Source organism: Sphingobium sp. CFD-1 (assembly GCF_024611115.1).
Classification (GTDB): Bacteria; Pseudomonadota; Alphaproteobacteria; order Sphingomonadales; family Sphingomonadaceae; genus Sphingobium; species Sphingobium baderi_A.
In genome coordinates this window covers 3,528,758-3,577,500 of sequence record NZ_CP084398.1, presented here as the reverse complement: position 1 = coordinate 3,577,500, position 48,743 = coordinate 3,528,758, and the positions used below count along the sequence as shown (strand labels likewise).

44 protein-coding genes (2 of these 44 running past the window's edge) are annotated in these 48,743 nt (G+C 64.0%); 26 read left to right on the top strand and 18 right to left on the bottom strand.

All coding sequences use genetic code 11. The features are described 5' to 3' along the window. Positions 1-114, top strand: partial view of a lipopolysaccharide biosynthesis protein gene (locus tag LDB26_RS17920; RefSeq protein ID WP_257539434.1) — the final stretch only. It extends 1,374 nt beyond the left edge of the window; only the last 114 of its 1,488 coding nucleotides appear in the window; the start codon falls outside the window, past its left edge; it ends in the stop codon at positions 112-114. A gap of 9 nt (positions 115-123) precedes the next feature. On the opposite strand, the gene LDB26_RS17915 is transcribed toward LDB26_RS17920, so the two are convergent. Continuing rightward, positions 124-552 (bottom strand): CBS domain-containing protein, encoded by a 429-nt coding sequence (locus LDB26_RS17915; protein ID WP_062062420.1) that lies wholly within the window; start codon positions 550-552, stop codon positions 124-126. A gap of 72 nt (positions 553-624) precedes the next feature. Here LDB26_RS17915 and LDB26_RS17910 point away from each other — a divergent pair, with 72 nt between their 5' ends. Together LDB26_RS17910 and LDB26_RS17905 are read left to right on the top strand one after the other, a co-directional pair. Beyond that, positions 625-924 (top strand): hypothetical protein, encoded by a 300-nt coding sequence (locus LDB26_RS17910; protein ID WP_062062417.1) that lies wholly within the window; start codon positions 625-627, stop codon positions 922-924. After that, on the top strand, positions 917-1,294 hold the full coding sequence (locus tag LDB26_RS17905; RefSeq protein ID WP_062062414.1) for an acyl-CoA thioesterase: 378 nt from the start codon (positions 917-919) through the stop codon (positions 1,292-1,294). The genes LDB26_RS17910 and LDB26_RS17905 overlap by 8 nt, the downstream gene beginning before the upstream one ends. A gap of 15 nt (positions 1,295-1,309) precedes the next feature. Here the strand turns inward: LDB26_RS17905 and LDB26_RS17900 are convergent, their stop codons facing one another. From LDB26_RS17900 to hisS, 6 genes are all read right to left on the bottom strand, one after another. Beyond that, positions 1,310-2,836, bottom strand: a complete 1,527-nt coding sequence (locus LDB26_RS17900) for a DUF4139 domain-containing protein (RefSeq protein ID WP_062062412.1) — start codon at positions 2,834-2,836, stop codon at positions 1,310-1,312. Then, a complete protein-coding gene (locus tag LDB26_RS17895; RefSeq protein WP_257539433.1) occupies positions 2,833-4,242 on the bottom strand; it encodes a DUF4139 domain-containing protein in 1,410 nt (469 codons plus the stop codon). The genes LDB26_RS17900 and LDB26_RS17895 overlap by 4 nt, the downstream gene beginning before the upstream one ends. 145 nt (positions 4,243-4,387) lie before the next feature. Beyond that, positions 4,388-5,140, bottom strand: a complete 753-nt coding sequence (locus LDB26_RS17890) for a DUF4167 domain-containing protein (RefSeq protein WP_062062406.1) — start codon at positions 5,138-5,140, stop codon at positions 4,388-4,390. 305 nt (positions 5,141-5,445) lie between these two features. Further along, positions 5,446-6,267 (bottom strand): peptide chain release factor N(5)-glutamine methyltransferase, encoded by an 822-nt coding sequence (gene prmC / locus LDB26_RS17885; protein ID WP_257542194.1) that lies wholly within the window; start codon positions 6,265-6,267, stop codon positions 5,446-5,448. Positions 6,268-6,278: 11 nt separating this feature from the next. Further along, on the bottom strand, positions 6,279-7,370 hold the full coding sequence (prfA, locus tag LDB26_RS17880; protein WP_373886133.1) for a peptide chain release factor 1: 1,092 nt from the start codon (positions 7,368-7,370) through the stop codon (positions 6,279-6,281). Continuing rightward, positions 7,370-8,632, bottom strand: coding sequence for a histidine--tRNA ligase (gene hisS, locus LDB26_RS17875; RefSeq protein WP_257539432.1), 1,263 nt, complete (start codon positions 8,630-8,632; stop codon positions 7,370-7,372). The genes prfA and hisS overlap by 1 nt, the downstream gene beginning before the upstream one ends. A 149-nt stretch (positions 8,633-8,781) precedes the next feature. Between hisS and LDB26_RS17870 the strand changes: the two genes are divergently transcribed. Beyond that, positions 8,782-10,713, top strand: a complete 1,932-nt coding sequence (locus LDB26_RS17870; protein WP_062068379.1) for a M61 family metallopeptidase — start codon at positions 8,782-8,784, stop codon at positions 10,711-10,713. Positions 10,714-10,748: 35 nt separating this feature from the next. After that, the gene (gene ppa, locus LDB26_RS17865; RefSeq protein WP_062062397.1) at positions 10,749-11,288 is read left to right on the top strand and encodes an inorganic diphosphatase; all 540 of its coding nucleotides are present in this window, start codon (positions 10,749-10,751) and stop codon (positions 11,286-11,288) included. A 66-nt stretch (positions 11,289-11,354) separates the two neighbouring features. On the opposite strand, the gene LDB26_RS17860 is transcribed toward ppa, so the two are convergent. Continuing rightward, on the bottom strand, positions 11,355-12,818 hold the full coding sequence (locus tag LDB26_RS17860) for a PLP-dependent aminotransferase family protein (protein ID WP_257539431.1): 1,464 nt from the start codon (positions 12,816-12,818) through the stop codon (positions 11,355-11,357). Between the two features lie 171 nt (positions 12,819-12,989). Beyond that, positions 12,990-13,481 (bottom strand): hypothetical protein, encoded by a 492-nt coding sequence (locus LDB26_RS17855; RefSeq protein WP_257542190.1) that lies wholly within the window; start codon positions 13,479-13,481, stop codon positions 12,990-12,992. An 86-nt stretch (positions 13,482-13,567) separates the two neighbouring features. Between LDB26_RS17855 and gyrB the strand changes: the two genes are divergently transcribed. Genes gyrB through LDB26_RS17840 form a run of 3 tightly spaced genes read left to right on the top strand, consistent with a single transcriptional unit; the run spans position 13,568 to position 17,173 of the window. Continuing rightward, positions 13,568-16,075, top strand: coding sequence for a DNA topoisomerase (ATP-hydrolyzing) subunit B (gyrB, locus tag LDB26_RS17850; RefSeq protein WP_257539430.1), 2,508 nt, complete (start codon positions 13,568-13,570; stop codon positions 16,073-16,075). A 4-nt stretch (positions 16,076-16,079) separates the two neighbouring features. After that, a complete protein-coding gene (locus LDB26_RS17845) occupies positions 16,080-16,643 on the top strand; it encodes a DNA-3-methyladenine glycosylase I (RefSeq protein ID WP_257539429.1) in 564 nt (187 codons plus the stop codon). Then, positions 16,640-17,173: a COG3650 family protein gene (locus tag LDB26_RS17840; protein WP_373886132.1), complete on the top strand. Its 534-nt coding sequence runs from the start codon at positions 16,640-16,642 to the stop codon at positions 17,171-17,173. Before LDB26_RS17845 ends, LDB26_RS17840 begins: the two co-directional genes overlap by 4 nt. A 262-nt stretch (positions 17,174-17,435) precedes the next feature. Here LDB26_RS17840 and LDB26_RS17835 read toward each other — a convergent pair whose 3' ends face one another. Then, positions 17,436-18,257: a rhodanese-related sulfurtransferase gene (locus LDB26_RS17835; protein WP_257539428.1), complete on the bottom strand. Its 822-nt coding sequence runs from the start codon at positions 18,255-18,257 to the stop codon at positions 17,436-17,438. Positions 18,258-18,321: 64 nt separating this feature from the next. Between LDB26_RS17835 and pdeM the strand changes: the two genes are divergently transcribed. Then, complete coding sequence (gene pdeM / locus LDB26_RS17830; RefSeq protein ID WP_257539427.1) at positions 18,322-18,981, top strand: ligase-associated DNA damage response endonuclease PdeM; 660 nt, start codon at positions 18,322-18,324, stop codon at positions 18,979-18,981. 187 nt (positions 18,982-19,168) lie between these two features. After that, positions 19,169-21,973, top strand: a complete 2,805-nt coding sequence (locus LDB26_RS17825) for a TonB-dependent receptor (protein WP_257542186.1) — start codon at positions 19,169-19,171, stop codon at positions 21,971-21,973. 149 nt (positions 21,974-22,122) lie between these two features. On the opposite strand, the gene LDB26_RS17820 is transcribed toward LDB26_RS17825, so the two are convergent. Further along, on the bottom strand, positions 22,123-22,797 hold the full coding sequence (locus LDB26_RS17820; protein WP_257539426.1) for a YggS family pyridoxal phosphate-dependent enzyme: 675 nt from the start codon (positions 22,795-22,797) through the stop codon (positions 22,123-22,125). A gap of 23 nt (positions 22,798-22,820) precedes the next feature. Here LDB26_RS17820 and LDB26_RS17815 point away from each other — a divergent pair, with 23 nt between their 5' ends. Further along, a complete protein-coding gene (locus LDB26_RS17815) occupies positions 22,821-23,375 on the top strand; it encodes a thiamine phosphate synthase (RefSeq protein WP_257539425.1) in 555 nt (184 codons plus the stop codon). An 842-nt stretch (positions 23,376-24,217) separates the two neighbouring features. Here the strand turns inward: LDB26_RS17815 and LDB26_RS17810 are convergent. After that, positions 24,218-24,943 carry a hypothetical protein gene (locus tag LDB26_RS17810; RefSeq protein WP_062062368.1) on the bottom strand — a complete coding sequence of 242 codons (726 nt, stop codon included), beginning with the start codon at positions 24,941-24,943 and terminating at the stop codon, positions 24,218-24,220. 220 nt (positions 24,944-25,163) lie between these two features. On the opposite strand from LDB26_RS17810, the gene LDB26_RS17805 reads away from it, so the two are divergent. The 6 genes from LDB26_RS17805 (at position 25,164) to LDB26_RS17780 (ending at position 32,594) form a co-directional block, all read left to right on the top strand. Then, positions 25,164-25,613, top strand: coding sequence for a DUF3576 domain-containing protein (locus LDB26_RS17805; protein WP_062062365.1), 450 nt, complete (start codon positions 25,164-25,166; stop codon positions 25,611-25,613). An 84-nt stretch (positions 25,614-25,697) separates the two neighbouring features. Then, a complete protein-coding gene (gene leuS, locus LDB26_RS17800) occupies positions 25,698-28,211 on the top strand; it encodes a leucine--tRNA ligase (protein WP_257539424.1) in 2,514 nt (837 codons plus the stop codon). 64 nt (positions 28,212-28,275) lie between these two features. After that, the gene (lptE, locus tag LDB26_RS17795) at positions 28,276-28,782 is read left to right on the top strand and encodes an LPS assembly lipoprotein LptE (protein WP_062062359.1); all 507 of its coding nucleotides are present in this window, start codon (positions 28,276-28,278) and stop codon (positions 28,780-28,782) included. Next, positions 28,769-29,794 carry a DNA polymerase III subunit delta gene (gene holA / locus LDB26_RS17790; protein WP_257539423.1) on the top strand — a complete coding sequence of 342 codons (1,026 nt, stop codon included), beginning with the start codon at positions 28,769-28,771 and terminating at the stop codon, positions 29,792-29,794. Before lptE ends, holA begins: the two co-directional genes overlap by 14 nt. A 193-nt stretch (positions 29,795-29,987) precedes the next feature. Next, positions 29,988-30,392 carry a peptide-methionine (R)-S-oxide reductase MsrB gene (gene msrB, locus LDB26_RS17785; RefSeq protein ID WP_257539422.1) on the top strand — a complete coding sequence of 135 codons (405 nt, stop codon included), beginning with the start codon at positions 29,988-29,990 and terminating at the stop codon, positions 30,390-30,392. Between the two features lie 120 nt (positions 30,393-30,512). After that, the gene (locus LDB26_RS17780) at positions 30,513-32,594 is read left to right on the top strand and encodes a transglycosylase domain-containing protein (RefSeq protein ID WP_062062350.1); all 2,082 of its coding nucleotides are present in this window, start codon (positions 30,513-30,515) and stop codon (positions 32,592-32,594) included. 151 nt (positions 32,595-32,745) lie between these two features. Here the strand turns inward: LDB26_RS17780 and LDB26_RS17775 are convergent, their stop codons facing one another. Then, on the bottom strand, positions 32,746-33,711 hold the full coding sequence (locus LDB26_RS17775; protein ID WP_373886131.1) for an aspartyl protease family protein: 966 nt from the start codon (positions 33,709-33,711) through the stop codon (positions 32,746-32,748). Positions 33,712-33,975: 264 nt separating this feature from the next. On the opposite strand from LDB26_RS17775, the gene rho reads away from it, so the two are divergent. Then, complete coding sequence (rho, locus tag LDB26_RS17770; protein ID WP_021245531.1) at positions 33,976-35,232, top strand: transcription termination factor Rho; 1,257 nt, start codon at positions 33,976-33,978, stop codon at positions 35,230-35,232. Between the two features lie 125 nt (positions 35,233-35,357). Next, the gene (locus LDB26_RS17765) at positions 35,358-36,077 is read left to right on the top strand and encodes a YjbE family putative metal transport protein (protein ID WP_257539420.1); all 720 of its coding nucleotides are present in this window, start codon (positions 35,358-35,360) and stop codon (positions 36,075-36,077) included. 211 nt (positions 36,078-36,288) lie between these two features. On the opposite strand, the gene LDB26_RS17760 is transcribed toward LDB26_RS17765, so the two are convergent. Both LDB26_RS17760 and LDB26_RS17755 read right to left on the bottom strand, forming a co-directional pair. Next, entirely contained in the window at positions 36,289-37,257 is a 969-nt protein-coding gene (locus LDB26_RS17760; RefSeq protein ID WP_257539419.1) for a quinone oxidoreductase, read from the bottom strand. A 12-nt stretch (positions 37,258-37,269) separates the two neighbouring features. After that, positions 37,270-37,968, bottom strand: a complete 699-nt coding sequence (locus tag LDB26_RS17755) for a dienelactone hydrolase family protein (RefSeq protein ID WP_062062345.1) — start codon at positions 37,966-37,968, stop codon at positions 37,270-37,272. A 149-nt stretch (positions 37,969-38,117) separates the two neighbouring features. Between LDB26_RS17755 and LDB26_RS17750 the strand changes: the two genes are divergently transcribed. From LDB26_RS17750 to pepN, 7 genes are all read left to right on the top strand, one after another. Next, a complete protein-coding gene (locus tag LDB26_RS17750) occupies positions 38,118-38,381 on the top strand; it encodes a DUF6489 family protein (RefSeq protein WP_062062342.1) in 264 nt (87 codons plus the stop codon). Continuing rightward, positions 38,382-39,665, top strand: a complete 1,284-nt coding sequence (mnmE, locus tag LDB26_RS17745; protein WP_062062339.1) for a tRNA uridine-5-carboxymethylaminomethyl(34) synthesis GTPase MnmE — start codon at positions 38,382-38,384, stop codon at positions 39,663-39,665. It abuts the gene before it with no gap. A gap of 60 nt (positions 39,666-39,725) precedes the next feature. Next, positions 39,726-41,576, top strand: coding sequence for a tRNA uridine-5-carboxymethylaminomethyl(34) synthesis enzyme MnmG (gene mnmG, locus LDB26_RS17740; protein WP_257539418.1), 1,851 nt, complete (start codon positions 39,726-39,728; stop codon positions 41,574-41,576). Then, complete coding sequence (gene rsmG, locus LDB26_RS17735; RefSeq protein WP_062062333.1) at positions 41,573-42,214, top strand: 16S rRNA (guanine(527)-N(7))-methyltransferase RsmG; 642 nt, start codon at positions 41,573-41,575, stop codon at positions 42,212-42,214. The genes mnmG and rsmG overlap by 4 nt, the downstream gene beginning before the upstream one ends. Beyond that, the gene (locus LDB26_RS17730) at positions 42,211-42,993 is read left to right on the top strand and encodes a ParA family protein (protein WP_062062330.1); all 783 of its coding nucleotides are present in this window, start codon (positions 42,211-42,213) and stop codon (positions 42,991-42,993) included. Before rsmG ends, LDB26_RS17730 begins: the two co-directional genes overlap by 4 nt. Beyond that, complete coding sequence (locus LDB26_RS17725; RefSeq protein ID WP_257539417.1) at positions 42,990-43,925, top strand: ParB/RepB/Spo0J family partition protein; 936 nt, start codon at positions 42,990-42,992, stop codon at positions 43,923-43,925. The genes LDB26_RS17730 and LDB26_RS17725 overlap by 4 nt, the downstream gene beginning before the upstream one ends. A gap of 81 nt (positions 43,926-44,006) precedes the next feature. Then, positions 44,007-46,607: an aminopeptidase N gene (gene pepN, locus LDB26_RS17720; protein ID WP_257539416.1), complete on the top strand. Its 2,601-nt coding sequence runs from the start codon at positions 44,007-44,009 to the stop codon at positions 46,605-46,607. A 240-nt stretch (positions 46,608-46,847) separates the two neighbouring features. Here the strand turns inward: pepN and LDB26_RS17715 are convergent, their stop codons facing one another. The 3 genes in view from LDB26_RS17715 to LDB26_RS17705 are tightly spaced (at most 17 nt apart) and all read right to left on the bottom strand, a layout consistent with a single transcriptional unit that may run on beyond the window. Further along, the gene (locus tag LDB26_RS17715; protein ID WP_257539415.1) at positions 46,848-47,459 is read right to left on the bottom strand and encodes an ABC-type transport auxiliary lipoprotein family protein; all 612 of its coding nucleotides are present in this window, start codon (positions 47,457-47,459) and stop codon (positions 46,848-46,850) included. A gap of 17 nt (positions 47,460-47,476) precedes the next feature. Further along, on the bottom strand, positions 47,477-48,439 hold the full coding sequence (locus LDB26_RS17710; RefSeq protein ID WP_257539414.1) for an MlaD family protein: 963 nt from the start codon (positions 48,437-48,439) through the stop codon (positions 47,477-47,479). Positions 48,440-48,442: 3 nt separating this feature from the next. Then, positions 48,443-48,743, bottom strand: the end of a protein-coding gene (locus LDB26_RS17705) for an ABC transporter ATP-binding protein (RefSeq protein WP_257539413.1). The gene runs 572 nt beyond the window's last position; 301 of the gene's 873 nt are visible here — the last part of the coding sequence; its start codon lies off the right edge, out of view — the gene reads right to left on this strand; its stop codon occupies positions 48,443-48,445.

Here is a 48,743-nt window from a genome sequence, read left to right as displayed (position 1 = left end):
CCATCGGGCGCATTGGCTTTTCTGGCGGCCTTGATGCTCTGCGCGCGCGGAACGCTGATGGAATTGGTCGGCCTGATCGTCAGGCGAACGCCCCCGGTGCAGGCGCCCGCCTGAAATCGCGAATCAGGCCGTCTGGATATAGTCCCGCAGCGCGGCCGCTTCCGATTCGATCCGGTCGATCCGATATTTGACGAGATCGCCGATCGACACGATTCCCACCAGCGATCCGTCGACCAGCACCGGCAAATGGCGAATGCGCCGCTTGGTCATCAACGACAGGCCGTGGATGATCGGCGTATCCATATCGATCGTGATGGCCGGCGCCGTCATTATCTCCCCCACCGTGCGCTCCAGCGCGGATGGGCCATGCTGCGCCACATGATAAAGGAGATCGCGTTCGGAAAAGATGCCGACCACCTTTCCTTCGTCAACCACCGGAACGCAGCCGATCCGGCGCTCGGCGATCAGCTTCACCGCGGCAAGAACGCTCTCTCCCGACTGCACCTGAACGACATCGCGTCCCTTATATTGCAGAATCGCAGCGACCGTCATGACCCCTCCTCCTTTTCAATAGATTGTGCGTCACATCTTGATGATCCCACTTTCACTCCCCAAAGAAAAGGGATGAGACGCAAGGAAGCTCTGGATGATCCGCATATAGCGGCCACGGCATGGTCCCGGTTTCGCCGGGTCATGGCGTGGATGGCCCTGGGCGGCGCGCTTTGCGTGGTCCTGGCGCTCGCCTTTCTCACCATATGGACCGGTCCCATGCCGGTCCATATGGTGATAGCCACGATTATCGGCGTATGGTTGACCTTCATGCTGGGCACGGGCCTTATGGCGCTGGTCTTCCTGTCCAGCGGGACGGGGCATGACGAACAGGTGATGGACCGGATGAAGGACGAATTTCCCCTTGATGACTGATCCCGAACGCGAAGTAGTGCTGCGGGTCGTTCCGCACATCATCGACATCAACAGCAACGGCCATATCTTCGGCGGATGGGTGCTCAGTCAGATGGATATTGCGGGCGGCATCGTCGCGGGGCGAATCGCGCAGGGGCCAGTGGCGACCGTGGCGATCGAAAGCATGAAGTTCATCTCCCCCATCCTGCTGGGCGATATAGTGTCGCTCTATGCTTATGAGGAACGGCGGGGCCGCACGTCCATCGGCATCCGCATCGATGTGGCGGCGACACGCGGCAAGGACCAGCGCAAGGTCGATCTTACCAGCGGACTCTTCACTTTCGTGGCGCTGGATGAGCATCATCGCCCGCGCCCCTTGCCGACAGGTTAGACGCCAGCACTTCTTCTATTCGCGAACCCGATATTCCAGTGAAGCGGCCCCGTTGGCGGGAATAACGGCTTTCCATAACCATCGCCCGTCGCGCCGGGCAAGTCGACGCGATGGAGAAACCAGTCTGGCCCCTTCAGCATCGGCGATCTCGATTTCCGCCGTCGCGGGGGAAGAAGCCGCATTGGCCAGGGTCAGGCGCATCCCCTTGCCCCACCTCTCCTGCACAATGGTCTGTTGCGTGGTTTCTCCCGCTTCGACACGGATCGTTTCGCCTTTGGCATAGTCGCGCATCTGCGAATCCGCCAGCAGCAGCGATTCATCGCCGCGCGGCGCGAAAATGGCGATGCCGCCCGACGGCAAAGGCACGCCCGCCCCCCGATCTTCCCTGTTGTCGAACCGTATCATGCGGTGGAGGGGGCGTGGCTGCGGGCTTTCGTCCGAGGCCAGCAGCTGCGCGGCATAATAGGATTCAAAAGCGATGCTATCCCTGTGCAGCAGCGCGACCTGCTTTTGCGCGTTGGGATTGATGTCGACAGCCATCGGCACGCGATAAAGTTTGAGGTCGCCCAGCTCTTCCTGCCGGGCGACACGCTGCGACGTTACGACGATATCCTCCGCCATCCGCGCAGCCATCATGGCCGGGGCGGCCATCGGAGGCGGGGCAGGTTGCGGCGCGCCGCCCATCCAGCCGGGGGCAGCAGCATAGCCTTCAAAGCGCCAGCATCGCAGCATCAGCCGGGGAGACGGCGCGTCTTCCACTAGCGCATCATAATCCGACGTCCGGTTCAGGCGCCCGGCCACGGCAAGCAGGCTGGCCTGCGGAAAAGCCGTCTGGTTGCCATTGGCCACGGTCAGCCATGCGAACAGGTCCATCGACCGTCCATCGGGCCTGATCCGCGCCACATAGTTCGCCGCCCAGTCGAAGCCGGTGGCAAGGTATGTCAGCGTCACCTCCGTCTCGGCCGCAGCCGGACTGTTGGTCGTTACCGACAATGTAGGACGAATCGACAAATCGGGCGGCAGCGAATCATAGGTGACGGTTTCCGGCAGGCCGGAGCAGCGCAGCCCCTCCACGCCCTGCTGCGTTTCCAGCACCAGCGCTTCACTGGAGGCGGACCGGATGATGGCGTCCTGCTCCGTCACCTTGCCCGTCGCCGGATCGGTGCGGCGCAGGTGGACGGTGCGCCCCAGCGTGCCGTCGACCAACGCCGCGGGCGAAAGCAGTTTCGCGTCACGGTTTTTCTGGACGACACCGCCCGGTAGCCCCGTGACGACGGCACTGACCGCGATCATCCCATCAGCCACGCCTTCGAACCGGATCGTCGATTCGCCTGCCGGAAGCGTGATTCGCCTTTTCTCGCTTATAAGAGCGAAGCCTTCCGGAAATCGGGGATCGATTGCGCCTTCGCCGCGATCGGGATTGCGATAGACGGTCACCGATGCCGATTCGGCCAGGGTCGATGTCACAACGGTATGCGCTCCGACCGATGCCGGAAACAGGGCAAGCAACGGAAAGAGCCAGCGCCGCACGAAGCTGGTCAATAGCGGGTTTCGAAGACAGCCGTAACGGTCGCCGTCCCATTGGCGGGAACCGTCACCGTCCAGCGCGCCGCATTGCTGTTGACCCGGCGAGACGGCTGGCTTTCATTGACGATCCGGGTGTCATCATAAATGAAATCGAGGCCGGACTGGGTGAGTTCGACCGTGACCGGATCGGCCTTGGCATTGGTCAGGTCATAGCGCATGTGCGACCGCCATTTGGCCGGCGACAAACGCTCGCGCTGTTCCACCACCGGCTTCACCTTCACATCAAAGGCACCGCCGGTGGACAGCGCGAGTTCGCTCCCCATCGGCGTATGGTCCACGCTGTTTTCACCAATGAATTGCGGCGCGCCCGATGCATCCTTCATGTAAAAGCGGACCGTCCCCGCAGGCAGCGCATCGCCCAGCCCGCCGGTGCGCGAGGTGGAAAAGGTGACGACGCTGCGCGCGCTCTGCGGTTCGTCGGAACTGCTCAGCCATGCATTGTCATAGGCATAGCCCGCCTCGGCTGGAACGGCCTGCACATCCAGAAAGCTGACCTGCTTGGTCTGCCGCTCCGCAATCGTCGTGCGGGCGGCCAGCGGATAGAGATAGAAATCACCCAGCTGCTCGCGCGCGGCCGTTTCGGTTCCGGCGGCGCGGATATTGGTCCGGCGCACGGGCGTATAGCGCGCCGACCCACCCTGATTGACGCTGCCCGCCACCAGCAGCGTCCGGGCATTGTCATAGGCCGTACCCGAATTATTAGTAAGCGTGATCCAGCCCTGCACGTCGATCCGGCCTGCCTTGGCATCGAACAGCGCGACATAATCCGCACTCCAGCCCAGACCAGGGGTCAGATAGCGGATCGCGGCCGGACGCGTTCCGGCCCGCGCGCTGTCCACCGTCACGGAAAGGGTCGGACGCGCCCGCAGATTGGCGGGAACACGGTCGAAAATGACGCGCACCGGCAAACCATCGTCGCGCAGCACCTCTATCCGGCTCCCGATCTGGAGCACCGTGCCGCCATTGACACCCAGCACCTTGGCCTGTTCCCGCACCTCTGCGCCGGTCGCGGGATTGGTGCGGACAATGGTGACGGTCTTGCCCACCGCCTTTTCCATCAGCTTGGCCGGGGACAGCAGATCGAAATCGAAATTCTGCTCGACGATCGAGGCGCCGTCCGCCGCAAAGGAGAGGGTTTCTGGGCGAATCTGCGCGGACACGTCGGGAAACTCGATCTTGCTGACGCCCGATGGAATGGCGATCTGCCGCACGTCCTGAATAAGCGCGAGATTATCGTTATAGATGGTGACGGATACATCGCCCTGCGCCGAAGCACCCGTCGGATCGGAAGAGGAAGGCTGCGCGAAGGCGGCGACAGGCAAAGCGAACAACAAGGTGGAAAACAGACGAACGGTGTGCATCAGGATCGGCTCCCTCCCCGGCGGCTGATCCGTTCTGCCTCATTACGGCCGATATGCAAAGCGCACAAAAAAAGGGGATGACCGGAAATCCGCCATCCCCTTTTCTTTTGGTTTCGATGGTCGCGATCGAAGCGCGAGGCGGCGATTACTCCGCCGCCTGGGTCGCCGCACGAGGGCGACGGGTGCGCTTGCGGGGCGCTTCGTCTTCCGGTGCCTCGCTATCATTGTCGGCCCGCGCGATCGACGGGGGCAGCACAGCAATATCCAGCCCCTCGGCCTTTTCCTCCGCCGCCTTGGCTGCATCCGCCTTGCGTGGACGACCCCGGCGGGGGCGTGGCGCTTCGGTTTCAGGCTGAGGTTCCGGCGCGGTCACGCCGGCCGGCGAAACATCCTGCGCGGGCAGCGGCTGCTCGGGCGTTTCGGCAGCGGCCGGACGTTCCCGGACGTTCCGGTCACGCCGCTCACGTCCTTCACGGTCGTCGCGCCGTTCATCCCGGCCATCCCGGCGGCGGTGATGGGGCTGGTCAGCGCGCTCATTCGGCTGCTCGACATGCGCGCCTTCGCCCTCGTCGCCCGCATCGACATCTTCGCCATCATCGTCGAAATTCTCATCATAGCGGCGGAAGCGCTGTTGCTGCTCTTCCTGCCGGGCGCGATTGTCGGCGAGGACGCGGAAATAATGATCGGCGAACTGAAGATAATATTCAGCGTTCACCCGATCGCCCGCCATCTGGGCATCACGCGCCATATTCTTATATTTTTCAAGAAGTTGTGCCGCGTTTCCCCGCGCGCGACTGTCGATCCGGTTCCCGTTGTCGCCGCCGCCCCGGTTGCCATTGTTGGGACGCCCGTTGTTCCGGCCGCGATTGCGGCGACCGGCCTGCCTGTTGTTGATCAAGACCTGGTCCTTGCGTTCACTATGATAAAATTTACTGAAGACACTGTTCAGTCGCCATTCCCCAGCTCGGCCCGCTTATCAGGCCGTATAGCTCCGCCGGACAGAGATCCGCATGGACCCTTGCCCTTAGCTGCCAGAGGCATCGGCATGCCGCGCCATCGTGACTTTAAGAAGCGGGAAGACGGCCATTTCCATCAGCGGCCTAGCGGCCAAACCCTTAAGACAGAGCCGTCCCTCAGGTCCATGTAGTGTCTTTGATCCCATAAACCAAGTGATTTTCGCTTGCGTCCCCGCAATTCCTGCCATCAACGGAGAACCGGCTTGCGAACCACAAGGCACCGATCATGTCCGGCAAGATCGCGCCGAACCTCGACAAGCAATCCCGCGGCGGAAAAGAGCGCTGAAACGCTCTCCCGCTGGTCATATCCGATCTCAATCGCCGCCATGCCGTGGGGCCTCAGCAAATGAGGCAGTTGAGGGGCGATGCGGCGATAGTCGTCCAATCCCTCAGCCCCGGCGAACAATGCGCCTTCCGGCTCGTGCAACACATCGTCCGACAAGGCTACGCTCCTGGCTATATAGGGCGGATTGACGAGGATGAGGTCGAATGTTTCCCGAACGCCTTCCGCCCAATCGCCGATGCGGAAGGCCGCTCGCCCGGACAGACCGAGGCGAGCGGCATTCTCTTTCGCCACGGCCAGCGCGCCGGACGATATGTCGATGCCCAGACCGCGCGCCATCGGCCATTGATCCAGCGCGGCGAGCAACAAGGCGCCCGACCCCGTGCCTAGGTCGAGCACATCGGCAGGCGCATAGTTCCCAAAATGCTCAATCGCCGCCTCGATCAGCGTTTCGCTGTCGGGCCGCGGGATCAGAACGTCCGGCGTCACCCGCAGGCTGATGGTCCAGAAGTCGCGAACGCCCGTGATATAAGCAACCGGCTCCCCGGCGAGGCGGCGTTCGATCAGCCGGTCAAACGCAGCGGGAACGGCAAGGTCGCGCTGACGCAGGAGCAGATCGCCCCGCGTCAGGCCCAACGCATGTGCGAGCAGCAGCTCCACGTCGAGACGGGGCGTGTCGCTCCGCGCGCCGAGCAAAGCCGCCGCAGCGCGGAGCTTTTCGGCGATCGGCGCCACGATCAGCCCACACCATCCAGCTGGGCAAGGCGCGCGGCTTCATCCTCCGCCACCAGCGCGTCGATGACTTCGGACAGGCCCGGCCCTTCCAATATCTCCGGCAGGCGGTGGAGGGTCAGGTTGATGCGGTGGTCGGTGACGCGGCCCTGCGGGAAATTATAGGTGCGGATGCGTTCGGAACGATCGCCCGATCCGACCATCGCCTTGCGCGCGCCGGCCTGTTCGCTCTGGGCGCGGTCGCGCTCCAGTTCGTAAAGACGGGCGCGCAACACCTGCATCGCCTTCGCCTTGTTCTTGTGCTGGGATCGCTCATCCTGCTGCGTCACGACAAGGCCGCTCGGCAAATGGGTGATGCGGACGGCGGAATCGGTCGTATTGACATGCTGACCGCCAGCGCCCGAAGCACGGTAGATGTCGATCTTGAGGTCGCCGTCGGCGATCTGGACGTCCACCTCCTCCGGCTCGGGGAGGACCGCGACGGTCGCGGCGGAGGTATGGATGCGGCCCCCGCTTTCGGTAACAGGCACGCGCTGGACGCGATGGACGCCGCTTTCGAACTTCAGCTTGGCAAAGACGCCGATGCCGGTGATGCTGGCGACGACTTCCTTGAAGCCGCCAACTTCCGCGGCATTGGCGGACATCATCTCCATCTTCCAGCCCTGCGAATCGGCATAGCGCTGATACATGCGGAACAGGTCGCCCGCGAACAGCGCTGCCTCATCGCCGCCGGTGCCGGCGCGGATTTCCAGCATGGCCGGGCGCGCGTCGGCCGAATCGCGGGGCAGAAGTTGCAGCGCGAGGGCACGCTCGGCGGCGGGCAACTGCGCCTTGATATGCTGCATCTCTTCCTGCGCCATTTCACGCATGGCGGGGTCGACCTCCGCCCCCTCGCCGCCCGCCATCTGCTCCAGCGCGAGGAGTTCCTGCCGCAACCGCCGCACTTCATGCGCGGCCCTCGCTACCGGCTCGATCTCGGCATATTCCTTGGAGAGCCGCACAAACTCGTCAGGAGGCAGGTCGGCGCGCGTCATCGACGCTTGCACTTCGTCCCTGCGCGCTTCGATCTGCGCGATGCGTTCGGCGGAGATGTGCATCAGAGCGCCGTCAGCTTGCCCACGAGCGTATCCAGCGCCACCGCCTGCTGTTCACCTGTGCCCAGATTGCGGACGGATGCTTCGCCGCGCGCCAGTTCATCGTCGCCCAGGATCACCGCCCAGGCCGCCCCACTCGCATTGGCGCGCTGCATCCGCTTCTTCATATTGCCACGATAACCCATATCGCAGGCGACGCCGGCGCGGCGCAAGTCGGCGATGATGCCTGTCGCCTTGGCTTCCGCCGCCTCACCCATCGGGATGACGGCCACGTCGATGCGGGCGATCTCCGGCAGCTCGACCAGCATCGCGAGCCGCTCGATCCCTGCCGCCCAGCCGACCGCCGGCGTGGCGGGACCGCCCAGATTTTCGATCAACCCGTCATAGCGCCCGCCACCCAGCACCGTGCCCTGCGCGCCCAGCCTATCGGTGATGAACTCGAACGCGGTGTGCCGGTAATAATCCAGCCCGCGCACCAGCCGGGGATTGCGTTCCCACGCCACGCCCGCCGCGTCGAGGCCGCTCGTCACTTTCTCGAAGAAGCCGCGCGCTTCGTCGGTGAGATAAGCATCAATGTCCGGCGCGCTGTCCGCCACGGGGCGATCGCGCGGGTCCTTGCTGTCGAGGATACGCAGCGGATTGCGATGGAGGCGGTCGAGGCTGTCCTCCGAAAGCTGTTCGCGGTGCGCCTCGAAATGCGCGATCAGCGCGGCGCGCCAAGCCTCGCGGCTGTCCGCATCGCCCAGCGTATTGAGAGTGAGCGTCACGCCTTCGGATACGCCCAGTTCCCGCAGCAACTGATCGGCGAAGACCAGCAGCTCCACGTCCGCGCCCGGCTCCCCCGCGCCGATGATTTCGGCATCGAGTTGGTGAAATTGGCGGAACCGGCCCTTTTGCGGGCGTTCGTAACGGAACAATGGGCCGTGCGTCGCGACCTTCAGCGGCGCATATTGCTGCCAGCCTTCGGTAATATAGGCGCGCGAGATACCCGCCGTGAATTCCGGGCGCAGAGTGATGCTGTCGCCGCCCCGGTCCTCGAACGTATACATTTCCTTTGACACCACGTCCGTGCTCTCGCCCAGCGAGCGGGCGAACACCACCGTTGCTTCGAACACAGGGACTTCCACGCGCTCAAAGCCATAGAGCCGGCGCACCCGATCAAAGGTCGCGACCACATGCGCGAAACGCTCCTGGAACGCTTCGGGGGTGCCGCCCAGCATGTCCTGCGTGCCGCGCACCGGGCGCGGCGTTTCTATTTTCGCCATGGCACGGGCCCTTAACCGCAAACAAGCTGCAAGGAAACGCGCTTTTTTATCGCATAATGTCGTCAGGCCGTTGCAGGGTGGACGAGGCCGCTTCGCGCCGCCATGCTGACGCCATCAGGCCGACCGGCCAGTCCTTTTCGGAGACGTCCATGATCCGCAGCCTTGCTGCCGCCCTTTGCCTTTCCACCGCCGCCGCCAGTCCGCTCCAGGCGCAGGAAGCGATCCGTTCCAAACCAATGGCCCTGCCCGTCAACGACGCCACGCCCGCGCCGAAGGATGTGCCCTATCCCGGTGGCACGATCCGGCTGGAGGTGGACGCGACCGATACGGTGCAGCGCATTTTCCGCGTCAAGGAAACGATTCCCGTCGCGGCCAGCGGTCCGATGACCCTGCTGATGCCGCAATGGTTGCCGGGCAATCACGCGCCGCGCGGGCAGATCGAAAAACTCACTGGCCTTACCTTCACCGCCAATGGCAGGCCGCTGGCGTGGAAGCGCGATCCGCTGGATGTCTACGCCTTTCAGATCGACGTGCCGCCGGGCGCGAAAGAGGTCGCCGCCCAGTTCCAGTTCCTGTCCGCCACCGCCCCCAATCAGGGCCGCGTCGTGGTGACGCCCAAGATGCTCAACATCCAGTGGGAAGCGGTGTCGCTTTATCCCGCCGGTTATTTCACCCGCCAGATCCCGGTGCAGGCAACCGTCGCCTATCCCGCCGGATGGCAGGCCGCGACCGCTCTGCGCGGACGGCGGAGCGGCAACAGCGTCGCCTATGACGTGATCGACTATGAAGCCTTGCAGGATTCGCCGGTTTTTGCGGGAAGCCATTTTAAGGCCGTGGACCTTGGTAGCGATGTGACGCTGAACATCGTCGCCGACGATGCGGACGAACTGGACTATAAGCCGGAGCAGATCGCCAAGCACAAGAAGCTGGTGGCAGAAGCCAAGGCGCTGTTCGGCAGCATGCATTTCGATCATTATGATTTCCTGCTCGCCATCACCGACGAGATGGGCGGCATTGGCCTCGAACATCACCGCTCATCGGAGAATCAGGTCGAGCCGGGCTATTTCAAGAATTGGGATTCGGGCGAGGCGCTGCTGGACCGCAACCTGTTACCGCACGAATTCACCCATAGCTGGGACGGCAAGTTCCGCCGCCCGGACCTGCTGTGGACGCCCGATTTCCGTACCCCGATGCAGGACAATCTGCTGTGGGTCTATGAAGGGCAGACGCAGTTCTGGGGCTATGTGCTGGGCGCGCGGTCGGGCCTGTTCTCCAAGCAGGAGACGCTGGATGCTTATGCCCAGATCGCGGCGAAACTCGACACGGCAAAGGGCCGAGAATGGCGGCCGATGGAGGACACGACGCTCGACCCCGTCATTTCCGCGCGCCGTCCGAAAGGCTGGGCGAGCTGGCAGCGGTCCGAGGACTATTATAATGAAGGCCTGATGATCTGGCTGGAAGCCGATGCGATCCTCCGCCAGCAGACGAAGGGCAAGAAAGGTCTGGATGATTTCGCCCGAGCCTTCTTCGGCATCAATCCGGGCGATTGGGGACAGGTCGTCTATAATCGGGGCGATGTCATCAAAACGCTGAACGATGTCGCGCCCTATGACTGGGCGGGCTTCTTCCAGAAACATGTGGATGGCACGACGCGGGAAACGCCCAAGGGCGGCTTTACGCTGGGTGGCTATCGCCTTGCCTATGGCGACACGCCGGGCAGCATCACCAAGGCCGTCGAGAGCGCACAGAAGGTCGTGGACCAGAGCTTCGGCCTCGGCCTCACAGTCAAGAACAGCGGGGAAATCGCGTCCGTGGTCTGGGACAGCACCGCTTTCAAGGCTGGCCTTGCGGTCGGTTCCACCATTGTTGCGGTGAACGGCAATGAATATTCAGCCGATGTCTTCAAGATGGCGATCAAGAACGCTACCGACGCCAGAACGCCGATCCAGATCATCGTCAAGCAGGACAAATATTACCGCACTTTGTCTCTCGCATATTCAGGAGGCCTGCGCTATCCGCGCCTCGAAAAGACAGGAGAGGGTGAAGGCAGCCTCGACCGGCTGCTCAAACCGAAAACATAATCACCCGCAAACCCACGCGAAACAAAGGCCACATCATGAATATCGAACTGATCCCGGTCGGCGACGATCCGCCCAACAGCCTGAACGTCATCATCGAGGTTCCGGTCGGCGGCGAGCCCGTCAAATATGAGTTCGACAAGGCATCGGGCGCATTGTTCGTGGATCGTATCCTGCATACGCCGATGCGCTATCCCGCCAATTACGGCTTCGTGCCGCACACGCTGTCGCCCGACGGCGATCCGCTCGACGCGCTGGTCATCGCGCGCTCGCCCTTCATTCCGGGCAGCGTCGTGCGCGCGCGGCCCATCGCGGTGCTCAATCTGGAAGACGAAGCCGGCGGCGATGAAAAGCTGGTTTGCGTGCCGGACGACAAGACCTTTCCCTATTATACCGATGTAGGTGAGAAAGACGACCTGCCCGGCATCGTGATGCAGCAGATCGAACATTTCTTCACCCACTATAAGGATCTGGAAAAGGAAAAGTGGGTGCGGATCGGCACATGGGGCGGGGCAGAAGATGCCCGCCGCATCATCCTTGAAGCGATCGAACGCTATCGGGACAGCAAGAAGGCCTGAACCTTCTGCCACTATGTCTCGCAATAAGGGCCGCGGCGGCATGTCTCCGCGGCCCTTATTCATGCCTTAAATCAACCGGTCCGCTTCCAGGGCCAGGGCCGGCGTATCGCCGCCCGCCGGCGTCCGCGCATGGAGCCGCGCGTCGGCCTGCGCCAGCCGTTCAACGCCAATGGCCAGCTGCTCTTCCGGCAAGGCGAAGGGCAGGCGCAGGAATCGTTCGAATGCGCCGCTGACGCCGAAACGCGGGCCGGGCGCGATCCGCACGCCATGGCTTTCAGCCAGCGCCGCGAGCGCCGTGGCTTCGGCGCGGGGCATTTCCGCCCACAAGGACAGGCCGCCCGCAGGCGATTCGATCCGCCAGTGCGGCAGATGCCGTTCCAGCAGCGCCAGCAGATGATCGCGCCGGTCCCGCAGCAGCGCCGCGCGCGATCCCAGTCCTTCTCCCGCATCCAGCAGATGCGCGACTGCAAGCTGCTCTACGACCGGGCTGGCCATATCCATCGTCGTACGCAGCCGCCCCAGCGCCGCGATGGTCTGCGGATCGGCGCGAATCCAGCCGACGCGCAGCCCGCCCCAATAAAGCTTGCTTGCCGAACCTAAAGTAATGACCTGCCGCCCCGAAGGATCGTGCACCGCGACCGGCGCGGGCGGGGTAAAGTCCAGACCCATCGCCACCATCGTCTCGTCGATGATGAGCGGGGTATGCGTGGCGGTCGCGACTTCCACCAGCGACCGGCGCGTCACCGGGTCCATGCTGCGGCCGGTAGGATTGTGGAAATCCGCGATCACATAGGCAAAGCGCGGCGCCGTCTGGCGGAAGGCCGCTTCCATCGCGTCAATGTCCCATCCCTGCATGGGGAGGCCCACCGGCACAGGCACGACATGCGCGCGTTGCAACGCCTGGATCACATTATGATAGGTCGGGTGATCGATCACCACCCGGTCGCCCGGTCCGGCCAGCCACTGTATGAGCAGGGAGAAGCCTTGCTGCGCGCCATTGGTGACGATGATCTGGTCCGGGCTGGTGGGACAGCCACGCCGCTCAAAATCTGCCGCTATGGCGCGCCGCAACGGCGGCAAGCCCAAGGGATCATAACCCAGGTCGCCCAGAAAGGCGGGCAACATCTCAACCGCCGCCTGAATGGCGCGGCCCACACCGGGCGCGGCAGGAAGGGCCGCATGCGTCCAGTTGAGCAGATTGCTTCCGTTCGCTGCATCAATATCCGGCAGAACGGGCGCGATTCGACCGGCGGGCAGGCGGGTCACGCTGCCCGATCCCTGACGGCTTTCCAGATAGCCTTCATCCCGTAACCGGTCGAACGCGGCAGCGATCGTCGTGCGGCTCAACCCCAGCGCAGCCGCAAGTTCGCGTTCTCCCGGCAAGCGGACGTCCAGACCGACGCGGCCATCCAGCACCAGCATCCGCAAAGCCTGCGCCAATTGGCGGTAGGCTGGTTCCGGACTGTTTTCAGCGCGCCATGCGCCCAAAAGGCGGAGCAGGGAAGGTGGCCTGAGAAAAGATGTGGACATGGCAAACGGATCCAATTTTGCATGATGACCGCGCCATTATCGAACAATGGCCATTTTGTAAAAGGCCATTGGCAGGGATTTAAGACTGTAATTGGAAAATCACGGGCGAAACGGGCCCACTGGGATGTTTCCTTCCGGCAGTCGAGGGGAGATCGACCATCCGGGCATGGCCTAACCAGCGATCAGGCGTATGAACGCGCTCGATACCCAACCGCTTTCGCAGGGGCCGTCATAGGGTTGCTTGCGGTCCACGGGAGAGGAAACGCCGCAATCCTCCGGACCGGCGGCATTCTCCGCCGTCTGCGCTGGAACGGCCGGGGGAATGACCACGCCCAGCCATTTCTGGTCGAGGCTGCGGGTGCAGATGAACGCCCGGCTGCCTTCCGCCATTCGCCCGGTTTCCTGCGCTTCGTCAAAGGGCGCGGCGCGCACCGCCAGTCCCCTTGCGCCTGCCCGGACCACCTGCCCCAACCCGCCGCAGGCGTCGAGGCGTGAGCCGTCCTCCCCAATGGTGACAGGCCTTGTCAGGTGGGATTCCAGACGGGTTTCCGGCACGCTGTCCCGCGGCGCGCCCGCTATCGAGCTGTTGGGCAATTCCTCCAGCACGTCGCTGCTGTCGGAACAGGCGGAAAGAAGAAGAAACAGGGAAATCAGGCTTCGCATCATCCCGTGATAGACCGTGCCATCGCCAAGCGGAAGAAGGCATGTTTCGCTTTAGTTTCGCGGCCCGACTCCCTATATGCTCGTGTATGAGCGAGGAAACCCAGAACAGCCCCAACAGCAACAGTTACGGCGCCGACAGTATCAAGGTCCTCAAAGGGCTGGATGCGGTGCGGAAACGCCCCGGCATGTACATCGGCGACACCGATGACGGGTCCGGCCTGCATCACATGGTGTTCGAGGTCAGCGACAATGCGATCGACGAAGCGCTCGCCGGGCATTGCGACCGAATCCTCATCACGTTGAACCCCGAAGGGTCGATCAGCGTCGAGGATAATGGGCGCGGCATTCCGACCGGCATCCACAAGGAAGAGGGCGTGTCGGCCGCCGAGGTCATCATGACCCAGCTTCATGCCGGCGGAAAGTTCGAGAATACATCCGACGATAACGCCTATAAGGTATCGGGCGGCTTACACGGCGTCGGCGTGTCGGTGGTGAATGCGCTCAGCGAATATCTGGACCTCAATATCTGGCGGGACGGCCAAGAGCATTATATGCGCTTCGCCTATGGCGACGCAGTCGCTCCGCTCAAGGTGATCGGCGCTGCGCCCGAAGGCAAGAAGGGAACGCGCGTCACCTTCCTCCCTTCGATCGAGAAGGTTCCCGGAGACGGCGGCACGTTCAAGAACCACACGGAATTCGATTTCGAGAAGCTGGAGCATCGCTATCGCGAACTGGCGTTCCTCAATTCGGGCGTGCGCCTGTTCCTGATCGACGCGCGGCATGAGGAGAAGAAGGAAGTCGAGCTGTTCTATGAAGGCGGCATCGCGGCCTTCGTCAAATATCTGGACCGCAACAAGACCGCGCTGATGCCCGATCCCATCGCCATTGCAGGCACCCGCGACGATGTGACCATCGACGTCGCGCTGGAGTGGAACGATAGCTATTATGAAAATGTCCTGTGTTTCACGAACAACATCCCGCAGCGTGACGGCGGCACCCATCTGGCGGCGTTCCGCGCGGCGCTGACCCGGACGCTCAATAATTATGCGGACAAGTCGGGGATGCTGAAGAAGGAGAAGGTCTCCCTCACCGGCGAGGATATGCGCGAAGGCTTGACCGCGATCGTTTCGGTGAAACTGCCCGACCCCAAATTCTCGTCCCAGACCAAGGACAAGCTAGTCTCATCCGAAGTGCGCCAGCCGCTCGAAAGCCTGATGGCCGACAAGATGGCGGAATGGCTGGAGGAAAATCCCGCGCATGGGCGCATGATCGTGCAGAAGGTGATTGACGCCGCCGCCGCCCGCGAGGCCGCGAAGAAGGCGCGCGAGCTGACGCGACGCAAGGGCGTGATGGACATCGCCTCCCTGCCCGGCAAGCTCGCCGATTGTCAGGAGCGCGATCCGGCCAAGTCCGAACTGTTCCTGGTCGAAGGCGATTCGGCGGGGGGGTCGGCCAAGCAAGGCCGCAACCGGCACAATCAGGCGATCCTGCCGCTCAAGGGCAAGATCCTGAACGTGGAACGCGCCCGTTTCGACCGGATGCTGTCGTCCAAGGAGATCGGCACGCTGATCCAGGCGATGGGCACGGGCATCCGCGACGACTTTAACCTGGAAAAGCTGCGTTATCACAAGATCGTCATCATGACGGACGCCGACGTCGACGGCGCGCATATCCGCACGCTGCTGCTGACCTTCTTCTATCGCCAGATGCCGCAGATCATCGAGGCGGGCCATCTCTTTATCGCTCAGCCGCCGCTCTACAAGGCGACGCGGGGGCGGTCCGAAGTCTATCTCAAGGACGAAGCCGCGTTGGAGCAGTATCTGGTCGACAATGGCGTCGAGCATATGGCGCTCGACACCAGCGGCGGCACCCGCACGGGCGAGGATCTGCGTTCGCTGATCGAACATGCGCGGCGAATGCGGGCAGTGATGCGCTATGTGCCGCGCCGCTACAATCCCGCGATCATCGAGGCGCTGAGCCTCAATGGCGCGCTCGATCCCGAACTGTCCAACGCCGAACAGGCCGCGCGGCTGGCCAGCAGCGTCGCGTGGATGGGCGCGCAGGACGAGGAAGGCAAATGGAGCGGTCGAATCGCGGAGGAGGGCGGCTTCCACTTCGAACGGCTGTGGCGCGGCGTCACCGATCATCATGTCATCGAACATGGCTTCATCGGATCGGCCGAGGCGCGCAGGCTGCACGCCATCGCGGCGGAGGAAGCGGGCAGCTATCTGACGCCCAGCCGTCTGGTAACGGCCAAGGCCGCGCTGGCCGCGGAAGAGGCGGGCGAGGATGACCTGCCCGCCGCGACCAAGGGTTCGAGCATCGTCACGCGGCCGAGCGAGCTGCTTGACGCAATTCTGGCCGCCGGGCGCAAGGGGCTGGCGATCCAGCGCTACAAGGGGCTGGGCGAGATGAATGCCGAGCAGCTTTGGGAAACAACGCTGGACCCAGACAACCGCTCCATGCTGCGGGTGGAAGTCGAACAGGCGGACGTGGCCGATGAGATTTTCACCCGGCTGATGGGCGATGTAGTCGAACCACGGCGTGAGTTCATTCAGGACAATGCGCTGAACGTCGCCAATCTGGACGTCTGATCCCGTGCGCGATGCGGATCGGCCTCGCTGCGTCTGGGTGGGGACGAACCCGCTATACCGCGCCTATCATGACGCCGAATGGGGTGTGCCGGAGCGGGATTCGCGGATGCTCTGGGAAACGCTGATGCTGGAGGGATTCCAGGCGGGCCTCTCCTGGATCACCATCCTGCGGAAGCGGGAGGGGTTCCGCGCTGCCTTCGCCCAGTTCGACCCGGACAAGGTGGCGGCCTTCGATGCGGCGGATATAGAGCGGCTGATGGCGGACCCCGGCATCGTGCGGGCGCGGGCGAAGATCGAGGCGACGATTCGGGGCGCGCAAATCTTCTGCGAGATGCGAGACCGGGGCGAAGCTTTTTCCGACTATATCTGGTCCTTCGTCGGCGGCGCGTCGATCAGAGGCGATGGCGTCACCGTCCACGCCCAGACGCCTTTGTCGGCGGAGATTTCCAAAGACCTCAAGAAGCGCGGCTTCAAGTTTGTCGGGCCGACCATCGTCTATGCGTGGATGCAGGCGGTGGGGCTGGTGAACGACCATGCCGCGCATTGCTTCCGGCGGGACGCGGCGTGAGGGGCGCGCTGCCCTTGATGCTGGCGCTGGCGCTCGCGGGATGCGGGGGGAAGGGCGAGAGTCCGGCCGCGAATAACAGCGCGGGTGCGGTGGTGGCGCCGATTGTCGATGGCGGTGAAACCCAGAATGAAATGGCGAAGGGAAAGGGTTTGGAAAATCCTGTTCCAACTGTTCCAACTGTTCCACGTGAAACGCCGCCGGTCCCTGTGTTGGAAACAAAAGCCCCGGAAAGGGCGGAATATCGTGCCATCGGGACGGAGCCTTTCTGGGCGGTGACGGTGCGCGGGTCGGTGGCCACGCTGCAACGGCCGGACAAGGTGCCGATACGCTTTGCCGTGGAGCGGGAGGATGACCGGCGCACCCTTCGCTATCTGGGCGAAAGCTTCACCATGACGGTCAGCCAGGGGCCGTGCAGCGACGGGATGAGCGACGCCATCTGGTCCGACCGGGTGCAGATCGCGTTCGGGGAGGGCACTCTAAAAGGGTGCGGCGGGGAACGGGATGACGATCCGGAGGCTGAAGGCCTGTAGACCGTCCCAAGGCGGCATTTGCCTTACCTTCGCGCGGTGGAAGGCTTTGCCATCCAAAGATGGTCAGGCGCGGTGGAAGGGCTATGTTCCGCGCTATCCTGCGGGCGGCACATACCCCCTCATCCAGCTATGGCCAGGCAGCAAGCTGCCAAGCCTGAGCAACCTCGGCCCGCGTCACGCGCCTTTAAACCGCCCTCAAGGGACGGGGGATTAACGTTACGCCCCGATCTACCCAAAACCCTGGCCACGCCGCTTTCCACCGTCACATTGCAGGGCTTGCGCCTTCGCATATATGGTCCGTGCCGCGGGGATAGGGGTGGCCGCAGGCGCGGCAGGCTATGTGGGCGCCGGGCTTCAACCCATGGCCCACCGCCACACGGTCGTCGAAGACATAGCAGTCGCCCCGCCAGCGGCTTTCGGGTTCCGGCACATCTTCCAGATAGCGCAATATGCCGCCGCGCAGGTGATACACCTCTTCAAAGCCGCGCGATTTGACGAGCGCGGTCGATTTTTCGCAGCGTATGCCGCCCGTGCAGAACATCGCGATCTTTGGCTGACGCCCTTCATCCCGCAGCTTTTGCGCGAAATCGTCGAACCAGGCGGGGAAGTCGCGGAAGGAGCGGGTGCCGGGGTCGACGGCGCGCTCGAACGTGCCGCAGGCGACTTCATAAGCATTGCGGGTGTCGATGACGACCGTGTCGGGATCGGCGATCAGCGCATTCCATGCGGCAGGGTCCAGATAATCGCCAGCCTTGTTCGCCGGGTCGAGATCGCCCGCGCCCAGCGTCACGATCTCCGCCTTCACCTTGACTTTCATGCGGGCGAAAGGAGCCTCCGCCGCCGCCGCATATTTGACGTCGAGGCCGGCGCAGCCGGGCAGGGCGCGGATATGGGCGACCAGGGCTTCGATGGCCCGCGCGCTGCCCGCCACGGTGCCGTTGATCCCCTCCCGTGCGAGGATCAGCGTGCCGCAGGTACCCAATTCCGCGGCGCGGGCGCGCAGGTCCGCCGCCAATCCCTGCGGATCGGGGAAGGTCGCGAAGCGGTAAAGCGCGGCGATGATATAAGGCGCGGTTTCGTCCATGGCGCGCCTATAGGGGTTTCATCGCGCTCTTGAAAGCCGGGGCGGCAAGGGGCATAGCCGGTGCATGGTTCCCCTTTCGTTCGCAGGTCATGACTTTCTGGCATTGCCGGAGGCGGCGCTGTTCTGGCCCGCCCGCGGCGCGCTGCTGGTGGCCGACCTGCATTTCGAGAAGGCGAGCTGGTATGCGCGCTTCGGGCAGTTCCTGCCACCGCATGACAGCGCCGCGACGCTGGACCTGATCGAAGAGCTGGTGGCGCGGACCGGCGCGAAGGCGGTCTGGTCATTGGGGGACAGTTTCCACGATGCCGACGGCGCGACGCGGCTGGACAAACGGACGCGGGAACGTCTGACGGCGCTGACGACGCGGCTGGACTGGCTGTGGATCACCGGCAATCATGATGCGGACGTGACGCACATGCCCGGCGGACGCAGGCTGACCGAGGCGGAGGTGGACGGCGTCTGCCTGCGCCACGAAGCGGTCGCGGACGATAGCCGACCAGAGATTTCGGGCCATTTCCATCCCAAGCTGCGCGTGTCGCTGCGGGGCCGCCATGTGTCACGCCGCTGCTTCGTGGGCACCCAAAACAAGCTGATTCTTCCCGCGTTGGGCAGCCTGACCGGAGGGCTGGACGCCCATCATGGCGAAATAAGGCGCGCGTTGGGGCCGGGCGCGATCGCCATGGTGCCCCTTTCCGACCGATTGCTCCGCTTTCCGATAGGATAGGCGGACGTTACGGAAACAGGAATTTAACCACGTTGCGGTTAAGCAACATGTCATGCGAATCAACAGAGCGAACTGCCAGAAAGACCCGGAAAAGCAGGGCTCTATTGCTTTCGATAGACTGTGGCAGCATAATCGCGATCATCCCGACATGAACGAAATCATGCGGGACAGGAGAGGACCGACCATCATGAAACAATATGGCCTTTGGCTGTCATCCGCCGGCGTGGTCGCGCTGGTGGCCGCGATCCCCTTTGCCCACGCTCAGGACCAGACAGCGCCGCAGGCGGCGGTGGATCAGGATAGCGTCAACATCATCGTCACGGCGACGCGGCGCGCCAGCCCATTGTCGGACGTCCCCATCGCCGTATCGGCGGTGTCCGCGCAGGCGATGCAGAATAGCGGCGCGACCGATATCCGCGCGCTCAACCAGCTTGCGCCCTCCATGCTGATCTCCTCCACCGGATCGGAAGCCAATGCGTCCGCCCGTATTCGCGGCATCGGCACGGTGGGCGACAATCCGGGGCTGGAAAGCTCCGTCGCGGTGTTCATCGACGGCGTCTATCGCTCACGCACGGGCGCGGGCCTCACCGATCTGGGCGAGATCGAGCGCGTCGAAGTGCTGCGCGGGCCGCAGGGCACGCTGTTCGGCCGCAACGCATCGGCGGGCCTTATCAACATCATCAGCAAGGCGCCGGAGTTCACGCTGGGCGGCAAGGCCGAGGTGACTTACGGCAATTATGATTACTGGCGTCTGGCAGGCCGCATCACCGGGCCGGTGAGCGACAGCATCGCGCTGGCGCTGGATGGCGTCTGGTCGAAGCGGGACGGCTTCTACAAGCTGGTCGACGCGGCGGGGGACAAGGTGGGCGACACCAATGACCGCGACCGTTATTTCCTGCGCGGGCAGGCGCTGATCGAGCCGAACGACGCGCTTTCGATCCGGCTGATCGGCGATTACACCAACCGCGACGAAAGCTGCTGCGGCGCGGCATATGTCGAAACGCGCGAGCGGGTGCCGCTGGCTGGCGGTGGATATGGGACCAACGACTTCAACCGCATCGCCGCCATCATGCAGGGGCAGGGCGCGGTGTTCCACGACGATCCCTATGACCGCAGGCTGACGATCAACGAGGATCGCAACTATGTCAGCAAGCTCAAGGATTGGGGCGTTTCGGGCGAGATCAATTATGATTTCGGCGGCGCGAAGCTGACCAGCATCACCGCCTATCGCGATTACAAGTCCAAGGATTATGGCGATTACGATTATAGCGGCGCGGACCTGCTCTATCGCGATCCGGGCACGTTCCGCCAGTTCAAGACCTTCACGCAGGAATTGCGGTTGCAGGGGTCGGCCTTTGGCAATGCGCTGGACTGGCTGGTCGGCGGCTATTACGCCCATGAAAAGCTGACCTTGCAGGACAATATCCGCTTTGGCGCGGATTATGGCCGGTTTTCCGCCTGCCGCCTGATGGCGGGGGCCGGGCCGACCAGCAACCTGACGGAAGCGCAGCTCATGGCGTGCGGCGCGAACCCGCTCGCCACCTCCGCCCTGATCGGAGGCACGCAGGCGCAGCTCAATGCCGGGCTGACCAACGCCTTCATCAATGCGGGCATGGACCCCGGCGTGGCGGCGGCGCAGGCGGGCGCGATCTCCACCGGTCTCGGCAACGGGTTGAGCGCGCTGGCCGCCATCCCGGAAGGGACGGGCGACGTCGCCTCGCGCTATTATCAGAAGAGCGAGAATTGGGCGCTGTTCACCCATAATATCGTGCATATCACCCCGCAGCTCGATCTGACGCTGGGGCTGCGCTACACGCATGAAAGCAAGCGTTTCTCGGCGGATTTCAATAATAACAACGCGACCTGCGCGGCGTTGCAGGCATCGGGGCTGCCGGGCATCGCGACCAATCCGCAACTGGGCAGCGCGGCCGCGCTGGCGGGCGGCATATTGACGCTGGGGTGCCTGGGCAACGGGTCGACGGGCCTCAATGCGCTGGACCTGCATGACCGGATCAGCGACGGCGAGTTTTCCGGGACCGCCGTGCTGTCATGGAAGCCGCTCGACGCGCTGCTGCTCTATGGCAGCTATTCGCGCGGGTATAAGGCGGGCGGCTATAATCTGGACCGCTTCCAGCTTGGCTCGACGGGCCTCAATCCGGTTCCGGCGGTGTTTTCGCCGCGCAGCAATGCGGACGTGACGACGCTGCGCTTCGCCGCAGAGAAGGTCGACGCGTTCGAGGTGGGCCTCAAATACAGCCAGCCCAAATGGAGCGCGAACATCGCCGCCTTCCGGCAGGAGTTCAGGAATTTCCAGCTCAACACCTTCAACGGGACCAGCTTCATCGTCCAGAACATCAATGGCTGCGACGGCGACTTGAGCGCGGCGCGCACCTGCGACAAGGGCGACGTGTCGCCGGGCCTTGTCAGCCAGGGCGTGGAACTGGAATTGACGGCCAGCCCGGTGCGGAACGTCCGCATATCGGGCGGCATGACCTATGCCCGCGCCAAGTTCGCCAACCGTCTGGTCGGCAGCGGCGACGGTAGCGTGCCGCTCGATCCCGCGCTGTTCCTGCTGCCGGGATCGATCAACTCGCAGGCGCCCGAGCTGGTGACGACCGCCAGCGCGGCGTGGACGCCGCAGATCGGCTCCAATGGGCTGTCGGCGCTGTTCTATGTCGATGCGCGCATGACCGGCGACTTCAACACCGGGTCCGACCTGTTCCCGGAAAAGGAGCAGGACGGCTTTTCGGTCGTGAACGCCCGCATCGGTCTTCGCGGGCCGGAGCAGAAATGGGCGATCGAGTTCTGGGGCCAGAACATCTTCAACGCGAAATATACGCAGGTGGCCTTCAGCAGCCCGCTCCAGTCGAGCAGCCCGGCGACGTCGACCACCGGGCAGTTCGCATCGGGCGGGGTGATGGCGAACCAGCTTATCTCCGCCTATCTGGCGGAACCGCGCACCTATGGGATCACCCTGCGCGGGTCGTTCTGATCCAAAGCCCGTCGCACTATGGGGCGCGGCGGGCTTTTTCGCGTCAGGGACAGAGCATTTTCAAGTCAGGCGGGACAGCTGATGACTCGGGAAATGCGGCAAACAAACAAAATGGAGCGTGATCCGATTCAACTGGATCGGATCACGCTCTAAGCGCGGGCGCCGAACAGGGCGGTGCCCACGCGAATGTCGCTCGCGCCCAGCATGATCGCGGTTTCGAAGTCGCCCGACATGCCCATGGAAAGTCGCTCCAACCCTTCCTCCCGCGCCATTTTGGCGAGCAGGGCGAAATAGGGGGCGGGCTCGCCTTCGGCCGGGGGCACGCACATCAGGCCCAGCAAAGGGACGTCTGCTTCCCGCGCGGCGGCGATGAGGGCGGGCACATCGGCGATGGCGCAGCCGCCCTTCTGCTCCTCCGCCCCGATATTGACCTGGATGTAACAGGGCACGCGGCGGCCGCCGGCGTCCATGGCTTTGGCGAGCGCCGTCAGCAAGGACGGACGGTCGAGCGAATGGATCACGTCGAACAGGGCCACCGCGTCCGCCGCCTTGTTCGATTGAAGCTGGCCCACGAGGTGAAGGCGGATATCGGGATATTCCTGACGCAGGGCGGGCCATTTGGCCTGCGCTTCCTGCACGCGGTTTTCGCCGAACACGCGCTGGCCCGCTTCGATCAAGGGGCGGATGGCGTCGGTTTCCTGCGTCTTGGACACGGCGATCAGGGTGATGGCGTCGGCGCTGCGTCCCGTGAGGCGGGCGGCGCGGCCCATGGTGTCGCGCACGGCGGCAAGGCGGTCCCTGGCTTGTGTGATGGCGGTCGTCATGGCGGCTGCTATAGGCGAGGGTCATGGAACATCGCCACCGCAAAAAACCGCCGACGATCTGGCTGATGACGGATGAGCGCGTGGATGGGGCGCTCCAGCTTGCGGCGGCGGCGCGGCTGCCCAGGGGCAGGGGCGGCATCGTCTTTCGCCATTATCGCACGGCGCCGGACGAGCGGCGGGCCTTGTTCGCGCGGTTCCGGGCGATTGCGCGGCGGCGGCGCCTGCTGCTGATGCTGGGCGGCGATGCGCGGGAGGCGGCGGGATGGGGCGCGGATGGCTGGCATGGCGGGGATCACAGGCGCGGAAACAGGCCGATGCTCCACAGCGCACCCGCGCACGGGGCGGTGGAGATCAGGGCGGCGGGCCGGGGGAAGGCGGACATGCTGTTCCTTTCGCCGCTGTTCCCGACGCGCTCGCATCCGGACGGGCGGGCGCTGGGCCGGGTCCGATTCGCGATGCTGGCGCGGCGGGCGGGGGTTCCCGTTATGGCATTGGGGGGCGTGAAAGCGCGGCACAGGCGTGGCCTTCGCGCACTGGGCGCGGCGGGTTGGGCGGCGATAGACGGGTTGATGGATTAGATTGGTTGGTTGGTCAGGTTGGAGTGGCTAACGGGCGTCTGCGCTATCCTCATTGACCACGCCATGCGCCTTGCGCGAAGTCGAAAGCGGTCTCTGCGCCAGCAGGAAGTGACCTATATTCTCCGCAAATAACGTCCAAGTTACCGCCTCTTGATTGCGAAGGCTGCTGGTCGCCGGGCATTGATCCAATTTGATGAGTACCAAAATATGATTTGCTGCCTAGAATCTGTGCGGTGCTGGCGGAGCAGTCTACACGGAAATCGATGACGTCATAATATGGAATTGAAGGACCAAGAGGATTGTCCTATGGCACCGTTACCATAGCTGCCTCAACGATAGATCCAGACCGGCGAATGCCACCCGCGTCGAGTCCGATTACAATATCTGTGGTCCGACGTATCTCGCGCCAATCATCGGCGTAAGCGGCGACGGTGACGAATAATGAAGCTGATAGCACAACGTATTTCGACAGCGACCAGCGCAGATGGAGGTGCATAACGACTGCCCAAAACGAAAGATAAGGCTGAATAACGGGTGGTGCGAGTGTCTGCAACTGGCCGATTCTGGCTCGGGCAGCTTTCTTGGCAAATCGGCGCGTCAGCTTGGCAGTGGAGCTATGTAGCGCCCAGCCAACGATGGAGAGCGGACACCAATATCCATCCGGGCTGAGAGTTCGCTTGACTTGAAACGCCTCGCGCTCCTGTCAGATCAGAGGACAGAACTTGACTCTTGCCTTCGCAGGAGCACGATTCTCACTTGATCCAAGAAATGTCATAAGCTGGCTTTCAGGCAGGCATTATTAACCCTGTTCAGAGGGCGGCCATAACTAGCAGCTCAGGCGATCAGAATTTGAAGACGGTGCCGAGATAGACGGCCTGATTGTCCTGCCGGTCGTCGGTCATCGGGGTCAGTCGGCCCGCGACGCTGTTGTTGTAGCGGACGCCCGCCGTGACGTTCAGGTTGCGCGTCAGCGAGTAGGAACTGGCCAGATCCAGCGAATAATCCTTGTCCGCGTTCGGATTGCGGACGGCGGTGGCCGGATCGCGGCGGCTTTCGATCAGCACCTTCGTGCTGAAGCGATCCTTCTTGCCCTGATCGAGCGAGAAATTCTTCGCGTCGACCATGGTTTCGACCGGAACCGGGTCCAGCGCCTTGTGCCCGACCGAATCGGGCAGCGCGAATTTGCGCCAGTTGTGGGTGGCGTTCAGGCTGAATGCGACCGGCTTGATATCCACCGCCGTCAAGGTGCGGGTGACGGCCACGCGATCATTGTCCGCGCGCACCATCACCGTCACGGACCGCTGGCCGCTGAGCGAGCCGCTGGTGGGCGTGAAGCGGAAATTCTGACGGCTGGCGGTCGCCGCGATCCGGGCGTAGGCCGCCGCGAGTCGGGGATCTTTGGTCGTCGGCGTGAAGGAAGAGATGCTGCCCAGCGCGCCCAGCGACACCGGCATTTCCGTCCGCAGCCGGACAAGATCGGTCGCCGCGCCAATGGCAGGAGACAGCATGAAGCCAGCCACGGCAACCGCCGCGCCCGCCAATGCCAGATATCCCCTTTTCACGCGCATGATCGCGACTCTCTAACCCCCGAGCTACATTTGACGGCCATTACACATGAAAACCGGCGGAAAGCTAGAGCGCGGTCCGCTTTTTGTCCGGCCTGTTGCACAGAACACACAATGTTTCATCGGCGCACGCGATGACAAGAGCGGCGGTCCCCCTTGCCCAATGGCGCGGGTCGACTATAGAAGCGAGGCGTTTCTGGTCATTTATATATAGGACATACTGATGGTCCGCCGCTTTTCCCTTCCTGTTTCCGCCGGTTTGATGCTGGCTGCGCTTCTGCCGCTCACCGCCTGCGGCGGCGGGTCGAAGGAGCGTCCCAAGGCCGATCTCGCCGCGTCGAAGATCACCACGATCGGCGTCAACAGCTATTTGTGGCGCGCCAGCCTGGACACGCTGTCCTTCATGCCGATGGTGCAGACCGATTCCAATGGCGGCGTCATTGTCACCGACTGGTATATCAATCCGAACAGCCCCAATGAGCGGATGAAGCTGACCGTGTCGATCCTGGATCAGGACCTGCGGGCCGACGCGCTGCGCGTGGCGGGCAGCCGTCAGGTCAATCAGGGCGGCCAGTGGGTCAACGCCCCGGTGGAAGCGGCGACCACGCAGAAGCTGGAGGAAATCATCCTCACCAAGGCGCGCGACCTGCGCCGCATGGCGATTGCGGGCTGATCCACCCTTCCTTCTCTTTTTCTTTCAGGACGGGACCGGGCTGCCGCGCGCAACCCCGGTCCCAAAGCATTTTGAGGACTCGACATGCAAAGGCGCTTCAACCCGCTTGAGGCCGATGCCCGCTGGCAGGCCGTCTGGGATGAGAAGCAGACGTTCAAGGCGTCCGACAGCAGCGACAAGCCGCGATCCTATGTGCTGGAGATGTTCCCCTATCCGTCCGGGCGCATCCATATCGGCCATGTCCGCAATTACTCCATGGGCGACGTGCTGGCGCGATTCCGGCGGATGACGGGGCATGAGGTGCTGCATCCGATGGGCTGGGACGCGTTCGGGATGCCCGCCGAAAATGCGGCGATGGAGAAGAAGGTGCATCCGGGCGAATGGACCCGCTCCAACATCGCCAACATGCGCGCGCAACTCAAGAAGCTGGGCTTCGCCATCGACTGGAGCCGGGAACTGGCCACCTGCGAGCCGGACTATTACGGCCATGAACAGGCGCTGTTCCTCGACATGCTGGACGCGGGCCTGGTCTATCGCAAGGAAAGCGCGGTCAACTGGGATCCGGTCGACATGACCGTGCTGGCCAACGAACAGGTGATCGACGGACGAGGCTGGCGATCCGGCGCGCTGGTGGAGAAGCGCAAGCTGTCCCAGTGGTTCCTCAAGATCACGCAGTTCGCCGACGATCTGCTGGAGGGGCTGAAGGCGCTCGACCAGTGGCCCGACAAGGTGCGGACCATGCAGGAAAACTGGATCGGCAAGTCGGTGGGGCTGCAATTCCGGTTCCAGCCGGTCGCGCCGTTCGATACCGACATCGAGGTTTATTCGACCCGGCCCGACACCATTTTCGGCGCGAGCTTCGTCGCCATCGCGGCGGATCATCCGGTGGCGCAGGCGGTGGCGGCGGGCAATGCAGAGGCGGCCGCCTTCATCGAGGCGTGCAAGGCAGGCGGCACCACGGCGGCGGAGCTGGAGACAGCGGAAAAGCTGGGCTTCGACACCGGGCTGTCGGTGGTCCATCCCTTCGACCCGGAATGGAAGCTGCCGGTCTTTATCGCGAATTTCGTGCTGATGGATTACGGCACCGGCGCGGTCATGGGCGTGCCCGCGCACGACCAGCGCGACCTTGATTTCGCGCGCAAATATATGTTGCCCGTGGAACGCGTGGTCGCGGCCGAGGGCGACGAGGCCAAGGCGATCCACGACGAAGCCTATACCGGCCCCGGCCGCCTCGTGAACAGCCGCTTCCTGGACGGGATGGGCGTGGAGGAGGCGAAGGCCGAGGTCATCCGCCGCGCCGAAGAGGGCGGCTGGGGCGCGGGGCAGACCGTCTTCCGCCTGCGCGACTGGGGCGTATCGCGCCAGCGTTACTGGGGCACGCCGATCCCGGTCATCCATTGCGACGATTGCGGCGTGGTGGGCGTGCCGAAGGACCAGCTTCCCGTCACCCTGCCCGAAGATGTGAGCTTCGACATTCCGGGCAATCCGCTGGACCGGCACCCGACCTGGAAGCATGTCGATTGCCCGCGATGCGGCAAGGCGGCGCGGCGCGAGACGGACACGCTCGACACCTTCGCCGATTCAAGCTGGTATTTCATCCGCTTCGCCAGCCAGCCCAAGGACAGGCCTTTCGACCGCGAGGTGGTCGAGAAATGGCTGCCGGTGGGACAGTATATCGGCGGGGTCGAACATGCGATCCTGCACCTGCTCTATGCGCGTTTCTGGACGCGGGCCTTGCAGCATATGGGACAGTTGGGCTTCGCCGAGCCGTTCACCGGCCTGTTCACGCAGGGCATGGTGACGCATGAAACCTACAAGGCGGGCGATGGAAGCTGGCTTTCGCCGGGCGAGGTGAAGAAGTCCGGCGACGATTATGTCCATATCGAAAGCGGCGCGCCGGTCACGGTCGGCCGCGTCGAGAAGATGTCCAAGTCCAAGAAGAATGTCGTCGATCCCGATGACATCATCGCCCAATATGGCGCGGACGCGGTGCGCTGGTTCATGCTGTCCGACAGTCCGCCCGAACGCGACCTGCCCTGGACGGAAAGCGGCATCGAAGGATCGTGGCGCTTCGTCAATCGCTTGTGGCGACTGTTCGGGGAAGCGGACAAGGGCGCGGAGGGGCAGGACAAGCCGCTCGACCGCAAGCTGCACCAGACCATCGACGGCATCGCCAGGGATATCGAGGCGCTGAGCTTCAACAAGGCGGTGGCGAAGATCTACGAACTCGCCAATGCGGTGGAGAAGGCCAAGCCGTCGGCCTCGCGCAGCGCCGCCATCCGCACGCTGGCGCTGCTGGTCGCGCCGATGACGCCGCATCTGGCCGAGGACGCCTGGGCCGCGATGGGCGAGGAGGGACTGATCGCCGACGCGCCATGGCCCGCGGTCGATCCCGCGCTGCTGGTCGACGATGAAGTCACCATCGCCTGTCAGGTGATGGGCAAGCTGCGCGACACCATCACCGTGCCCAAGGGGACGCCGAAGGAGGAACTGGAAAAGCTCGCCCTCGCGGCGCCCAACGTGGCGCGGACGCTGGACGGTGCGACGCCCAGGAAGGTGATCGTGGTGCCGGATCGTCTGGTCAATCTGGTGATTTGAGAGAGGAACCGTTCGCCCCAACGCCCTTCGACAAGCCCAGGGCGAACGGATATAGGATTGTCCCATGAAGCGCATCATCCCCCTGCTCGCCGTCACGGTTCTTCTCTCCGCCTGTGGGCTGAGGCCCGTCTATGGCGGGGGCGGGCATGGCGCGGTGGCGCAGGCGCTGGGCAATATCGAGGTGGAGCCGATTGAAGGCAAGAGCGGCTGGCTGGTCCGCAACGCGCTCAACGACCGGCTTTCCACGATGAGCGGCAACGGCCCGTCCTACAAGCTGGTGGTGAAGCTGGACGACCAGATCAGCGGCTTCGGCCTGCGTAGCGACGCCGCCATCACGCGCGAACGGCGTACGCTGCGCGCCCGTTACCGGCTGATCGACGGGGCGACCGGCGCGCAGGTGCTGGACGACACGGCCGGGTCGGACGCGGGCATCGACGTGACCTCCAGCGAATATGCGACCATCGCGGCGGAGGACACGGCGCTGGAACGCTTGTCGCAGACCATCGCCGACCAGATCGTCGCGCGGCTCGCCATGTTCGCGGCGCGGAACCAGCGTCATGAAGGCCAATAGAGGCCAGATCGAAAAGGCGCTGGACGCCCCCCCGGCGGATGTCCGCTTCTTCCTGCTCTATGGCCCCGACGAAGCGGGCAGCATGGCGCTGGCCAAACGGCTGGAGCGGGCGATGGGGCCGGAAGCCGAGCGTATCGACCTGGACGGCGCGACGCTGCGCGACGATCCCGCCCGGCTGGCGGACGAGGCGGCGTCCTTCTCCATGTTCGGGGACAAGCGGTGGATTCGCGTCAACGGCATGGGCGAGGAGTCCGTGCCGGCGCTCCACGCGCTGCTGGAAGCGGAGGCGGCGGGCAATCCGGTGATCGCGGTGGCGGGCGCGCTCAAGGCCACGTCCAAGCTGGTGAAACTGGCGCTGGACCACAAGCAGACGCTGGCCTTCATCTCCTATCAGCCCGATGCGCGGGAGGCGGAGCAGATCGCCGTCGCCATCGCGCGGGAAGGCGGGCTGCGCCTGCCCACGGAACTGGCGCGACGGATCGTCGACCTGGCCAATGGCGACCGCGCGTTGATGAGCGGGGAGATCGAAAAGCTGATCCTCTATCTCGACGCTGCGCCCGACCGTCCGCAGGAAGCGACCGCCGAAGCGCTGGACGCCCTGTCCGCCGACAATCCCGAATCCGACGCCGCGCCGCTGGTGAACGCCGTGCTGGGCGGCGATCTCAGGGCCATGCACAAGGAACTGGGGCGACTGGCGGAGGTCGGCGCGGCCATGGCGTCCGTCCTGCGCCCGCTGCTGACCCGCGCCATGCTGCTCGCCCATATCCGCGCCGATTTCGACCGGAGCGGGCGGCTGGAGGCGGCGATGGAGGCGGCGGGAAAGGCTGTATTCTGGAAGGAAAAGGGCGTCGTCACGCGGCAGGTGCGACTGTGGGATGCGTCGGGCATCGCCCGCGTCATCCAGCGCCTGGCGCAGGCGGAACGCGCCAGCCGGAGCGGGCGCGGCCTGGGCGACCTCATGGTCCGGCACGAGCTGCTCACCATCGCCCGGCAGGCCGCGCGGGAGCGATAGGAATATGGCGCGCCGGATGGCGGATTGGTGGGGAGCGGACTGTCCGCCATTCCCATCTCCGTTCGCCCTGAGCGAAGGTGGAATGGCCGAAATCGGTCGCCCCGCGACGTGAATTTGCAAACTGCGTCATGCCCAGGAATATAGCGCATCGGCATGGCTTGATCGGCTGCCCCGCGCGCGCCATATTGCGGCCATGGACAAGCTGAACCTGACCGAAGAGGAATGGCGCAACCGCCTTCCCCCCGAACAATATCATGTCTTGCGGGAAGGCGGCACGGAGCGGGCCTTTACCGGCAAATATAACAGCAACAAGGCCGACGGCGTGTATTTTTGCGCCGGTTGCGGGGCGGAGCTGTTCGATTCCGAGGAAAAATATGACAGCGGATCGGGCTGGCCCAGCTTCACCGCGCCGGTGGATATCGACGCGGTCGACGAATTGCGCGATTCCAGCCATGGCATGATCCGCACCGAAGTGCGCTGCGCCAAATGCGAGGGGCATCTGGGCCATGTCTTTCCCGATGGGCCGGGAGTGGGCGGCCTGCGCTATTGCATGAACAGCGCATCGCTGGACTTCAAGCCGCGCGACGAGGCGAAGTAACCGTTCATTACGGGTAAAGCCGCGATCCTCTTGAGACCGGCAGAGACTTTTTGAGGGCCGACGCCGGATTTGCGCTGGCTCCCCTTTCCATTAGCGCGTATCCGGGGCGGCACGGACATCATGGCAAGATCGGGCAAGAGCAAGGAACCGCCGGGCACGGCAAGGCTGTGGCTGATGCGGGGCCTCAAGGCGGGCCTGATCGCGCTTGTCGCCGCCGTGGTGGCGATCGTCGTGGCGGTCGTCATCGCGATGCAGTCGCTGCCGGATTACAGCAGCCTCAAATCATCGCCCAACGGCCAGATGATCCGCGTCCATGCGGCGGACGGCAGCGTCATCGTGTCATTGGGGCCGAGCTTCGGGCGCTGGCTGTCCTATGACCAGATCCCGCAGGTGATGGTCGACGCGATGGTGTCGACCGAGGACAAGCGTTACTATCTGCATCCCGGCGTCGATCCCATCGGCATGGCGCGCGCGGCATGGGTGGCGCTCGAAAACCGGGGCAAGGGCCGCCGCTTGCAGGGCGCGTCCACCATCACCCAGCAGGTGACGCGCAACATCTTCCTCAACAACAGCTATAGCTGGGGCCGCAAGATCCGGGAAATGGTGCTGGCGCTGGCGCTGGAACGCAAGTTCAGCAAGCGGCAGATCCTGGAGCTTTACCTCAACAAGGTCTATTTCGGCGGCGGCGCATACGGCATCGACGCGGCGAGCCGAAAGTTCTTCGGCCATCCCGCCGACAGCCTCAATCTGCCGGAAGCGGCGATCATCGCGGGGCTGGTGAAGGCCCCCTCCAGCTACTCCCCCACCGCCGATGCGGAGGCCGCCATCGGCCGCGCGGGCGTGGTGCTGGACCTGATGCAGGAAAATGGCGCGATCAGCGCGGCGGAACATGCCAGCGCCAATCTGGCGGATGTGAAGATGGCCCCCGAGCCGCCGCAGAACAGCGTGCGTTACTTCACCGACTGGGCGCTGCCGCAGCTCGACACGCTGATCACCGAACCGAATGAGCCGCTGGAGGTCTATACCACCATCGACCTTTCCATGCAGCGCGCCGCGACCGCCGCGATCCAGGCCAATGTGCCCAAGGGATCGCAGGGGGCGCTGGTGGCGCTGGACCGGGACGGGGCGGTGCGGGCGATGGTCGGCGGCCTCGACTATGTGACCTCCAACTATAACCGCGCCACCACCGCGACGCGCCAGCCGGGTTCGGCGTGGAAGCTGTTCGTCTATATGGCCGCGCTGGAGGCGGGCTATACGCCCGATACCGGGGTCACGGACGAGCCCGTCACCATCAACGGCTGGTCCCCGCGCAACAGCAACGGGCGCTTTTCGGGTGATATCGATGTTCGCACCGCCTTTGCCTATTCGGTCAACACCGTGGCGGCGAAGCTGGGCGTGGAAGTGGGCTTCCCCACCATCGCCGACATGGCGCGGCGCTTCGGCATTTCGACGCCAGTCAACACCCATCCGTCCATGGTGCTGGGCACGTCGGACGTGCGGCTGATCGACATGACCCGCGCCTTCGCTTCGGTGGCGCGCAAGGGGATCGCGGTCGCGCCCTATGGCATCACCAAGGTGACGACGGCGGACGGACGCCTGCTCTACGAGCATCAGGACGACACCAGCCGCGTGCTGGTCGCGCCCTGGGTGGCGGCGGGGATGACCGACCTCATGCAGACGGCGGTTTCCACCGGCACCGGTAAGGCGGCGCAGATCGGGCGGCCCGTGGCGGGCAAGACCGGCACCACCAGCAGCAACAAGGATGGCTGGTTCCTGGGCTTTTCCAGCGGCATCACGACGGGCGTCTGGATGGGCCGCGACGATGCGCGGGCCGTGGGCGGATTGCAGGGCGGCCGCGCGCCGGCCCATGCCTTCGCCGATTTCATGAAGGTCGCCGTCGCCAAGCGGCCGGTCGAGAATTTCGATACCCAGGTGACGCTGCCCGAATGGCAGCTGGAGCCGGACGACGAAGCCTATTATGGCGCGCCTGATAATGGAATGGGTGGGGGCATGATGGTCGATGAAAACGGCCTGCCGCTGGAACGCGCCCAGCCGGACGAGCCACAGGCCGACAATCCGGATGCCGATGCCCGGCCCGATCCCGCCGACCGCCCCGCGCCGCAGCGGCTGGACCAGCAATGGATCGATCAGGTACTGGGCCGCGACCGGCAGCGCCCGGCGCAGCAGCGGCCCGATCCCTAGAACGACAGGAAGCTTCCCGAAGCGGGGTGCCGTATGGCAATTATGGGCGGTGAACGGACGGTCCGCCATTCCCATCTCCGTTCGCCCTGAGCGGAGGTGGGGTGGCGGCCATTGGCCGATAACAGCCATCGCTCCCAATCTCGGCGCGGTTTTACCCCGCGGGCGTGGCGGCCGCGGCGAAGCGCGATTTTTCCAGCCAGCCCATGTCCGGCAGCAGGAAATCGACCCTTCCCCTGCCGAAATCTATCGCGACCCGGTCGAACCCCTTGAGCGCGTTGATGCCCAGCAGCAGCGCGGGCTTGTCCGCCAGCCCCAGTTCGGCAAAGGGGGGGGCATCGGCGAACAGCAGCGGCAGATCGCGCAGCGTGACGCGGCCCAGATGCACCTCGCGGATCTTGCCCACCTGACCGACCAGCGTGCCGCCGGTGACGCTGGTCAGGGTCGCCTGTTCCAGCTGCGGCGCGCGTTTCTTGCGGATCAGCTTGTTCATCAGCGCCATATTGCCGACGCTGAAATTAGTGCCGGTGTCGAGCACGATGTTCACCGCCATCCCATTCACGTCGGAATCGAGCAGGATAAGCTGTCCATTCTTCCGCCGCGCTTCGACGACGATGGTGTCGGGATCGCGGGCATAGCGGCTTTTGCTTTCGCTGATCTCCATCCGCCCCCTCCGGAAATCGAGCAGCAGCCGCTTGGATTGCAGGCTGTCGAGACCCAGCAACCCCGGCGCGCCCAGATGCGCGCCGTCGAGCACCGGCGCCTCTATATCGCGCACTTGCGAATCGCCGAAGCCCAGGGTCGACAGCGCCACCGTGCCGGTTTGCAGCCGGTCGGTCATGCTGAGCACCGTGACGGGATCGCGCACGGGAAGCGCCAGCCGGTCGGCCAGCTCGCGCGAAATCACCGTGCGCTGCGATCCTGTGTCGATAATGAAGTTCCACGGCCCCTTGCCGCCGATATGAATGGGAATGGTGACGCGATCCTCGGCGGGCGGGCCGGTGCGGACCAAAGCGGGCGGAACGGCGGGATCAAGCGAGGGCGTTTCCTGCGCGGCCAGAGGCGGGCACAGCGTCCACAGCATTGCCACCATGGGAAGGAGGCGGCGCATATCCCTCATCCTTTCGCTTTTCCGCCTTATACCATGGCGCGGGCGGGACGGTCCATCGCCGCGATTGCGGCACCGCCGGTCGATCGGCACCGGCAGCGCCGCCAATTTTCCATCAGAAAGGGCGATGTCCCGCCTTGACGGCATGGCAGGGCCATCGCTAAATGCTCTTCACTCACCCGCCCGTCCGGCGCGGGACGTTCCCAGCCATCTGTTTGCCGGGCTTTTCTCCATATAACTGTCTTTCACGACACTCTATCCATCGGACCGACTCGCATGCACCTCAAGGATCTCAAGAAGCAGCCACCCGCCGACCTCGTCACCATGGCGGAGGAGCTGGGCGTCGAAGGTGCATCCACGCTGCGTAAGCAGGACCTGATGTTCGCCATCCTCAAGGCCGAAGCGGAAAATGGCGAGCAGATCATGGGCGAAGGCACGATCGAGGTGCTGCCGGACGGCTTCGGCTTCCTGCGCTCACCCGAAGCGAACTTCCTCGCCGGTCCCGACGATATCTATGTGTCGCCCAACCAGGTCCGCAAATTCGGCCTGCGGACCGGCGACACGGTGGAAGGCGAAATCCGCGCGCCCAAGGACGGCGAGCGTTATTTTGCCCTCACCAAGCTCAACACCGTCAATTTCGACGATCCCGATGCGGTCCGTCACCGCGTCAATTTCGACAACCTGACCCCGCTCTATCCCGAACAGAAGCTGTCGCTGGACACGCTGGACCCGACCGTCAAGGACAAGTCGGCCCGCGTCATCGACATCGTTTCGCCGCAGGGCAAGGGACAGCGCACCCTGATCGTCGCGCCGCCGCGCGTCGGCAAGACGGTGATGCTCCAGAACATCGCCAAGGCGATCACGGACAACCATCCCGAAGTCTTCCTGATCGTGCTGCTGATCGACGAGCGGCCGGAAGAAGTCACCGACATGCAGCGCAGCGTGAAGGGGGAGGTCGTGTCCTCCACCTTCGACGAACCCGCGCAGCGCCACGTCCAGGTCGCCGAAATGGTGATCGAAAAGGCAAAGCGCCTGGTCGAGCACAAGAAGGATGTCGTCATCCTGCTCGATTCCATCACGCGCCTTGGCCGCGCCTACAACACGGTGGTCCCATCGTCGGGCAAAGTGCTGACCGGCGGCGTCGACGCCAATGCGCTCCAGCGGCCCAAGCGCTTCTTCGGCGCGGCCCGCAATATCGAGGAGGGCGGTTCGCTGTCCATCATCGCCACCGCGCTGATCGACACCGGCAGCCGCATGGATGAAGTCATCTTCGAAGAGTTCAAGGGCACCGGCAATTCGGAAATCGTGCTGGATCGCAAGGTCGCGGACAAGCGCATCTTCCCGGCGCTGGATGTCGGCAAGTCCGGCACCCGCAAGGAAGAATTGCTGGTCGACAAGGGCAAGCTCAGCAAGATGTGGGTGCTGCGCCGCATCCTGATGCAGATGGGCACCATCGACGCCATGGAATTCCTGCTCGACAAGATGAAGGATTCCAAGACCAACGAAGATTTCTTCGATTCGATGAACCAGTAAAGCACCGGGCGGTCGGGATTCCAGAGCATCGGATCAAAACCGCTCCGCTTTTGTTTTGCTATGACTGTCGAGCCGTCAGATGGGCCCATCTGACGGGAAATCGCTACAGGGGACGTTAGGCCATTATGATCGACCTTTTCGCCACCGCTGCCGCCGCGGCCCAGGGCTTTGGTTCTCCAGCCGACATCTGGGGCCATATCGTCAATGATTTCAGTAACATAACTTCACCCGCCGCGCTGGCTGCCTTTGGCCAGGTGCTGATGATCGATATATTGCTGGCAGGCGACAATGCGATCGTCGTCGGCGCGCTGGCCGCCGGCCTGCCCGTCGCCCAGCGCCAGCGGGTCATCATGATCGGCATCATCGCCGCTCTGGTGCTGCGTATCGGCTTCGCGCTGGTGGTGACGCAGCTCATGCAGATCGTCGGCCTGATCCTGGCGGGCGGGCTGCTGCTGCTCTGGGTAAGCTGGAAGATGTGGCGCGAGCTGCATCCCAAGCGCGGCCTCGACACGCCCAACGATCCGACCGACGACGATGTGTCGGGCCTGCGTCCCGCCAAGAGCTTCGCCGCCGCCGCATGGGCCGTTGCCGTGGCGGACGTGTCGATGAGCCTCGACAATGTGCTCGCGGTCGCGGGCGCGGCGCGGGACCATCCCGGCATCCTCATCATCGGCCTGATCCTGTCGGTCGCGCTGATGGGCATCGCGGCGAACATCATCGCCAAATATATAGAGCGGTTCCGCTGGATCGCCTATCTCGGCCTGATCGTCATCCTCTATGTCGCGCTCAAGATGATCTATGACGGGATCGTCGATCATCAGGTCGGCATATTGACGCTGTTCTGATTGGCCAGATCATAGGTCCGCAAAAAGAGGGCGGAGCCGCTATGGCTCCGCCCTCTTTTTTTGGGCGGTGACTTCATGTGCCAGTCTCTATGCCGAACGGCGGCAGGGGGTGGATGGCGGACATGCTGCTCGCGCAGGCTGGGCAGTCATAGCGGGGGAGGGAGCCGGTGCGGCGCTGCCCCCCCTCACGCCACTTCGCCTAACTCACGCTTCAGGGAATGAGGACCGTGGCGCCTGTCGTCCGACGTTCTTCCAGCGCGCGCTGCGCGTCCGCTGCATCGGCAAGCGCGAAACGCTGACCGATGGAGGCCCGAACCACACCGCGCTCCATCCGGTCGAAAAGGCGAGCCGCCGTCGCGGCCAGTTCCTCCGCCGACGCGATATAATCGAACAAAGTGGGGCGCGTCACATAGAGCGATCCGCCCTTGCTGAGGTCTAGCAGATGGACTGGCGGCACCGCGCCGGACGCATTGCCATAGCTGACCATCATACCGCGCCGGCGGAGGCTGGCGAGAGAGGCGTCCCAGCTATCCTTGCCCACGCCGTCATAAACGACGTCCACGCCCTTGCCGCCGGTAAGCTCGCGCACCGTTGCGGCAAGCGTGTCGAAAGCGCCATGCAGGCTGTGATCCGCCTGCACCGTCGCGGCTTTTTCGGCGGAGCCGCAATGCGCGACGACGATGACGCCCTTGTCGCGCAGCCATGGGACGAGCACCGATCCCACGCCGCCCGCCGCGGCATGAACCAGCGCGACCTGCCCGGCGGTCAGGGCAAGCGTGTCTTCGGCCAGATAGCAGGCGGTCATGCCCTTCAGCATCATCGCGGCGGCGTCTTCCAGCGAAACGCCGTCGGGAATCCTGACGACGCGATTGGCGGGCACGATGCGGTGCGTGGCATAAGCGCCAAGCCCACTCGCGCAGCCGACCCGGTCTCCCACCGAAAAGCCCGTGACGCCCGGTCCGGTCGCCACGATCCGCCCCGCGCCTTCCGCTCCCAGAGCGACCGGAAGCGGGGCGGGATAAAGGCCCGTGCGGTAGTAGATGTCGATGAAATTGAGGCCGACGGCTTCCTGCGCGATCAGCACTTCTCCTTCAGCGGGCGCGCCGGGATCGAAATCCTCGCGCGCGATCACCTCCGGCCCGCCATGACGGCGGGCCACCATCCGCCAGCCGCCGCTCATCGGATGCCCCTGTCAGGCCAGATGCGCGGCGAAGAAATCCGCCGTGCGCCTGTCGGCCAGCTGCGCGGCATCCTCCATCCGGCGATTGCCCATTTCAGCGGCAAAGCCGTGATCCAGCCCCTCATAATCATGCAAGGTGACGTGGCGATTATCTTTGAGACCCGCATGCATCTTTTGCTGGACCTCCGCCGGGACGAAGCCGTCGGCGGTCGGGATATGCAGCATCACCGGCTTGCCGATGGCGTGGCTTTCCCCGAGCAGATTGTCGATCCCGACGCCATAATAGCCGACAAAGGCATCGCCATCGGTGCGGCATGCCGACATGAACGCCAGACGGCCGCCGAGGCAATAGCCGACCAGACCGATCTTGCCGCCACCGATTTCCTTGCGCGTGAATTTGATGGTGGCTTCGATATCGCGGACGCCCTTGTCCTGATCGAACTGGCCGAACAGACCCAGCCCCCGCTCCATTTCAGCGGCAATATCGGGGTCCAGCTCGATATGGGGACCAATCCGCCAGAACAGGTCCGGCGCGATGGCCAGATAGCCCGCTTCCGCCCATTTGTCGCATTTGCGGCGAATGCCTTCATTGACGCCGAATATTTCCTGGATGACGACGATGGCGGCCTTGGGCGTTCCCTCGGGACGAGCGACATAGGCATCGAACTGCGCGTCGCCCTCCAGCGTGGAAATGGGGGTGAAGTCTGCCATGGGGGAATCCTTTCCATAGGGATCTTGTCGGCACATAATGGCCTTTCCAGCGGCCCGCGCAACCCACTCTCCGCGCCAAAATATTTGCACATGCGCCCGTTCTTGCGGCATGAAGGCTGCACTTGCGCGACAGGATAAGGGAAGTGATTATGAAGGTGACCGTCGATGTGGATTGCACCCCCGCCGAAGCGCGCTCTTTCCTGGGGTTGCCGGACGTGACCCCCATTCATGATAAATATATCAAGACCATGCTGGACGGCTTTGACGGCATCGGCAGCGCGGAGCAGATGGAAACGCTGTTCAAGAGCTTTTCCCCGATGGGCGATGCGGGCGTGCGGATGTTCCAGCAGTTGATGAATATCGGTCTGGCCGGGGTCGGCGGCGGCACCAATGGCGACAAGAAAAAGGGCTAAGTGACCGACACGATCTTCGCCTTGTCGAGCGGTGCGCCGCCGGCTGGCATTGCCGTTATTCGCGTGAGCGGCCCGCAGGCGGGACCGGCCTTGCTGGCGCTGGCCCACCGATTGCCGCCGCCGCGCATGGCGAGCCTGAATCTGCTGCGCGATCCGCGCGATGGCGCGCCACTTGATCGGGCTCTGGTGCTTTGGCTTCCCGGCCCCGCGACGGTGAGCGGAGAGGATATGGCGGAACTGCATTGCCATGGCGGCCGGGCGGTGATCGCCGGTGTCGAAGCCGCGCTGGGCGCGATGGCGGGACTGCGCCGGGCCGAACCGGGCGAATTTACGCGGCGCGCCTTTGAAAATGGGCGCATGGACCTGAATGCGGTAGAAGGGCTGTCCGATCTGCTGGCGGCGGAAACGCAGCAACAGCGGCGCGCGGCGTTGATGATGGCGGAAGGCCATTTTTCGCGGCGGATCGACACATGGCGCCATCGCTTGCTGGACCTGTCCGCCATGGCGGAGGCGGCGCTCGACTTTTCCGATGAGGACGATGTGCCCGACGCGCAGATCGAAGAGCGAATCGGCGCGGGTATCGAATCGCTGGCGGAGGATGTGGCCGCCATTCTTTCCGCGCCGTCGGCGGAGCGGTTGCGCGACGGTGTTCGAGTCGTTCTGGCCGGACCGCCCAATGCGGGCAAATCGACCCTGCTGAATGCGCTGGTCGGGCGGGAGGCCGCCATCGTTTCCGACATCGCTGGAACGACCCGCGACCGTATCGAAGCGCCGGCAGCTATTGGCGGCATCGCCTTCCTCTTCACCGACACGGCGGGTTTGCGGGAGAGCACGGCCGACAGCATCGAAGCGATTGGCATCGACCGGGCGAGGGCCGCGCTGGAAGGGGCGGACATCATCCTGTGGCTGGGACCACCCCAGGACACGCCGCGCAGCGATGCCCTGTTGATTGGCGCGCAATGCGACCGGGTCGATCATGCCGGGCATCCGGGTTTGGCAGTGTCTGCGCGAACAGGGGAGGGCATGGAGAATCTGGTGGCCGCGCTCCTGCGGCAAGCGCGGACGCTTTTGCCGGGCGAAGGCGAATATGCGCTCCACGCGCGCCAGAGGGAGGGCGCGGCGGCGCTGCATCGCCACCTGAGCGCAGCGGGACACACGACCGACCTGCTGGTGCTGGCGGAAGAGCTTCGGCAGGCCCGGCGCGCCATTGATGCGCTCACCGGACGCGCTGGTACGGAAGATATGCTCGACCGGCTTTTTTCGGGATTCTGCATCGGCAAATAGATGACTGTTCCACGTGGAACAGTTTTGACCGGCGGGGCCGGAATCTGTTAAGGCGCGTCCATGCGAACAAGCTATGATGTGATCGTGGTCGGCGGCGGCCACGCCGGTTGCGAAGCAGCGGCGGCGGCGGCGCGCAAGGGCGCGTCCGTTGCGCTGCTGACATTCGAAAAGGCCACGGTCGGCGCGATGTCCTGCAATCCCGCCATTGGCGGATTGGGCAAAGGCCATCTGGTCCGGGAAGTGGATGCGCTGGATGGCCTGATCGCGCGCGCGGCCGATGCGGCAGCCATTCACTATCGCATGCTCAACAGCAGCAAGGGCGCGGCCGTGCAGGGACCGCGCGTGCAGGCGGATCGGAAACGCTATCGGGCCGCCATCCATGCGCTGCTCGCGGCGCAGTCCGGCCTTGAGATTGTCGAGGGCGAGGCCAGTGAATTGATCCTCTCGCAGGGATCGGTCGCGGGTCTGGCGCTCGCGGATGGCCGCCGATTGGAAGCCAATGCCGTGGTGCTGGCGACTGGCACCTTCCTCGGCGGCAAGCTTTTTCGCGGCGAGGACATGTTGGCGGGCGGACGAACCGGAGAACGCGCGGCGACGGCTCTGGGCGTGCAGCTCCGCGCGCTCGACCTGCCCATTGGTCGCCTCAAGACGGGAACGCCGCCGCGCATCGACGGGCGCACCATCGACTGGGGAGCGCTCGAAGAGCAGCCATCGGACAGTGCCGCATGGACCATGTCGACGCTCTCCACCGGACGCGTCCTTCCGCAGCTGAATTGCGCCATCACGCGAACCAACGCCGATACCCATGCGATCATCCGCAACGGGCTGGGTCGCTCCCCACTGTTCAGCGGTGCGATCGAGGGCCGGGGGCCGCGCTATTGCCCCTCCATCGAGGACAAGGTGACGCGCTTTGGCGATCGCGACGGCCATCAGGTTTTCCTGGAGCCGGAAGGTCTGGACGATCCGCTCGTCTATCCCAATGGCATCAGCACGTCGCTTCCGGCGGATGTGCAACTCGCTTTGGTTCGGTCCATGCAAGGATTGGAGCGCGCGGAGATCGTGGTGCCCGGCTATGCCGTCGAATATGACCATATCGATCCGCGCGCGCTGGATGCCTCGCTGGAAGTGCGAGCGATACCCGGCCTGTTCTGCGCGGGCCAGATCAATGGCACGACCGGCTATGAGGAAGCCGCCGCGCAGGGACTGATCGCTGGCGTCAACGCCGCGGCCCGCGCACGCGCCGAAGCGCCCATGATCCTCGATCGCGCCAGCAGCTATATCGGCGTGATGATAGACGATCTGGTTTTGCAGGGCGTGACCGAACCCTACCGGATGCTTACGGCGCGCGCGGAATATCGTTTGCGATTGCGGGCCGATAATGCCGAAAGCCGTTTGGGCCAGATAGGCATGGCGCATCGGGTCTTGGGTGCCGAGCGGCTGGCGCGGCTACAGGCACGCCAGGAAGCCCGGACTACTATCGAGGCCGAATTGGCGCGAGCCATGACCGCCACGGAAATGGCCAGGGCTGGCGCGACCGTACGGCAGGATGGAGCACGGCGTTCGCTGTTCGAATGGGCGCGCTTTCCGGAAGTGGATCGTGGCCTGCTCCTGACGCTGGCACCATCGCTCGCCAAGGCGCCGGATGATTTGCGCGACGAGATATTGGAGGACGCGCATTACGCGCCCTATCTGGAACGGCAGGAAGCAGAGATCGCCGAGCTTCGCCGCAATGAGCGCGTGTTCATCCCGGCCGATTTCGATTTCACGTCCATCGGCGGTCTTTCCACCGAGATGATCGAACGCCTCGAAACAGCAAGGCCGGATACGCTTGCGGCGGCGGGCCGTATTCGCGGCATAACGCCAGCCGCCCTCGCCGCCATCCTTGTCCATGTCAGGCGAGTGGCGGCGTGACGGAGGAAGAGGCTCGGGCTTGGATTGCGGATCAGTTCGCTGTTTCACGTGAAACATGGGACAGGCTGGAGCGGTTTGTTGCCATGCTACTGGTCGAGATGGAGCGGCAGAATCTGATCGCGGAATCGACGCGCCCTCATGTCTGGGCGCGTCATATCGTCGACTCGGCGCAGCTGCTGACATTCACCGGCGATGCTCCTGACGGACAATGGATCGACCTGGGATCAGGCGCGGGGTTGCCCGCCATTGTGGTGGCATTGCTCACGGATCGCCCGATATTGATGGTCGAATCGCGCCGGAAGCGGATCGATTTTCTCCAGGCCGTAGTGGATGAGCTGGGCCTTCGTCACGCGGCAGTATTTGCAGGCCGTGTGGAAGTCGTTCCGAAAACGGCGGCGGCCATTATCAGCGCACGCGCCTACGCCCCTTTGCCGCGCCTTCTCGAAACGGCGATCCATCTGGCCGATGAAAAGACGCTTTGGGTGCTGCCAAAAGGACGAAATGCACAAAATGAACTGGAGACGGCGCGCGCGGCGTGGCAAGGTATGTTCCACGTGGAACGCAGCGTGACCGATGCCGATAGCGCCATCATCGTCGCGCGCAACGTCAAATCCGTCAGGAGGAAGGGCCGAGGATGATTTGTATCGCCATCGCCAACCAGAAGGGCGGTGTGGGCAAGACGACCACCGCCATCAATCTGGCCACCGGCCTCGCCGCTACCGGCCTGCGGGTGCTGCTGGTCGATCTCGACCCACAAGGAAACGCCTCGACCGGTCTGGGCGTGAACCATGCGGATCGCGCTCAATCCAGCTATGACCTGCTGGTGGGGAATTGCGCTCTGGACGATGCGGTCATTGCGACGCGAGTGCCGAAACTGGATCTGGTGGCGGCGACGCAGGATCTGTCCGGCGCCGAAATCGAACTGATCGAATATGAAGAGCGCACGCATCGGCTGGAGCGCGTATTGGCGGAAGCGCCGCCGGGGCGCTGGGACATCTGCCTGATCGATTGCCCACCCTCGCTCGGCCTGCTGACCATCAATGCCATGGTCGCGGCGCAATATCTGCTCGTCCCCCTGCAATGCGAATTTTTCGCGCTGGAGGGACTTTCGCAACTGCTTCAGACGGTGGACCGGATCAGAGGCCGGTTCAATCCCGGCCTGTCGATCATGGGCGTGGCGCTCACCATGTATGATCGCCGCAACCGGTTGACCGACCAGGTGGCGGATGATGTGCGAGCCTGTCTGGGCGATCTTGTTTTCAGCACGGTGATCCCGCGCAATGTCCGTCTTTCCGAAGCGCCGAGCCATGGCGTGCCCGCTCTGATCTATGATTTCCGCTGCTCCGGTTCGGATGCCTATATGCGGCTGGCGCGTGAACTGATAGCGCGGCTTCCGCGGCAGGAGGAGGCGGCTTGAGCGAAGAGACCAACGACAAACCGAAGACGGCAAAGCGTGCTCATGGATTGGGTCGCGGTCTTTCGGCGCTGCTGGGGGATGTGCAAAGGGAGGAGCCGATCGCCCCTTCGGCGCCCACTGCTTCCGCCAAGGCCGTGCAGAGCATCGAAGTCGCCCTGATCCAGCCGCACCCGGAACAGCCGCGCCGCCATTTCGACGATGCGGCCTTGCAGGAACTGGCCGATTCCATCGCAAAGCGCGGCGTGATCCAACCGATCATCGTGCGCGCCCATGGCGGCGGTTTTCAGATCGTCGCGGGCGAACGCCGTTGGCGCGCGGCCCAGCGGGCGCAACTGCATCGCATCCCCGCCATCGTCCGGGATTTCGATGAACAGGAAACGCTGGAAATCGCGCTCGTCGAAAATATCCAACGCGAAGACCTCAATCCCATCGAAGAAGCGGAAGCCTATCGCAAGCTGATCGGCGAATTCCATCACAGCCAGGAAGCTTTGGGGCGAATCGTCGGCAAGTCGCGCAGCCATATCGCCAATCTGATGCGCCTGCTGGACCTGCCGCAGCCGGTGCAGCAGGCGGTGATGGAAAGCCGCCTGTCGATGGGCCATGCCCGCGCCCTGATCGGCGTGCCCGATTGCGAGACGCTGGCCCAACAGGTGGAGCAAAAGGGCCTGTCCGTCCGTGACACGGAACAGCTTGTCCGCCGTGCCCGAACCGGCAACGACAATGCATCATCGCGACCGCGTGCGGCCGTCCCGTCCAGCGGAAAAGATGCGGATATTGCCGCGCTCGAACAGCATCTGGCCGACATATTGGGCCTGAAGGTCGAAATCAGCCATGGCGATACGGCCGGGGCTGGCGGCACGCTTTCGCTGCGTTATTCGAATCTCGATCAACTCGACATGCTGTGCCAGCGCCTGTCGGGCGAACGCATCTAGAAAGCCCCGTCATTTGGGAATCGCGCCGTTTTCCGTGCGTTCCCCCTAGTCTTTTGCCCGCCCAGTACCTAGCTTGCTGGCATGGCTGACATGCAATCCACCAACGCCGCCGCGCCCGCGATCATCCGCCGCCTGGATTATCGCCCGCCCGACTGGCTGGTCCCCGATATTGCGCTGGACTTCGATCTGGACGCATCCGCCACGCAGGTCCACGCAGTGCTGTCCATTGTCCGCAACGGCACGCATGACCGGCCCTTGAGGCTGGAAGGCGATGGCCTCCTGCCAGTGGAGGTCAAGGTGGATGGACGCACATTGGGACCGGAAGAATGGGCCCTGGATGGCGGGACGCTGGTTGTCCCCCTTAACGGCCAGTCCCATCAGGTCGAGACGCGAGTGGAGGTCGCACCGGACAGCAACAGCAAGCTCATGGGCCTTTATGCCAGCGGGGGCCTGCTCTGCACCCAGTGCGAGGCGGAGGGTTTCCGCCGCATCACATTCTTCCCGGACCGGCCTGATGTGCTGTCGCGCTACACCGTCAGGATGGAAGCGGACAAGAGCCGCTATCCTGTGTTGCTCGCCAATGGCGATCCGGTGGAAAAGGGCGATCTGCCTGGCGGTCGTCATTGGGCGCGCTGGACCGATCCTTTTCCCAAACCCTGCTATCTCTTCGCGCTGGTGGCGGGCGATCTCGCCTGCAACGCCGACCGCTTCGTGACGATGAGCGGGCGCGAAGTCGCGCTCGGCATCTGGGTCAGGGAAGCGGACCTGCCCCGCACCGCCCATGCGATGAAGGCCCTTAAGGACAGCATGGCCTGGGACGAGCGGGTCTATGGCCGGGAATATGATCTGGACGTATTCAACATCGTCGCCGTGGCCGACTTCAACTTCGGCGCGATGGAGAATAAGGGTCTTAACATATTCAATTCACGCTATATTCTGGCCGATCCGGAAACAGCGACGGACCTCGACTATGATGGCGTGGAAGGGGTGGTCGCCCATGAATATTTCCACAACTGGTCGGGCAATCGCGTCACCTGCCGCGACTGGTTCCAGCTTTCGCTGAAAGAGGGCTTTACGGTTTTCCGCGACCAGAGCTTTTCCGCCGATATGGGTAGCCATGCGGTCAAGCGGATCGAGGATGTCCGCATCCTGCGCGCCGCCCAGTTTCAGGAAGATTCGGGGCCGCTCGCTCACCCGGTCCGGCCTGAATCCTATATGGAAATCAGTAACTTCTACACAGCGACCATCTATAACAAGGGTGCGGAACTGATCCGCATGATGGCGCTGATGCTGGGATGGGAACGCTTCCGCGCCTCCACCGATCTCTATTTCGAGAGTCACGATGGGCAAGCCGCCACCTGCGAGGATTTCGTCCGCGCCATGGAGGAGGGAGGCGGCATCGACCTCAGCCAGTTCCGGCTGTGGTATGAACAGGCGGGCACGCCCCATGTCCGCGCCATGCTGAACCACGATCCGGCCACCGGCACTGCCGAACTGCTGCTGGAGCAGGCCGTGCCGCCAACGCCGGGTCAGCCGGACAAGAAGCCGATGGCCATTCCGATGCGCGTCGCGCTGTTCGACCCGGCAAGCGGGCGGCATCAGGGCGATCAATTGCTGATGCTGACGCAGGCGAAGCAGAGCTTCCGCTTCGAAGGCTTTTCCTCTGCCCCGATCCTGTCGATCAACCGCGGCTTTTCCGCGCCCGTCATCGTCGAAACCAACCGCAGTCAGGCCGATCTCGCCTTTCTATCGGCCCATGATGACGATCCGTTCGCCCGTTATGAGGCGATGCAGCAGTTGATGGTGAATGTGCTGATCGGTCGGATCGGCGGGCAGGCGGTCGATGAGGATGCTGTTATTGCGGCGATCCGCGATACCGCGACCGATCCGCAGCTCGACCCCGCCTTCGTCGCCGAAACCATCCGCCTGCCGAGCGAAGCCTATCTGGGCGATCAGATGCCGGTCGTCGATCCCGACGCGATCCACGCCGCGCGAGATGCGCTGCAACAGCGTATCGGCGAAGCGCTGGAGCCGCTGTGGCGCGACATCCATGCCGGGACGAAGGCCAATGCCTTCTCCCTGTCCCCGGCGGCCAAGGGCGCTCGCAAGCTGCGGAATATCGCGCTGCATTACCTGGTGGCCTCGGGCGCGCAGGATGGCCCGCAAATCGCCTTCGCCCAGTTCCATGAAGCCGACAACATGACCGAACGCCAGGCGGCGCTCGCAACGTTGGCGAATGGCGCCAGCGACGAACGGGAAGCGGCGCTCGACATCTTCTACAATCGTTATCGCGACGATGCGCTGACGCTGGATAAATGGTTCCAGACGCAGGCTTTTGCCTTTCATCCCAACACAGTGCAGCTGGTGGCGGACCTGCGGGAGCATAAGGATTTCACGCTCGCCAATCCCAACCGGGTGCGGTCGCTGTTCGGGGCGTTCGCGGGCAACCAATGGGCTTTCCACCACCGTTCGGGGGAGGGCTATCGGCTGGTGGCGGACTGCATCATCGCGCTCGACAAGATCAATCCGCAGACGGCGGCGCGGCTGGTGCCGCCGCTGGGACGCTGGCGGCGCTTCGACGAGGCGCGCGCGGCGATGATGCGCGCCGCGCTGCAGCGCGTTCTGGCCGAACCCGGCCTGTCCCGCGACGTGACCGAGCAGGCGAGCAAAAGTCTGGAATGAGAGTGGGCGAAGCGCGGGTTTCAGGCATAGCTTTATCCTTCTCCGCTTAGGGGTCGGCCAGAGGCGCGTAACTCTAGGCGCGTGCTTCTGGCCGAGGTCGCGCAGGATTGGCAGCTTGCTGCTTAGCCGTAGCTCGGAGCGGGAGCATGCGCCGTTTGCTGGATAGCGCGCAGCTTCGCCTTCCTCCCCCTCTTCCAACTTCGTCCCAAAAGAATGGCCGCAATGAGCCGAAATCTCGCCTTAAGGCTGGGACACCGTTGACAGCCAGGCTGCCACATCCGCCGCCACCTTATTCGCCGCCGCATTGAGCGGCGCGCCCACTGTGGCGGCGCCGATCTTGCCATTCACCGGCTGCTGGGCCGTGAAGCGTTGCCGGGCAAGGATCGTTCCGCCGGGATTGGCGAGGATCGCGTCATAGGTCACGATGGCGGTGCGGCTTTGCTCGTCGATGCCGAAATCCACCAGCGCACCCATCAGCCTTTGCCCTGGCACGCCGGAATATTGGCCGGGGTCCAGCACGATCCGGCTGCCCGTGGCGGCGATCGTTTCGGCGAGCAGGCTCTGAAACAGATGGCGCGGCGTGTCGGACCATTGCACTTTGGTGACATAAGCGACGGAGGTGGGCGATACGCGCACCGGAACCCGCACCGTGTCCAGTATCTTGGGCGCTTCGGGATCGGCGACGACCAGGCTGAGAGCCTGCCCCGCATTGACCGGAGCGCCCGGCGCGACGCGCTGCGCGGCGCTCAGCGAGAGGAGTTGCTCCGGCGGTTTCGCGCCGAAGGACACGCAGCCCGTCAGCATGAAGCCCAGCGCCAGCGCGGCAGCGCCATTGAATTTCAGGTGGAACATCTTCCGGCTCCCTCGTCTTAATTCTTGTAATCGGGCAATTTGGGCGATCCGACCAGCGAGCCCGCACCCTGCTGGTCGAGCTTTTCGGCCACGCCGCGGAAAGCGCGCGACATTTCGCGCAGGTCGCGGACAAGCTGGTTCACTTCCGGCATGGTCTGGTTGCTGAAGGCGTGAACACCCGGCTGCGCTTCGGCGATGGTCTTGTCGAGCGTGTCGATGCTGCGGGTGGCGGATTGCACGCTCTTACGCAGGTCAGCCATCAGCGGACGGCCTTCATCGTTCAACAGCGAATCCGTGGTCGCGGCGAGCTTGCCGATATTCTCGGCGGCGATGCCCGTCCGTTGCACGGCGATGCGCGCTTCGGCCAGCGTCGCGGCGATTTCGGGGCTGCGATCGGCCATTGCGCCCGTCACCTTCTCCACATTGGCGAGGATGCCGGCGAAAGACTGCTGATTCTTATCGCTCAACAGTTCCGTCAGCCGCTCGGTCAGCGTGGACAGCCGTTCGAGCAGTTGCGGCGCATTGTTGAGCAGCTCGCCCAGCGCGCCGGGCTTGGTGGGAATGATCGGCACGCCATCGGGACAGACGGATTGCGGATTATCTTCCGGGCATTTAATCGGCGGCGCCCCCTTGACCGCGCCGTCCAGCACGATTTCCGAAACACCGGTGAAGCCCACGCCCTGAATGGTCGCCGTGGTGCCAAGCAGCACCGGCGTCCCTTCCTTCACGGAAATGCGGACCTTCACGAAGCCGGGATCGCGCTTCCACAGCTCGATCTTCTCGACCTGCCCCGAAGGCACGCCCGAATAGTTGACGCTCGACCCCTTGGCGAGGCCGTTCACCGACTGCTTGAAGAAAATGTCATATTCCTTGTTCTCGCCGTCCGAAAGGCGTGAGAACCAGAAGGCGGCGATCATGATCGCGGCCAGCAGCAGCAGCGTGACCGTGCCCACCAGCACATGGTTGGAGCGGGTTTCCATATCCTATCGCCTTCCGTCCGCTTGGGTTTCGGCAGCGGTCTTGCCGCGCTCGCGCTCCACCGCCGCCGTGGCGGCGCGGCCGCGCGGGCCGTTGAAATATTCCTGTATCCAGGGATGGTCGGTCGCCAGCAATTCGTCGATCGTACCCACCGCAATCACCTTTTTATCCGCCAGCACCGCCACCCGGTCACAGATCGAATAGAGCGTGTCGAGATCATGGGTGATGAGAAAGACGGTCAGGCCCAGCGTCTGCTGCAACCGTCGCGTCTGATCGTCGAAAGCCGCCGCGCCGATGGGGTCCAGC

Excerpts from the sequence above, each read along its gene's own strand:
- msrB (WP_257539422.1), top strand. The coding sequence starts at position 29,988 with ATGGACAAGCTGAACCTGACCGAAGAGGAATGGCGCAACCGCCTTCCC.
- leuS (WP_257539424.1), top strand. The coding sequence starts at position 25,698 with ATGCAAAGGCGCTTCAACCCGCTTGAGGCCGATGCCCGCTGGCAGGCC.
- prfA (WP_373886133.1), bottom strand. The coding sequence starts at position 7,370 with ATGCACATCTCCGCCGAACGCATCGCGCAGATCGAAGCGCGCAGGGAC.
- LDB26_RS17910 (WP_062062417.1), top strand. The coding sequence starts at position 625 with ATGAGACGCAAGGAAGCTCTGGATGATCCGCATATAGCGGCCACGGCA.
- lptE (WP_062062359.1), top strand. The coding sequence starts at position 28,276 with ATGAAGCGCATCATCCCCCTGCTCGCCGTCACGGTTCTTCTCTCCGCC.
- LDB26_RS17805 (WP_062062365.1), top strand. The coding sequence starts at position 25,164 with ATGGTCCGCCGCTTTTCCCTTCCTGTTTCCGCCGGTTTGATGCTGGCT.
- LDB26_RS17905 (WP_062062414.1), top strand. The coding sequence starts at position 917 with ATGACTGATCCCGAACGCGAAGTAGTGCTGCGGGTCGTTCCGCACATC.
- LDB26_RS17715 (WP_257539415.1), bottom strand. The coding sequence starts at position 47,459 with ATGTTCCACCTGAAATTCAATGGCGCTGCCGCGCTGGCGCTGGGCTTC.
- LDB26_RS17765 (WP_257539420.1), top strand. The coding sequence starts at position 35,358 with ATGATCGACCTTTTCGCCACCGCTGCCGCCGCGGCCCAGGGCTTTGGT.
- LDB26_RS17710 (WP_257539414.1), bottom strand. The coding sequence starts at position 48,439 with ATGGAAACCCGCTCCAACCATGTGCTGGTGGGCACGGTCACGCTGCTG.
- gyrB (WP_257539430.1), top strand. The coding sequence starts at position 13,568 with ATGAGCGAGGAAACCCAGAACAGCCCCAACAGCAACAGTTACGGCGCC.
- LDB26_RS17730 (WP_062062330.1), top strand. The coding sequence starts at position 42,211 with ATGATTTGTATCGCCATCGCCAACCAGAAGGGCGGTGTGGGCAAGACG.
- LDB26_RS17810 (WP_062062368.1), bottom strand. The coding sequence starts at position 24,943 with ATGCGCGTGAAAAGGGGATATCTGGCATTGGCGGGCGCGGCGGTTGCC.
- LDB26_RS17780 (WP_062062350.1), top strand. The coding sequence starts at position 30,513 with ATGGCAAGATCGGGCAAGAGCAAGGAACCGCCGGGCACGGCAAGGCTG.
- LDB26_RS17855 (WP_257542190.1), bottom strand. The coding sequence starts at position 13,481 with ATGCGAAGCCTGATTTCCCTGTTTCTTCTTCTTTCCGCCTGTTCCGAC.
- LDB26_RS17750 (WP_062062342.1), top strand. The coding sequence starts at position 38,118 with ATGAAGGTGACCGTCGATGTGGATTGCACCCCCGCCGAAGCGCGCTCT.
- LDB26_RS17895 (WP_257539433.1), bottom strand. The coding sequence starts at position 4,242 with ATGCACACCGTTCGTCTGTTTTCCACCTTGTTGTTCGCTTTGCCTGTC.
- LDB26_RS17915 (WP_062062420.1), bottom strand. The coding sequence starts at position 552 with ATGACGGTCGCTGCGATTCTGCAATATAAGGGACGCGATGTCGTTCAG.
- LDB26_RS17760 (WP_257539419.1), bottom strand. The coding sequence starts at position 37,257 with ATGAGCGGCGGCTGGCGGATGGTGGCCCGCCGTCATGGCGGGCCGGAG.
- LDB26_RS17815 (WP_257539425.1), top strand. The coding sequence starts at position 22,821 with ATGGAACATCGCCACCGCAAAAAACCGCCGACGATCTGGCTGATGACG.
- pdeM (WP_257539427.1), top strand. The coding sequence starts at position 18,322 with ATGGTTCCCCTTTCGTTCGCAGGTCATGACTTTCTGGCATTGCCGGAG.
- rho (WP_021245531.1), top strand. The coding sequence starts at position 33,976 with ATGCACCTCAAGGATCTCAAGAAGCAGCCACCCGCCGACCTCGTCACC.
- LDB26_RS17775 (WP_373886131.1), bottom strand. The coding sequence starts at position 33,711 with ATGAGGGATATGCGCCGCCTCCTTCCCATGGTGGCAATGCTGTGGACG.
- pepN (WP_257539416.1), top strand. The coding sequence starts at position 44,007 with ATGGCTGACATGCAATCCACCAACGCCGCCGCGCCCGCGATCATCCGC.
- LDB26_RS17835 (WP_257539428.1), bottom strand. The coding sequence starts at position 18,257 with ATGGACGAAACCGCGCCTTATATCATCGCCGCGCTTTACCGCTTCGCG.
- LDB26_RS17870 (WP_062068379.1), top strand. The coding sequence starts at position 8,782 with ATGATCCGCAGCCTTGCTGCCGCCCTTTGCCTTTCCACCGCCGCCGCC.
- ppa (WP_062062397.1), top strand. The coding sequence starts at position 10,749 with ATGAATATCGAACTGATCCCGGTCGGCGACGATCCGCCCAACAGCCTG.
- LDB26_RS17825 (WP_257542186.1), top strand. The coding sequence starts at position 19,169 with ATGAAACAATATGGCCTTTGGCTGTCATCCGCCGGCGTGGTCGCGCTG.
- LDB26_RS17820 (WP_257539426.1), bottom strand. The coding sequence starts at position 22,797 with ATGACGACCGCCATCACACAAGCCAGGGACCGCCTTGCCGCCGTGCGC.
- holA (WP_257539423.1), top strand. The coding sequence starts at position 28,769 with ATGAAGGCCAATAGAGGCCAGATCGAAAAGGCGCTGGACGCCCCCCCG.
- LDB26_RS17860 (WP_257539431.1), bottom strand. The coding sequence starts at position 12,818 with ATGTCCACATCTTTTCTCAGGCCACCTTCCCTGCTCCGCCTTTTGGGC.
- LDB26_RS17755 (WP_062062345.1), bottom strand. The coding sequence starts at position 37,968 with ATGGCAGACTTCACCCCCATTTCCACGCTGGAGGGCGACGCGCAGTTC.
- hisS (WP_257539432.1), bottom strand. The coding sequence starts at position 8,632 with ATGGCGAAAATAGAAACGCCGCGCCCGGTGCGCGGCACGCAGGACATG.
- mnmG (WP_257539418.1), top strand. The coding sequence starts at position 39,726 with ATGCGAACAAGCTATGATGTGATCGTGGTCGGCGGCGGCCACGCCGGT.